The sequence below is a fragment of the Roseibium sp. MMSF_3247 genome, from assembly GCF_030733765.1.
Lineage (GTDB): Bacteria > Pseudomonadota > Alphaproteobacteria > Rhizobiales > Stappiaceae > Roseibium.
The window spans coordinates 1-57,002 of the sequence record NZ_JASHII010000003.1 but is presented as its reverse complement, the minus strand read 5'-3'; the positions used below and the strand labels follow the sequence as shown (position 1 = coordinate 57,002).

The window sequence follows — 57,002 nt, the reverse complement described above, 5'->3', positions numbered from 1 at the left end:
TTGTAGTTAGGACGACTTGCTAGTCCCTTTTCTCAAACTAAACGTTTTCCGCTTGCCCGAACATCTTGACGCCACATCGGGCTTGCTCCTTAAACCAACCGGGAGCCTGACCCGCAAAACTCTCATCTGAAATGGCTCTGTTTTTGAGGAGCAGAGCAACTCAGCATTTTCTGACAATTGTCATATTAACTGGTTGATATCAGTACACCGCATTCCTGCGTTCTTGGCAGCGAGAATACCCTGCGGACTATCTTCAAAAACAAGACAGTTTTCGGGATCTACACCCAAAAGGTACGCTGCTTTTAGAAAAAGGTCCGGTGCCGGTTTCGCCTGCGCGACGTCTTCTATCGTGACGACCGCATCAAAACAGGATAGCAGGTTCACCGTTCTCAGGGACGGAACAACGATTGCCCGCGGTCCACTGGAGGCCACGGCCATTGGTTTTGCGCCGGCATTCTGCCGTGCGATGGCGGCCACCTGACCGATTTCCCGCAACATATGAAGCCGATCAAGCACGCCCTGCCGCATGTCGTCGATCACCTGACGATGATCAAAGGCCGCCCCGAATTGCTGTGAGAATTCATCCAGCAGCACCTGCTCTGACAACCCGGACCGCCGATGATACCAGCCCGGCTCCAAGGAATATCCGGCTTTTGAAAAGGCCTGCCGCCATCCTGTGGCATAAAGGTCCGGGCTCGCGACCAAAGTGCCGTCACAATCGAAGATCAGTGCTTCGGCACCCTCAATCAGGTCCCTCAGAAACGGCGTCTTGTCAGAAAGTCCCTTTGGGTCTGCAAGTGTCATCAAGCGTTTAAGCCCAGGCTCGACTGACGCGTTATCAATTCAACACCAAAACGCTGCGTATCCGGTGGTCGCTGGCCATCGACAACCCATGCCAGCATTGACTCCGCGGCTTTTTTGCCAAATGCCTCGGTATCGCAGCGTACAGAACTCAAGCGGGGATAAGACAAGGAACTTTCCTCAATATCATCAAAGCCGATCAAGCGAACATCCTCGCCAACACGAACACCAGCTTCCGCAAACCCCGACAACATTCCGAGCGCCACCAGGTCGCTGAAGCAGATAACAGCATCAATTCGCGAGTGATCTGAAGCAATGCGCAATGCTATCTCACGGCCATAGGTCCTGGATGGTCTTTCGTAAAAAGCCGTGACAGGTAATCCGCGGGAGACCATGACCTGATAATATCCGCTCATCCGCTCCATCGTAATCGGCCGGTCCTTGATCCCGCCGACAAATGCTATCCTTTCAGATCCCAAGTTCAGGAGATGCTCTGTGGCCAATACGCCGCCGGCTGTGTAGTCGTGCGATGCAAAGGGAAACAGATCGGTTCGCAGATCAATTTGGCGCAAGACCTGCATTGTCGGGATGCCGGCACGTTCGACCCGATCGAACGCACAAGAGTCTTCTTCATAGGTGGGTGAAATGACAAACGCCGAGACCCCGTGCTCAATCATCGAGTCTATCACCTGCGCCTGAATTTCCGGATCCTCGTCGGTGTTCGCAATCACGGTCGAGTATCCTTTCCGGGCGAATTCCATCTGGGCGCTCGCCGCAAACTCGGTGAAGAACGGGTTTCGCAAGTCGTTGATGATCAGACCGATCAAGCCAGATGATGCACCCCGAAGCCCGGCCGCTGACCGGTTATAGACGTACCCCAGTTCCTGAATGGCCTTGTTGACTTCATCGCGCGTAGCTGCCTTGACCGATTGGGAGTTTTGAAGAACCAGCGACACGGTTGATTTGGACACCCGCGCCTGCTTGGCGACATCCAGTATGGTTGGTCTTTTCTTCATTCTCTCCCGGCCCTGATCAACCTATGCCATGCAATTTCAAGAGAAGTTTCATCCGCTCGACCGCAACATCCGGCTTTGACAACACCCGCGCCTGGTCCGCAAGCCGAAAAACTTCGGCGTAATGAACGATTTCCCGAGAGGACTGAAACCCACCCGGCATGATGAAGTGGCTCTGCGCCCCATTCAGCCAGGCGAGGAAGGCCACGCCCGCCTTGTAGAACCGTGTCGGTGCTTTGAAAATTTCCCGGCTGAGCGGAACGGTTGGTGCAAAAAGATTGTGATAGGTTTCAAGATCATCTTTCGCAAGCGCCTCGAGCGCCTGGCTGGCAACCGGTGCAATCGCCGCAAAGGCCCCCAACAGCGCATGAGAATACCGCGTGCCGTCGCCTTCGATCAGCTCTGCATAGTTGAAATCATCTCCAGTATAGAGCCGGACGCCATCCGGAAGGCGGGCGCGGAACCGCTCCTCATGCGCCTTGTCCAAAAGCGAGATCTTGATGCCGTCGACCTTGTCCTGATGGGTGTTGATGATCCGAAGCACAGCATCGGACGCCACCTCGACATCCGTTGACCCCCAATAACCCTTAAGGGCCGGATCGAACATGTCGCCCAGCCAGTGCAGGACGACCGCGTCCGTCGCCTGCTCCAGCAAGGTCCCGTAGACCGCTTCATAATCTGCCGCTTGGCCCCCAATGGCCGGAAACGCCTTTGAAGCCATCAGGATCACCTGGCCGCCGACAGCCTCGATGGCCTCCATCTGCTCAGAATAGGCAGCAATGATGTCGGACGCGGTTTTCAGCTCGGCCAGATCTTTCTGATCCGTTCCGGCCCCACACGCCACGCGCGGTTTCAACGGGTGCGCCTTGGCTTCCACCATGGTCCGCTCGATCAACTCTTTGGCGGTTGGCCAGTCGACGCCCATACCCCGCTGCGCGGTGTCCATGGCTTCGGCGAGACCGAGACCCTGGTCCCAAAGCCAGTGACGGAACTGAAGCGTATTTTCCCAATCAACCGCTGGCGCACCGTCCCAGGGATCACGCTCAGCCAATGGATCGGAAACAACATGAGCTGCGGCAAATGCTGTTCGTGTCAGGGGAACATCCGGGGCGCGTGGCACCAAAGGCTCGCCCGTGAGCACGTAGGGTTCAAGAGTGTTGTTGTAAGTTGGCAGGGTCAGCATGACGGTCTCCAGTCAGTAGCACCGAACACTCAGGCGGACACAGGAATGTCGAGCACCAGGATGCCGTCGAGACCGCCAACGGCGTTCGCGACGAGCTTTGCCCCGAGCGCCTTGTGGTCCGGGTGGTCCTGATAACTCTGAAGGGCATCCCAGTCCTGAAAGTCGACGACAAATCCGTGCATGTAGCCGCGTTCGATTTTTTCAGGGCTTTCGCTGCGCCCGGACTTGATGTCGAGAATGCCGGGCACCTGAGCTTCGATCTCCCGCAACTCCTGGAACAAGGCCGTGATTGTCTCCTCGGAGACCTCCGGTTGGAATTTGATCAGGACGATATGACGGATCATGAGGAAGCCCCGTGGTCTTCGCGGATCATGTCGGAGGCTTTTTCACCGATCATGATGGCCGCGGCATTGGTGTTGGACGAAATGACGTTCGGCATGATGGACGCATCGACGACACGCAGGCCGTCGATCCCGTTGAAGCGGAGCCGTGGATCTACGACAGCACCATCATCGACACCCATGCGGCAGGTTCCCGCCGGATGATGCGACGTCTTGGAATGTTCGCAAATGAACTGGAAATACTCGTCATCTGTTTTCAGATCCGGCCCCGGCAGCCGCTGCGCCTTGATGAATGGCTTTAGCGGCGCCTGAGCCATGATTTCCTGGGTCAGCTTCAGACCACGGATCGACATCTCACGATCACGCGGATCCTCCAGATAGTTCGGATCGATCAGGGGCTCGGCCGCTGGATCGGCGCTGTTCAACCGAACCGATCCGCGCGACCGCGGCCGGAGATAGCAGGAGTTCAGCGTCACCCCGCCGTCAGGCATGGCCGCGACACCAGATTCAATCCCCGTGCCAAGCCCCAGATGAAACTGCAGATCGGGCGACCTCGCCTCGGGATCGGCATACCAGAAGCCCCCGGTTTCAAAGAGGCTGGACGAGACCGGCCCGCGCTTCGTCAAAAGGTATTGCAGACCGGCCAGAACCGATAGATGCGGCTTTGCGAACCGATCATAGGTATGCGGCCCGCTGACTTCACTGATGCAATAGAGGTCGAGATGGTCCTGCAGGTTGGCCCCGACATTTGGCTGATCCAGCACCACATCTATATCAAGTCTTTGAAGATCGTCCCCGGGGCCGATCCCGGACAGTTGTAAAAGCCGCGGCGATCCGATGGCACCGGAGGAAAGAATGACTTCGGAAGTCGCCGTCAGCCGTTCGCCATCAACCAGTTCCACACCAACGGCCCTGCCGTTCTCGACGATGATCCGGCGAACATTGGCACCGGTTCTGACATGCAGGTTCGGCCGGCTCCGGTTCGGTGCCAAATAGGCCATCGCGGCGGACGACCGGCGGGCATTGCGCTGGGTCAGTTGGTAATAGGCAACGCCGTCCTGTTTTTCGCCTGTGACATCTTCATTCTTTGGGATTCCAAGCACCGCAGCCGCTTCAAAATAGGCCTCGCAAATCGGCAGCGGGGCGCAGGGTTTGGACACGCCGAGCGGACCACCCTGACCGTGATACCTGTTGTTATAGGTGTCGTTATCTTCGGCTTTCCTAAAGTAGGGAAGAACATCTTCATAACCCCAGCCCTCGCAGCCGAGCTGCCGCCATTCATCATAGTCGAGCGCATTACCACGTGTGTAAATCTGCGCGTTAATGGCCGATCCGCCACCGATGACCTTGGCCTGGGTATAGCGGAAAACGCGGTTCTGCATGTGTCTTTGCGGCACCGTGTGCCAGCCCCAGGAGCCGATCCCCTTGGTCATTTTCGCAAAGCCGGCCGGCAGATGGTAGAACGGGTGCCAGTCACGCCCGCCCGCCTCCAGAAGCAGAACCTGTGTATCCGGATTTTCGGTCAAGCGGGCTGCAACGACGGAACCCGCACTGCCGCCCCCAATGATGATGAAATCAAAGCCCTGGTTCATATCAGTCTCTCAAAGACGGGAAATTGACAGGCCGCCATCGACGGCAAGTGTTGAGCCGGTCGCAAAAGCCATCTGCCCCTCGACCAGCGGCAATACGGTTTCGGCAATGTCGGAGGGCTGGCCCCAGCGGACAGCGGGGACCAGTCCGCCCTCGATGCGGGCGGTGTATTTGTCTTTCACGCCGGAGGTCATTGGCGTTTCTATGATGCCCGGCCGTATATCGAAAACACCGATGCCGTGCGGAGCCAGCCGGACCGAAAAGAGTTGCGCCATCATGGCCGCCCCCGCCTTTGACAGGCAGTACTCGGCGCGTTCGACCGACACCATTGTTGCGCTCACCGAGGTCACAAAGATCATGGATCGGTAGATGCTCTCATCAGGTCGCGATATCATGCGCCGCGCCACGTCCTGCGCCAGGAAAAACGCACCGCGCAGATTGACCCCCATGACGAAATCGTAGCTGTCGGAGCTCAACTCCAGCATGTCGCCGCGGATCTTGGCAGGCACCCCGGCATTGGAGACCAAAGTGGTGATCGGGCCGAGATCCTGTTCGATCCGATCAAGGACCGATGCGTGACCCTGAATATCCTGAAGGTCGTGGGAATAGTAGCTGGCGCTGTCTCCAAGAGCCGACAGGGCGACTTGGACTTCAACATCATCCAACCCGACCTGAGCAACAATGGCGACCTTGTAACCAGCTTGCGCAAGGGCCTTGGAGATGCCAAGCCCAATCCCGCGCTGCCCACCTGTAACCAGTGCAAACTTGGTCATGCCGCCAGCTCCTTGCGGATCGTGTCAGCCGTTCGAAGGGCAAGTGCGGCGACGGTCAGAGCTGGATTTACAGCCGCAGATGTTGGCAGCGCGGCGGCATCGGTCACAAACAAGTTCGGATGGTCCCAGGACCGGCACTCCGGATTGAGAACGGACGTCTTGGGATCACTTCCCATGCGCACGGTTCCACATTGATGCGACGGAACCCGCCCATCAAACAGTCTGGACAACACCACCGGAAAGCCTGCCTTGCGCAATGTTTCTTTGGTCTTGCTGACCAGCTTCGTGTGAGCTGTCATGTTTGAACGCCGCCAGCGCAGCTGGATCTGTCCATCTTTGAGGACCACGCGGCTTTCCGGATCGGGAAGATCTTCTGAAATCAGGTAAAGATCGAGCGCGTGCCGCGAAATCCAGCCGGCGGCAAATTTCGGCAATTGCGGCACCTGGATTTTCAGAATATCCGGCGTGACCCGGCCCAGGAGCTGCACATTGCCGAGCGGCTTGCCGCCGTTTCCGTCCGACAGATACCAGTCGTTGATCCCGAACGTTTTCTGGTAGACGGAATCGTTCCGGAAGGTTGGATCGATCGCGATGACCGCTGTTGCATTGTGGTTCATGAAGCAGCGGCCAACGTAGTCAGAGCCATTGGCTACGTTGGAACGCAGCAGCAACGCCGCCGTTTGGACAGCGCCAGCGCATACCGCCACCACTTTGGGCGTTAACGTGGTCTCCTCGCCGTCCTTGCGATAGGTGAGCGACTTTATCCTTTTGGATTTTGCATCGGTCTTGAGATGCGTAACCTCGGCACCGGAAACCAGATCGACATTGTCATACGCCAAGGCCTCTGAAAGTCCGCAGGTTTCGGCGTCCATCTTGCCGCAGCGCTGATCCGGATAACCATCCCATCCGGTCTGTCCCGCCTCTAACCAGCTGTCAATGTCGACGCCCAACGGCAGGGAAAACGGATGGACACCGGCATTCTCAAGGCGCTGCCGGGCGACCTTTATGGCCGGCTCATCTGGAACAGGCGGGAACGGATATGCGCCCTCATGCGCCGGTTCGCTTGCATCAGACGACACATCCCCGCGAACCTTGTAGAGCCTCTCCGCCTTCTCGTACCAGGGTGCCAGATCGGCGTACCGGATCGGCCAGGCTGGCGAAACACCGTCCTCATGCTCCATGGCTTCAAAATCCTCGGCGCGATAGCGGATCAGCACCGCACCGTAGAGCTTTGAATTGCCACCGATATTGTAATAGTTGCCCGGTTCGAATTCCGTTCCGTTACCGTCGAGCCAGGTTTCATCCGACCGGAAAGCGCTGTTGGTGTAGATGCGCCAAGGGTCCCTTGCGGGCGCCGTGTCCGGAATCTGATGCCCGCGTTCCAGGATCGTGATCCGCGCACCGGACGGCGCAAGGCCGGCGGCAAGGGTCGCGCCGCCCATGCCGCTGCCCACAATCACAATGTCCGGTGAAAGGCTCATTGCTCAGGCAATCCGATCTTCTGTCTGCGGATCGAATGCGACCGCCTTTTCCATGTTGAAGGCAAACGGAAACACGTCACCCGCATTCACGGAGACATCCGCGCGGAAACGTCCGGTCACGTCCTTGCCGCCAATCTGGGTCACGACAAACGTGTCCGAACCAGCTGGTTCCGTGACTTCGACCGGAGCTTCGACAGTATGAACAGCCTTTGAATTCCGGTCCGCGCCATCTTTATCGGTAATGGCTTCTGGCCGGATGCCGAGGACGATGTCCTGTCCGACACTCCCCGCCAGCTTGTCGTTTGCGAAAGGAACAGCCGCGGTTTGTCCGTTGGCCAGGGCAATCTCCGCCGCCGGCTGGCCTTCGACAGTGACAACCTTGGCCGGAAAAAGGTTCATGGATGGAGACCCCATGAAACCGGCAACAAACATGTTTGCCGGGTTGTCATAGATTTCCTTTGGTGTCCCGAGTTGCTGGACATAACCACCGAACATCACGGCAATTCGGGTCGACAATGTCAGCGCCTCGATCTGGTCGTGGGTCACATAGACGATTGTTGTTCCAAGCTTCTGGTGCAGCTTCTTGATTTCCGTGCGCATATCAACGCGCAACTTGGCATCAAGGTTGGACAGCGGCTCGTCAAACAGGAAAACATCTGGCTCGCGCACAAGTGCCCGGCCCATGGCAACACGCTGGCGCTGACCGCCGGAGAGCTGACCGGGCTTCCGGTCGAGCAGGTGACTGATCTGCAAAAGCTCTGCCACCTGCGCGATCCGCTTCTCCCGTTCAGATTTTTCGATGCCATGCATCTCCATGCCGAAGGAAATGTTCCCTTTGACCGTCATGTTCGGATAGAGCGCGTAAGACTGGAACACCATTGCGATGTTGCGGTCGGCCGGTTTCACCCCGTTCATGCTGCGGTTCCGAATGGCAATCTCGCCAGACGTGATGTCTTCCAAGCCTGCGATCATGTTCAGCAAGGTGGATTTTCCGCAGCCGGACGGACCGACCAGAACAAGAAACTCGCCTTCCTCGATGGAAATGTTGGTTTCGTGCAGAACCTGAAGGGCGCCATAGGATTTGGTCGCCTGATTGATGTCTAGAAAGCCCATGGTCTTATCCTTTTACTGAGCCAGCCATCAGGCCGCGGACGAAATAGCGGCCAGCGACGATGTAAACGAGCAACGTTGGCAGTGCGGCCATGATCGCGCCTGCAAAGTGGACGTTGTATTCCTTCACCCCGGTGGACGATTGCACCAGGTTGTTGAGCGCCACCGTCATGGGCTGACTGTTGAAGTCCGAGAAGGAGGCGCCGAACAGGAAGTCGTTCCAGATGTTGGTGAACTGCCAGATGATGCAGACAACCGCGATCGGCCCGGAAGACGGTAGCAAAATGCGCCAGAAAATCCGGAAGAAGCCCGCGCCATCAATCTGGGCAGCTCGGACCAACTCGGTCGGGAAAGCGGCGTAGTAGTTGCGGAAATAAAGGGTCGAAAACCCGATGCCGTAGACGAAGTGCACGAAGATCAGCCCCGGCAAAGAGCCTGCCAGTCCCATCAGGCCCAGCATCCGGGCCATCGGAATGAGCACCATCTGGAAGGGAATAAAACACCCGAACAACAACAAGCCGAAGAGAATGGTTGCTCCGGGGAACGTCCATTTCGTCAGCACGTACCCGTTCAGCGCTCCGACCAGGGTCGATAGGGCAACAGCCGGCACAACCATGATGATCGAGTTGATGAAGTAGGGGCGCAGACCGGTTGCTTCGACGCCAACCTGGGCGCTTGACCAGGCACTTGCCCAGGGAGCGATTGTCCAGTCACTTGGCAACGCCATCATGCCGCCTGCCGTAATTTCAGACAGGGGTTTCAACGAGTTCACTACCATTACATAGAGTGGCAACAGGTAGTATATGCAGAACACGACCAGTAGGGCATACAGGATGATGCGGCCAGCGGTGAGGGATGATGATTTTGTCGTCGCTGACATTATTTCTTCTCCCTCAATTCCGACCAGAGATACGGCACGATGATTGCAGCAATGGTCATAAGCATGATCACGGCCGAAGCAGCGCCGATGCCCATCTGGTTTCGGGAAAACGTGTAGGAATACATGAAGGTCGCGGGCAATTCGGTGGCTGTGCCCGGTCCCCCGCCAGTCAGGGCGATCACAAGGTCGTAGGACTTGATTGCCATATGGGCGAGCACCACGAAGGCGGACATGAACGCCGGGCGCAATTGCGGGATGACAATCCGCCGGTAAAGCGCGAAGGTCGACGCGCCATCGATCTGGGCCGCTTTCATCATTTCGCTGTCAATACCGCGCAGCCCGGCCAGGAACATGGCCATGACAAAACCGGACGTCTGCCAGACCGCAGCAATAACAATCGTATAGATCGCCATTTCCCGGTCTTTGATCCAGTTGAATGTAAAAGTTTCCCAGCCCCATCCACGCACAACAGCTTCGACGCCAATTCCCGGATCAAGGAACCACTTCCAGGCAACCCCGGTCACGATGAAGCTCAGTGCCATCGGATAGAGATAAATGGTCCGGATGAAGCCTTCCGCGCGGATCCGCTGATCCAGCAAGATCGCCAAAAGCAGCCCAAGCGCGCAGCAAATGGCGATGTATAAGACGCCGAACACCACCAGATTGGAAACGGCAATGTCCCAGGCCCGGATCTTGAACAGGTTTTCGTAGTTTTGCCAGCCGACCCATCCGAAGGACGGCAAAATGCGGCTATCTGTAAATGACAGGTAGAGCGTGAAAAAAATGAAGCCGTAAACGAAGATCGCAACAATGGCGACCGTCGGACTGAGCACGAGTTTAGGTAAGGCGTCACGCAGTCTGTCAACAACAGAACCGCGCGGGCTCGCCGTTTCCGAGATGGACATGGTTTATCCCCGGTGGGTTGGGAGAACGGCGGAAGCCGCCGTTCTCTTTTGGGGTTTACTTGTTGATCTGAACAGCCGTCACCAGCTCATCGACCGCAGTGGCGCTGTCATACTCGCCGTTGAAATGCGCAGTGATGACGTCGTACATCGCGTTCTTGATCGAAGCCGGGTTTGCATGGCCATGCGCCATGGAGCCATAAAGATTGCCACTTCCAGCAGCCTTCTTCAGATCCGCCATACCCTTCTTGCCGCATGCATCAAACGCTTCGTCAGACACGTCTGTGCGAGCCGGCACAGACCCTTTGACCACGTTGAAGGCGGACTGGAACGCTGGAGACAGGATCGCCGTTGCAAGCGCCGCCTGTTCCTTGCCCACTTCTGGACCTTGCGCGAACATCGCGAACTGATCCGCGTTGAAGGTCACTTGATCCTGGGTGCCGGGGAAACGGAAGCAGAGGAAGTCCTGGTCTGGCGTCTTGCCAGCGTTCAGGAATTCACCCTTCGCCCAGTCGCCCATCATCTGGAAGGCTGCGTCGCCATTGATGACCATCGCTGTTGCCAGGTTCCAGTCACGGCCGGAGAAGTTGTCGTCCACATGCGCGCGGATCACCGCCATGCGGTCAAAGGCTTCCTTCATCGTGTCTGAGCCGAGCGCGTCTTCATCAAGATCGATGAAAGCGGCTTTGTAGAAGTCAGGACCGCCCGTCGACATGGCAACCGCATCAAAGACAGTGGCGTCCTGCCAGGCCTGACCACCATGGGCGATCGGCGTTTTGCCGGCGGCTTTGACTTTTTCAAGCGCAGCTACGAACTCGTCCCATGTGGTCGGCACAGCAATGCCAAGCTCATCGAGAACAGCCTTGTTTGCCCAGACCCAGTTCGTTGAGTGGACATTGACCGGGGCAGAAACCCACTTGCCATCATGCTTGGCGAAGGCCTGAAGGGCTTCCGGCACAACATCATCCCAGCCTTCCAGGCCGGCTTGAATGTTGAGATCGGCGAGTGCCCCCTCGTTTGCCCAGTCAAGAATGTCGAAGCCGAGCATTTGTACAGCAGTCGGCGGGTTTCCGGAGGTAACCCGCGCGCGCAACACAGTCATCGCCTGCGTTCCGCCGCCGCCAGCAACCGGCATGTCCTGCCAGCCGATGCCCTGACCTTCGAGGTCTTCCTTCAGGACATTCAGCGCTGCTGCCTCGCCGCCGGATGTCCACCAGTGCAGGACTTCAACATCTTCAGCTTTGACCGCTGTGCCGGCAGCAAGCAGGGCCGCCGCAGCTGTCATCATAGTTGTGAACTTACGCATAGATTTCCTCCCTAAGTGCGTAAAACCCTTCCAGATCCGAACCTATTTGGTTCGTGTTTCAACCCAAGGCGCCCGCGTGCGGCCGATCCGCATCGTCACGGTTTTTGCCTCCAGGAATTCCTCCACTCCATACTTCCCCAATTCGCGGCCTTGTCCGCTTTCCTTGACACCGCCGAAGGGCAGTTCGGCAAACCCGTCCATCCACGTGTTTGTCCAAACAGTACCGGCCTGCGCCTTGCGCGCGAACTCAAGACAGGTGTGGACATTTTCGCTCCAAACACCCGCAGACAGGCCATAGTCTGCATCATTGACCAATGCGATGGCTTCATCCAGCGTGCTAAAAGTAAGTACCGAAAGAACCGGGCCGAAAACTTCTTCCCTTGCGATCGGCATTTCGGCCTTTACGTTGGTAATGACCGTTGGTTTGTAGAACTGGCCACTCAATCCGGGCACCTGAAGTGGGCCGCCGCCCAGACGGATATCCGCTCCGTCCTGATTGGCTTGCTGCACATACGCGTCGATTTTTTGTTGGTGATCGGGGGTGATGATCGCCCCGACCTTGGTTGACGGGTCCAACGGATCACCGAATGGCACATCTTTCGACAGGGCAACTGTTCGCGCGATGAACTCTTCGGCGATGTCTTCGTGCACAATAATTCTGGAGCCGGAATTGCAGCATTCTCCGGCATTGAAATAGACCCCGAATGCAACCGCATCGACCGCGCTATCAAGGTCTGCGTCCGGGAAGATGACTTGCGGATTTTTCCCGCCAAGCTCAAGGGATACCTTCTTCAAGGTTGCCGAAGCTGCTTTCACGATCCCTTTTCCAACTGCTGTGGATCCCGTAAAGGTGACCATGTCGACCCGTTTGTCAGTCGTCATTGCGATCCCGACAGGATCCCCATAACCGAGTACAATGTTGACAACTCCGGCCGGACAACCAGCCTCGATCAGCAGTTCGCCAAGAACAACAGTTGTCGCGGGCGTCATTTCCGAGGGCTTGATGACAGCAGTGCATCCAGCTGCCAGGGCAAACGGGAGTTTTTGAGAGACTATGAGAAAGGGGAAATTCCATGGTGTAATGATCGACACCACCCCGATCGGCTCTTTAAGGACCAAACCAAGAAAGTCATCGCCCAGTGAATTGTGACTTTCGCCATGAATGTTTCGTGCGAGAGACGCTGCATAGCGCCAGATGTCTGCAGCGCCTTCAATCTCTGCCCGGGCCTGGCTGATAGGCTTCCCCGATTCCAGGGTCTCAAGCAATGCAATCCTCTCGCGGTCACGATCGATCAGATCCGCCACCTTGAGCAAAAGAGTTGCGCGGTCCTTGCCAGTTGTGCTCCGCCAAGCGCTGTCATCGAATGTGGCACGCGCAGCTCCCAGTGCGGCATTCACGTCTCGGGCATTGCCCTTGGCCGCCCGCGTTACCAGCGTTCCATGGGATGGAGAGGTCCGCTCAAATGTTTCACCGCTGCAACTATCCCGCCATGAACCAGCGATGAGATGCCGCGCAACAAAGGGATCTAGCGGCAGCTTCGCTTCTGAGATGGCGACAACGTTCAATTCACTCATGGTCAAATTCCAGGAAAATTTGGTTTGCGTTTTTCGCGAAAGGCCGTCACGCCCTCTGTGCGGTCAGCTGTCGGGCCCATCATGCCAGCACCCAGAGCTTCAATCATGGCGTCGCGGTCTTCACCGACCGCCGCATGGATCATGTATTTGGCAACCTCGATGGAGCACGGTGATTTGGCCGACAAGGCCTCGGCAATTTCGAAGGCTTTCTGTTTTGGATCTTCAGAAATCTCGGCTGCGAATCCGGCAGCAAAGGCACGTTCAGCCGAAATTCGGCGGCCGAAGAGAGCCATTTCCTTTACAAGAGGCTCTCCAAGGAGCCGGATCATCCGCTGTGTCCCTGACCATCCGGGAACAATTCCAACGGCAGCTTCCGGCAGCGCCAGCGTTGCGCTTGGTGCCATGACCCGGATGTCAGCCGTCGCGGCGAACTCAAGGCCACCACCAAATGCGTGACCATTCAGGGCCGCAATCGTCGGCTTGGAAAGGCCGGCAACCCGGTCAAAAATCCGGTGGCCATAGCGCACCCAGTTGCGGGCAAATTCCCAGGGCTCCAGTTGCGACCAGGCCATGATGTCCGCGCCGGCACAAAAGGCCTTGCTATCTTCCGCAGTGATCACAAGTGCGCGGAGCGCGTGGTCCCGCTCCACTTCCGCGCAAGCAGGCTCAACAGCTTCGAGCATTTCAACCGTAAAGGCATTGAGCTTTGCCGGATTGTCCAGGCGCAACTCGGCGATCGTGCCGTGCCTTATGAGATGCAACCCGCTCACAGATGCAGCTCCATGGCTTCCTGGCGAAGAAGCGTCTTCGGCATTTCCGTCAGCGTGTTCGCGAGACGAACCCGCCCCTTGGACGCATCGACGATATCTCGCTGGGCATCGATGCCGGGCATGACTTCTGTTGCCATCAGCCCGCTGTCCGTTAGCTGGATCACACAACGTTCTGTCACATAGAGGACGTCCTGACCGAGCTCGCGGGCGCGGCGGCCGGAAAAGGTAACATGCTCAACTTCATCCACCATCTTGGTGAACTTGCCGGGCGCCCTGACGGTCAGCGCATCATCGGTCAGCTCGAGGTCCGCCCCGGCCTCAAACAAACCGGAAAACACGATCTTTCTTGCATTGGCCGTGATATCCACAAAGCCACCGCATCCAGCTGTCAGGTAAGGCTTTTTGCCGAGCTTGGAGACGTTGACATTGCCATCGAGATCGATCTCCAGAAAAGACAGGAACGAGACATCAAATCCACCGCCCTGGAAATAGGTGAACTGCTGCGGCGACGGCATATAAGCATCCGCGTTTGAAGCGCAGCCAAACGCAAACCCGGTGAGCGGCATTCCGCCTGTGGCGCCTTGTTCAATCGCCCATGTGACGGCCTGTTCCTGCCCAGCTTCCAACAAGACACGGGGCACCATCGCGGAAACGCCAAACCCGAGATTGGCGGTCTGGCCTTTGTTCAGCTCCATGGCCGCGCGCCGGGCCACGACTTTTTCGATCCCTTGTTCAGCCAGGGAGAAACTCGACCACGGGCGCATGATTTCTCCGGAGATCGCCGGATCGTAGTCGGTTTCCGTGGTTTGACGCTGATCTGGATCGACAACGATCAGATCAACCAAATGACCGGGTACTCGAACGTCATGCGGGCGCAGCGATCCGGACGCGGTGATCCGCTTGACCTGTGCGATCACCAAACCGCCATGGTTGCGCACCGCAATTGCCTGCTCCAGGCCTCCAAGATACGCACCTTCATGTTCATATGTCAGGTTGCCGCGTTCATCGGCCGTCGTTGCCCGAATAATCGCAACGTCTGGAATGATGTTTGGGAAGTGCAGCCACGTTTCACCGCCGAGTTCGATCCGGGAGACGATCGGCTTGCCGGCTGCAACATCGTTCATGGCACAACCTTGCCGGATCGGATCGACAAAGGTGTCCAGGCCTACTTTTGTCATGACACCCGGACGGCGTGCTGCCACGTCGCGGTGCATGTCAAACAGGATCCCGGACGGGACATTGTAGGCAGCGACCCGGTTGTCGACGAGCATCTGCCATATGTCCGGCATGGGCAGGGAAGATGGACCGGAGGGATAGGATCCGGCGATGATGGTGGAGAGCAGACCATCCTTTGCGATGTGATCAATTCCCTTGATACCGTACATATCGCCTGCCGCAATCGGGTGGATCGTGGTCAGGTTCCGCGGGTGACCTTCCTTTTCGAAGCGCTCCCCAATGGCTTCCAGGATCTTGTCAGGACAACCAAGACCCGAAGACGAGGAAACCGTTATGATTGCGCCGTCCTGAATGCGGCCAGCAGCTTCGTCCATGGAAACGAGTTTGGAGGTCATCGCTTAGAACCCTCCGTAATCGACACGGGTCGTTTCACCCGTTTGCGCCGCTGTGCGAACCGCAAGCGCAACAGCTAGGGATTTCACCCCATCAACACCATCTGCAGACGGCTTTCCATTGCCCGCCACAGCAGCAACAAAAAGACCGAGGGCGCGGTGGTAGAGGTTATGTGTCTCGAACGGGACTTCGGCCTCACCATCCGCTGTCACCAACTTGATCGCGCCGATCGGCTGTTGGGTCATGACGTTTCGGGCGAAGATCGACCCTTCTGTCCCGTGAAATTCAATTCCTGTCCCGGCGAATCCGTGCGTAAAACTCTCGTGGGTCTGAACCATCGCGCCTGAAGGCATGGACCAGACCGACATCACGCTGTCCTCAACACCTTCGCCCATGCCAGACGTTCCGGATTTTGCAACGACATCCACCGGATCTTCCGAGAGATGAAAGCGGACCGTGTCTGCATCGTGGACTGTAATGTCAGGTATGACACCGCCACCGGCGGAAGCGTCGTTGATCCGCCACCCACGCAGATGCTCCGGCAAGTTCACAGCGTGGAACACCCTTGAACTTAAGACTTTGCCGATCCGTCCAGAAACAATGAGATCTCGGATCGCAAGGTGAGACCCCGCATTGCGCAAATGGTGATTGGTCGCAAACGTCACGCCTTTTTCTGCGGCTGCCTTTACCATCTCGACGGCCTCGGCAAGTGTCATTGCAAGCGGCTTTTCACAGAGCACGTGTTTGCCAGCTGCTATCGCGGCCAGTGCTTGAGCGTGGTGTTTTTCGTTGGTCGTTGAAATGTAGACCGCATCCACACTCTCGTCGGCCAGCAGAGCGTCAAGGTCTGTGTAGCTGTCCGGGATCTGATGTTCACTGGCAAACACCTTGCCCCGCTCAACATCTGAACTAAGGACAGACTGAATGTCCGCCCCGTCCTGAACGCGGATGGCATCGATGACAAAACTGGACGCAATACGGCTCGCGCCTATCAGTCCCCACCGCATGAATTCCTCCTAAGAGACGATTATTTGGAACGTTCCAATTTTATGGCATCAAAACTGGAACGTTCCAATTTGTCAAGCCATTTTTCGCAAAAGCAAATCCGGGCGTGATGAGACAGCAGCCCCGTCCAATGTTATGAGACAGTTTCCGGTCGTCAGGTCGCATTTTGATCGTTAACTTTGGCAATGAGCGCTTTGCTCGGTTTTTTGCTTTAACTTGTGGTTCGTCTTGGGATTTGAAGGCCTCAAAGTCTGACCTCCTGCGATTTGGCAAGCTGTCTAAGAAAGCCGTTTGAAGGTCGGGCTATAAATCTGAGTTTTGGGTGCGCCCGCCTTGGCAATTAGCGGACCATCACTCAAAAGCTGGATTTTATTGAACTGCGATAACTGACACGCGTCAAAAGCGAAGTCCTAGAGAAGCCGCGATGACGCTTTGGGGATGCCTTTTGGGCTCACCAGCAGATCCGCCCCAATTCCCGGAACATTTGGTTCAAAGGTGGTTCACAAAAGTTCACAACGCCCGTTTCAGCGTGAACTTGTTTCAAATTTCCGACCGGCAAACCCGTGCGATCCTTTGATCCGCTGCTCACCGATTGGCCAGCTTGGTTGTATTTTTCCGTCAGTTAAGTCAACAGGATCTGAGCTTTTTCGCTCAACTGCAAAAGTGAACCCGCGCTTTTCTGCTGATCACCAAGTTCGATCAAGCGCCAATTTTAAGCCGCGCCGTTGAAACTGCTTCGTGGCGAGGTCCGGTCGGATAGTTTCAGCTATCAAAACGATAGCAACTTGACCCTCTGATCGGCTGTCATTCATTTGCTTAATCAGTCTGATCATAATCTCATGTTCGATCGCGAAACACCTTGCTGGCCCTTGCCCCGAAATAGATCTGCGTCCGGACCGATAGTTTTCGAAACGGCAGATCGACAGGGAAGTTCCATGGCGCGCGTTCTGTTTGGCGTGTGTGATTTATCGATGAGAGTGCGCGGCGCTTGCCAGTGACTCTTAAAATCGATTCTCGGACATGTCTGGTGTGTTTGGAAGAGGTGATTGTTAGCCGGGGAGGGGAGGGAGTGCGGAAACACCCGCCATCTTGGTTTTGTGTCAAGACTTGGTGCCAAGACCCGGAAGGAAGAAGCTGCCGACGTTTCACGATGTCAAAGAGCGCTCGTCGGGCCGGAACGGCCCATCGAGCTGGAACAGTCTTCTGTTCTTCTTTCCGGAGGAGAAAACCTTACGCTTCGCTAAGCCGGAAGGAAGGGAGCGGAGAGCGCCGCAGGCGCGAGCCGGTGCCTTTCATTCTGATTTTCTTGTTTAAGCCAGACCAAGTCCGATGCCGGGATGTTTTTGATATGTTTTTTTTCAATCTCTTCCGGCTCGAAGATTTTATACACCGGGTGCGAGCACAATGCCGGAGCCGAAGGCGACGGCTGTGCGCAGCACCGCGCCCGAAGGGCGCTCCCTAATATGTTTTTATTGTTCTTCCATTCTATTGTCTAAGGCAGGAAGTCGGGGCAAAAACCAAGGAAATCCAAACTGTTCCGGTATTCTTGCCCTGTTTCTGTTCTGCCGGTTCTCTGTTTCTGACCTGCGCTAGTTCGGCTTGCAATGGGCAATCATTCAACGTCCAGACCAAGCTTTTTGCGTGCGCTCACATACTTCTCCTTGTGCCGGAATGGTCGGTCGCTGATATGCCGTCCGATGAGGCGGGCCATCTGCTTGAGCGTGTTCCCGTCGATCTGAATGTCCAAATGCTTGAGCATGGTGCCGATCGCCAAAAGGTCCGCCCATTCTCGCTTGTCTACCCCGGCTTTAAGGGAACGGTTCTGGAGGTCGATTTTGTAACGCGCCCTGGCACGATGAAATACCCTTTGGGATGATCGATCAGCGTCGTGGAGCAAGGTAACGTTCCCAAGACGGCAATGTTCAGGTCCGAATGTGTCGTGAAGTTCGATCAGCTCGAGCTTCTTCAAGGTTTTGCCTTTTGAGCGCGCAAACCTGTCCGCGGCGTCAAAGTCAAACTCCGCGCCAAAGATCGCCGCAGAGATTACGCTTTGCTGCGGGCAGGTTGTGGACGAAATGCCGGTGCCGGCACTCCCTTCTCAGCAGCTGCAAAGCGCTCGTTCAGCACCAGGTGACAAGCAGTGAACTCGTTCTTCAAGCGCCCCGAAAAAGAAGCCGCGTCTGGCTCAGCTTCGATGGTCTCTTTCAGCTCTTGGAGCAGCTCAAGGATGTCAAGAGACTGGCAGTTCCTGAAATGCTTCAGGTCCTTGGTCATGCAGCGTCTTTCTTTTTCTGCGGGTTTTCGTTGGCGGGTTGAGGATCTTCGTCTGAACACCGCGATGTGGTGCGGCATTGCTTCTTGGTGGCTGTGCGGAGGCGCTGCAGCGCGCTTGCAGCGATGCTTAAGGTCCAAGAGGTGTGATCGAGAGCGGGCGCATAGAGGAGCCGAAGCAGTTCCTGAGGGTACATCTGGATTTCCTTTCAAGATTAGGCTGCGAGCAAAACGCCGAAGCGGGCTTGGGTCTCACAAAGCCGTTTAGGGGGGGCGGCGGATGAGGTCGTTGCGGATCTCTGCCAGCAGGGCATCAGAGAAATTGGAGCGCCTGAGCCAGTTCGAGAATTGCGCGACCTCATCAGCAGTTTCGTTGGTCAAACACTCAGTGAGGTCGCTGGACGGCATGGAGAGCATGCGTGCGGTGTTTTCGACGATCTCGTGGATCTCTGTCGAGAATTTGGACGCACGTGTCCGTTGGCTGTTCATGCGAACCTCCTGAGGGATTGATGAGTTTTTTTGGTGGGGTAAGTTTACGTCAGACTATGAACGTTATGCGGGGGAGATTTCGCGATTTTGATAATTACTCTGAGTATTAAAGTAATCGTAAGCCATCGAACGATGATGATCGCAGGCTGATTTTTGATACAATTCACCTTGAATTTTTGAAGTTATTTTGGGTTTGCATTCAGCGTTTATTACGATCTCAATCAATTTCTCTTCCCATAATTCGGCGTATTCATCAAGTAAATTAAGGGTTATATGATATGCATTCTCGACATGTATGAGGAGTCTAAGGAAATTTTTACTCCAAGAAGTCTGTGCGATAATGAATTTTTCTAATTCAGTCCATATGCATTGGTCCGTGTGCAATTCATCAAAAAAGTTTGCAGATGCGGCAATAACACACTCCATTGCAACTATTTTTTCATACTCAAACACTTCTCCTGTTTTTTTGCGTATTCGCTCAAGTAATCCTTAATTTCTCGATTTATATAAATGTCAATTTCCATTTTCATGCTTTTGTATATTGCTAAATAGTGTGCTTGTTGTAGGTAATCGCTCTGTAGTTTTTCGCTGATCAGAGTGATTTGTTTCATGGTTTTACTCCTGTCTAAAGAATAGACCATTTCGTTCTCCGGGGAGACAGAGCTACCAAACTCTTACTATTGTTATGCCCCTTCAGGCGGTCGGATATTCCAATCTCAGGTCATTCGATAACCTGAGAACGTGGGTTTTACAGATCAGCTTATGTAGAGTAAAAATAAAAATAAGCAACTTTATATATAGTCAGCAGCAACTGACTCAACTTGCTTATTTTCGAGTCGCGAATTTCCGTTTTGTTGAAAAAATTCTTAGTATAAATCGAGATATTGAGAGTATTTTCTTGTGTGTTTTGAGGTCGTTTTTCGTTTGTTTCCGCTATTGGATATTTTTCATGAACTTAGGTGAGCTGTCATTGCGATGAAAATCAGAACCCTGACAATGGCTCTCACAGCTGCTGCGATACTGGCTATATCGAGCCCACATGCGGCCGAAGTAGATCCCGCACTTGAGCAGGCTGCGCGCACGAAAGCGGCTGAGACGCTCGTAGATCCGTATTCAGCCGTGTTCACATTCGACGTGGTCAACGAATTCGAGGGCGGTATGGCTGGAAAGATCTGCGGCTGGGTGATCACGAAGAACCGATGCGGCGCTTACACGGGCCTGAGGTTCTTTTATGCGGGCTATGTGCAGACGGGAGGGAAGTATCTGGTGATCGCCTTCGCGGCGGTCGAAATGCGCTTTGACCCATCCATGGCGAATGGGAGCATTTGCTCGTAAAGCCGTAAGGTTTGGCGGAGGAACTGCCTCATGTGGTGTGTTTGAGGCGGCTTTCCTGCGGTGCAGGGAATGTATTTCTTTTGCCTAAATCGGGGACAGATGTTCCGATTGGTGATGCTTTTGCGTATCTAGGAACTGAGTTGTCGTCGTTCTCTGTTATGAAAGGTAAGCCTTGGCTTTTGCTTCAGACGGGGGCTAGTCATCCTTTCACAACGCCACTTATCAGATTCATCTGCATTAGACGTGTAGAGATCACCCCGGGATCGGCAGCAAGAACACCAATACTCTCTATGGCTCGCTTCACAACAGCGTATAGCGGAAAACCATTTTGTCGATGTGAATATGCTTGTTCAATCTTTGTGGGCCTATAGCCGCCTCCACAGTACCAATCAGCCACGGAACATCGGTACCAATCATTTAAGCGGCTGAATCAGCATGTGGCACCAGGACATCATCAATCTTTATGATCGTGTTGAACTCGGCATCAGGTTCATTGTCATTGGGTAAACGGTTATTCCAAGGAAAATCGCCGATTTCATTGGAGGGCTGCGCCAATTTTGAACAATGGCGCAGAACTTCGCGAAAATACAGAAACATTTATAAGAGAATTTACCGCAGCAGTTCTTCTTCGAAGGGAAAGCGGGACAGCAGCTCAATGCCCTTTTCTGTCACCAGAACCTGTTGCTCAAGTTTGACACCTTCGCAGCCTCCAGCGGCGCCGATATAGCTTTCAACACAGATCGTCATCCCGGCGACGATCTCTCCGTCATATCCAGCATCGGGAAAATCCCCCTTGTGATACAGATAAGGGTATTCGCCCGTCATGCCGCAGCCATGGGCCGAGAGGTAATAGCGGTTGTCGTAGAATTTTTCCGGGATATCCCACGCACGCTCCGCATAGTCCCGAAAACTCATGCCCGCATGGAGAATGTCCATGTTGCTTTGGACCTGCTCGTACGCAACCTTGTAGAGCTCGCGTTGCGCCTCCGTCGGTTTTCCCGGTCCAGAATGGAATGTGCGCGAGAAATCGGAATAGTAACCGTGACAACCGACCACATCAGTATCGAGTGCAATCAACTCGTTTTTACCAATGACATTGCTGGAAGTTTCCTGAAACCACGGGTTCGTCCGGGCGCCTGCGTTAAGAAGCCGTGTTTCGCAATAATCCGCATTCTGCGCGATCACCGATTGATGCAAGACGGACCACAATTCATTTTCTGTCATTCCGGGGCGGATTGCATCCCGCAACCTGGCCACGCCGGTCTCGGTCGCCCGTAATGAGGCATTCACGCATTTCATTTCTTCGCTGGACTTGACCGAACGCGCCATTTCTACCGGCTGTTGGGCATCAACGATGCGCAGACCGCAGTCCTTAAGTGCAATCGCGGTTCCGGCATTCAGCCGCTCCAGCCCGACGGTTGCTCCTTTCCCGGCAAGCTCCTTGATCAGGTCCGCCATTTCAACTGCCCAGGCCTTTTCCCGGGCCTGAATGCCGGGACCGGCCGCGACAAAGCTGGCGGTCTTGGCGGGGCGCACTTCGTCAATTGTTTCCAAGCCCTGCCCAAGATGCAGGCATCCGGTAAACTCGAAAAGGAGAGATCTCGCGGCGGTTAGCAGCAGGTAGCGCGACGGTGCATTGCGTTGACAAAACACCTGCATGTTCCGTGCACCCGTGGCGTAGCGGATGTTGATGGGGTCCGACAGGATGACGGCGTCGACGCCAAATTGAGCCATTTGCTCGCGCACCCGGCCAAGGCGGTAAAGTCTGACGGATTCCAGATCGATCCCTGCACCCTTCGGTGCGCGATCAAGCAATGCGATTCCATCCAGATCGCTTCGCTCTGCATGCCAGTCGAAATTCGCCATGTCGTTTCGCCCAATGAGTTTGAGCCAAAACTAATTCGACATCGGCACGCAGTGTATATTGAAAATTCTCAGGCATAGCTATAACCAATGGGAATGGATAGCCGACGAAAATCGCTTCCGCCGCTCGACACGCTTGTGTTCTTTGAAACGGCGCTGCGCGCCGGCAGCTTCAGCGCTGCAGCGTCTGAGCTTTATGTGTCGCAAGCCGCGGTCAGCAAGCGTGTGAAGCAACTCGAAAACTGGCTGGGTGCGGATTTATTTGAGCGCGGCGCGCGGAGCCTCAAACCAACGCAGGCCGGGGCACAACTGGCCGATCCCGTGGCCATGGCGCTGGACTATCTTCAAGGCGCGCTTGATCAGGTCAGGTCGCCAGCGGCGTCTTCCGTCCGCATCGCAGCCAATTCAGCCGTGTCAGTCTTTTGGCTGTTCGAGCGCCTTCGGTCTTTTGCGCTCAGCTCTTCATCCTGTCCTGTCGAAACGGTCGTTAAGGATGATCCCCGCGACGTGCTTTCAGCCAGCAATGACCTTGCCATTATCTACGCCGACAAGGTTCCCGAGGGGTGGGAAGGGCATTTGCTGATGGACGAGGAACTGGCCCCTGTTGCCTCTCCCGCTGAGGCCGAACGCTTTGCCAACGCCCACCAAAATTCGAGGCTGCTGGACTATAAGAGACATGCACCGGACTGGATCAACTGGGACGTATGGCAACAGCGGGAACATCAAAGCGTTTTTCACGGTCTGACCAAAACATTGTGCCAGAGTTACAGTCATTCCATCGGTTTGGCCTTAGAGGGCGAGGGCATCGCTTTGGCAAGCTGTTCGCTCTTGCAAGCAGACTTGGCATCCGGGCGGCTTGTGAGGCTGGTCGATAAGCCGCTGAAAACCGGCAAGGGGTACTTTCTGGTTTGGCAGGCAGCGAAAGCGGTGCGGCCGGAAGTTTATAACCTCGCCAAACATCTCGGTCTAAGCTGATCTTTGTGCAATTGAGTTTGTCGGCACTTTGTTTGCCGAGCAGAAATTCGATTTTATCGCAGGGAATGTTCGTTGTTAGCCCCGTCTAACCTAAACTCGACAAAAGTTGCCAATCCCGCATCCACCGCGGTGGGTGGGTGAAGTTGCCAGGCCGGACCTGCTGGACTGGTCAGGCGATTTGATACACAGTTTGGGGTGTCGTAGCGAAGACCCGCTGGTTGTGCGGGGTGACGCCGAAGCGATTCTGATAGGTGCGGATGAAGTGCGAAGGAGACTCGTAGCCGCACGCCAGTGCGATTTCGGAGATCGACTGCTCCGTCTGCAGCAGCAGGTTCCGCGCTCTAGTCAGCTTCTGGTTTATGGCAAACTGTTTTGGCGACATCTTCAGGTGCTTCTGAAACAGGCGCTCCAGTTGCCGCGTAGATATGCCTATGGTACGGGCGATCTCTGACGTTGGAAGGTAGTAGGGCGCGCTCTCATTGAGCAGCCGGATGGCTTCGGCGATATGCGGATTGCGAATGCCGTGGCGGGCCTGAAGGGATATCTGCTGGGCCGCATCAGCGGGGCGAACGCCGGAATATACCATCATGTCGGCAATCGCTGCAGCAAGGTCCTCACCGTGTGTCTCGCCAATCAGATGTAGCATCAGATCGGTCGCTGCCGTACCACCCGAGGCCGTCACGAACGTTTCGTCGGCGACGAAGACGTTGCGGCACAGTTCAACCTCCGGAAAATTCTCCTGAAAGCTGTCGTGGAAAGACCAGTGGATGGCCGCCCGGCGGTTGTTCAGAAATCCGGCGCTTGCCAGCACATGAGCCCCGGAACAGATGGCGCCGATCTGGGTGCCGCGTGCCCGTTCGCGGCGCAGGAAGGCGAGCACGTCCGAGGTCGCTTTGTCGCCGACATTCTGGCCAGAAATCAGAAACAGGCTGCTGCGCGGCGGCAAATCCGTTAGGCCCTGATCGACAAGGGTGACCGTCTTGTTTGAACAAACGGCGCGCTCACCATCAACTGATGCAAGCCGCCAGCGGTAAATCTCCTGACCCTGAAGCAGGTTGGCGATGCGCAGCGGTTCGACGGCGCAGGCAAAAGCGATATGCGAAAAATCGTCGATAAGCAGGAAGGTGACGTCGCGCGTTCTGGGCATGTCGCTTTTCTCCGGAGCCTGTCGCCTTGGCCCGTTTCGAGTACCGGGCATCATTGTATGATTTATGTGTTGTCATTGTATTCACATTGTATACAAATCGGTCAACCAAAATCGAAACGGAGCGGTGTGATGCCTCCTCAGCGTGGAACGGCCAAGACCGTTGCCTATGAAGATCTGAAGCGAGCGATCCTGACATTGGAACGCAAGCCCGGCAGTGCGCTGGAGGAAACGGAATTGTGCGAACTATACGGCCTGTCCCGAACCCCCTTGAGGGAAGTGCTGCAGCAACTGTCCGGCGACGGCTATGTCACGTTGCAGCTCAACCGCGGCGCCCGGGTCTCCGACATGACCCATTTCACGCTGCGCGACTTTTTCCTTGCTGCGCCATTGATTTACAGCGCCATCCTGCGTCTGGCCGCACAGAACGCTACACCGGTGCAAATTGACGAACTGAAGGCTGCACAGGATGCATTCCGTCAGGCAATGGACACAGGCGATGTCACTGCGCGTGCTTTGACCAACGATCGTTTTCACCGCATCACAGGGAAGATGGCCGGCAACAGCTACCTTATGGCGAGCCTAGACCGGCTGCTGATCGATCACACCCGTATCGGCATGACGTTCTTTCGTCAGACCCGCGGTGCGAAGGACGAGCGGCTCAAACTGGCCAGCGCGCAACATGACGAAATGATCGCTGCCATAGAGGACGGCGATGAACACCGCGCCGCCGAACTGGCGCTTGAGCACTGGGCATTGTCGCGCGACCAGATCGAACTCTTTGTCATGCCGCCCGGGCTGGAAGCCCCACTCGGCCAGCCTCCCAAACTCAAATCCGCCTGAAGCCGGAGACCATCTGGATGACACCAAGACTAACCTTTGAGGGTATCTATACGCCTGCCGTTACGCCCTATGATACGGACGGCAATGTCGTCTGGGATGCGCTGGAGAAGGTGATCGATCACCTGGTTGCCAGCGGCGTTCACGGCGTGATTTCGGGTGGTTCAACTGGCGAGAACTATACTCAGACGGTGGAAGAGCGTCTGGAACTTGCGCAGTTCACAAAGGACAAACTGGCCGGACGTCTGCCGCTGATCGTCGGAACGGGCACGATGCGCACGCCGGACTCAATCGCTTTGGCTGAAGGTGCGGCAAAGATGGATGCCGAGGCAATTCTGGTTGCCACGCCGCCTTATGCGGTGCCGACGGAGCGGGAAAATGCGCTTAATGTCCTGACTATCGACCGGGCGGCGGATCTACCGATCATGCTTTATAATTATCCGGGCCGGATGGGCGTCAACATGGGCGAGGAATTCCTTGACCGGGTTGGCCGGTCCCGCAATGTCTGCGCCATCAAGGAAAGTTCTGGTGACATCAACAGGGTGCATTTGCTCGCCCGGGACTATCCGCATATCCAGATGTCCTGCGGCATGGACGACCAGGCGCTGGAGTTTTTTGCTTGGGGCGCGCGCAGCTGGGTCTGTGCCGGTTCAAACTTCCTGCCTGACGAACACGTCGCGCTTTACAAGGCCTGTGCGGTGGAAGGGGATTTCACCAAGGGGCGTAAGATCATGTCGGCGATGATGCCTTTGATGCGCGTCTTGGAGCAGGGCGGCAAATTCATCCAGTGCGTCAAGCACGGAGTTGAGATGAGTGGTCTTTATGCCGGACCGCCGCGCGCCCCGCTGAAGGCGCTGAACAAGGACGACAAACGCCAACTCGAGCAGGTTGTTCGCGTGTTGAAATCCACCATTGATGACATCACGGCAGGAGCGTGACCATGACCGATCTTCTGACGCGTGACGAGTACAAAGCTCTGGCCGCTCAACTCACTTTGCCGACCAACGCCTTTATCGATGGCAGCTATCGGCCGGCACAATCGGGAGAGACATTCTCAAGTGTAAACCCGGCCACGGGTGAGACGCTGGCCGATATAGCGGCGTGCAGCTCGGAAGATGTCGACTTCGCTGTTTCAAAAGCGCGCGATGCATTTGAAGACGGGCGCTGGTCGAAACTGTCTCCCGGTGAACGGAAGGACATTCTGATCCGCTTTGCCAAATTGCTCACCCGGAACCGGCGGGAACTGGCGGTGATGGAAAGCCTCGACAGCGGCAAAACCATCTTCGACTGCGAGACAGTCGATGTTCTGGAGACAATCCATTGTCTGAAATGGCACGCGGAGGCGATCGACAAGATCTATGATCAGGTGTCCCCTGCATCCGATGACCACATCGCGATGATCGTGCGTGAACCGATTGGTGTGGTGGGTCTTGTGCTGCCATGGAACTTCCCGCTCATGATGCTGGCCTGGAAAATTGGGCCTGCACTGGCAGCTGGTTGTTCGGTGATCGTCAAGCCGGCGGAGGAAACCTCTCTAACGGCGCTGCGCGTTGCAGAAATTGCCATGGAAGCTGGGATACCGCGTGGTGTTTTCAACGTGGTACCGGGCACCGGTCCGGAGGTCGGCGAGCCGCTCGGGCGACATATGGATGTTGATATGGTGTCCTTCACCGGATCGACCGAAACGGGACGCAGGTTCCTGCACTACGCGGCAGACAGCAATCTGAAGGAAGTCGTTCTAGAGATGGGCGGCAAGAATCCCAGCGTTGTCCTGAAAGATGCAGACAATCTCGATCGTGTTGCAGCTCAGGTGGTCAACGGCGCTTTCTGGAACATGGGCGAAAACTGCTCGGCGAGCTCGCGCCTGATCGTCGAAGAGGAGATCAAGGACGCGCTGATGGAGCGGATCCTGGCTCATGCCCGTGAATGGACCCTTGGCGATCCGCTTGATCCGGAGCACCGGGTCGGTGCGCTTGTATCAAGCGCGCATTTCCAGAAGGTCTGTTCCTATTTGGATAGAGATGCCGATGTCCTGATGGGCGGTAAAAGCTATGACGGAGCCTATGTGGAGCCGACGGTGCTGGAAGTGGATGCGTCTTCGGCGCTTGCCAGGGAGGAGATCTTCGGTCCGGTCCTGAGTGTCCTGACGGTGCGCGGGTTTGATGAAGCGATCGCTATGGCCAACGCCACGGATTATGGCCTTGCCGCATCGATCTTCACGTCCAACACCAAGAAGGCCCTGCGCGGCGCACGCGCCATCCGGGCAGGGACTGTCACGGTAAACTGTTTCGGAGAAGGCGATATCACGACGCCCTTCGGAGGTTACAAGCAGTCCGGGTTTGGTGGCCGTGACAACAGCCTTGCAGCCCATGACCAGTACACCCAGCTGAAGACAATCTGGGTGGATCTCGCTGACGACGAGGACGAGGCGGTCGGCTGATGCAGCGGGCCGCCAAATGCCTGCCAAGTTTGCAAGGGCCGGCGGCCTGGAACCGGATCCTGCCGGCACCGCTGCGGCCGCAGGTTCTTGCCGAGGATCTCACTGCGGACGTCACCATCATCGGTGCAGGCTTCGCCGGGCTCAGCGCGGCGCGGCGGCTAACGCAGATCGATGCCGGCTTGAAGGTTGTCGTGTTGGATGCCTTGCCTATTGCGGAGAGCTCTGCCGGACGCAATTCCGGGTTCATGATCGATCTGCCGCATGAACTGACATCAGAGGACTATGCCGGGGCTGGCGACGACAAGTCCCTGATAGCCATCAACCGTCAGGCTATCCATTTCGCACGCGAAGCGGTAGACGAATACCAGATTGACGCGAATTATTTCGATCCGGCGGGCAAGGTGAACGGTGCTGCCAGCGTGAAGGCTGCCGCTCATAACAAGAGCTATGCGCACCACCTTGCAAGCCTCGGCGAAGACTATGAACTTCTTGACCAGCGCCAAATGACAGAGCTGACGGGAAGCCGTCACTATCTTGGCGGGCTCTATACCCCCGGCACCGTGATGTTACAGCCAGCAGGTTATGTGCGCGGTCTGGCATCCGGGTTGAGACGGGCCGGTGTTTCGGTTTTTGAAAAAAGCCCGGTGACCTCGTTCTCCAAACAGGACACGGGCTGGCTCGTCGCGACGCCCGGCGGCAAGGTTTCAACCGGCAAGATCATTCTGACAATTAATGGTCATCTGGAAAGTTTCGGTTATGAACGGAACAGGCTCATGCAGCTCTTTCTATTTGCTGTCATGACACCGGAGCTCGATGACGATGCAATGAAGAAACTCGGTGGCCAACCGCGATGGGGAATCACTCCCTCCGACCCGATGGGGACGACCCTGAGGCGGATCGATACCGGTCAAGGCGGCAATCGGATTGTTACTCGCACCTGTGCAGTTCTGAAGCCGGATATGCGGCTGACGCAAGCGCATGTCGACAGGGCAGCCGCAGTTATGCAGGACAAGTTCGACCGACGCTTCCCGAAATTGGCCGGACTGAAGATGGAGTATCGCTGGGCTGGACATCTGTGCCTGTCTATGAACGGTGTGGCCGTGATGCGGGAACTGGAGGGCGGTGTCTATTCCGGCTGTGTTCAAAACGGTCTTGGCACAGCACGCGGAACCCTGACCGGGATGGGCGCCGCGGAACTTGCCCTCGGTATCGAGAGCGACATCACGCGGCATTTCGGTGCGGAAGCTCTACCCAAAAAACTGCCGCCGCAGCCGTTTCGTGAACTTGGTGCTAATTTAGTGTTGCGCTGGAAGGAATGGCGGGCTGCTGAAGAATAGACGCGCCACGCCGAAAGCATTCTGAAAACCATCAGCCGTTGACTGTTCAAGCCTCAATAGACCCAACTGAAGGCATAACCGGCTAGCAGGGAGCCGGTGATGGCCAGCGCCAGGTAGAGCAAGAAGGGACGCAGTCTGAGCACGGGAAAGATCGCGAGCGCTCCCCAGATGCTGACGACGCCTCCAGAGACGAGGAAAGCCATCGCCGCGCCTGGGGACATGCCGTTGTCGATGAGACCGCGCGTGAGTGGCAAGGCGGCGTAGCCGTCAATATAGGCTGGCGCCCCAACAAAAACGGCAGCGGGGATCGCCCACCATTTGTCGGCGCCGACATATATGGCGAGAGAGCCCGGTGTCAGCGCCTGGTTCAAGGCAAATTCGGCAAAGAAAGCCGGGATCAAGCAGATCAGGATCAGCCGGGTTGTGGCGAATCCCTGTCGGAAGAAGGATTCGCGCCGGTCTGCGTTCATCCAAACCCTAGGCGAGAAGCTGGCCGCTCCACAGCAGGTTCTTGTCTTGAGGGACGAGGCCAGACCATTTTTTCTGAGCGCCGACTGACCGGATTTTCCGGCTGTCAGAAATGCCGTCACGGTGCCGCCGAAGAGGCCGAGCCCGAAGGCTGCAACAGTTTTTCCAATCGCAAATGCAAGGCCCAGAGTGGCCGCAGTTGTCGCAAGCATTGCCGGATCTGTGACAGGCGAAGACAGCCAGAAAGCCATGACGGGTGCGAGCGGCACACCTGCTGCGAGAAGGCCGACCATCAAGGGCAGAACTGTCACGCCACATACGGGAGTGATCGCACCGATCGCCGCGGCGGCCAAGATGGCACGTGCCATATGCCCCTCAAAGGCCCGGCTGATGATCTTGTCGGCACCGCTGGCCATGATCCAGGCTGTGAGGAGGATGCCCGGCACGACCAGTGGGGCAACTGCAATGAGCCCCTCAACGGTGAAGACCGCGCCATTCCAGACGAAATCTGGCCAATGCCATGTGATGATCGCAAAGACCAAAAGACCAATCCCGGCAAGATGCAGGCGCGTTGGACGCGAGAATGATGCGGCTGTCTGATCTGCCATGTCGGGTCCCCTGAGCTTGACGGGATCAGGATAGATATGCTGAATTCATCAGTAAAACGAATATCGTTAATATCGGATATTGGAAAATTCGATGAATAATCTGGACAGTGAGTTGCTCAGAACATTCCTGGCGGTGGCAGGAACGGGCAGCATCACTGAAGGCGCTCGTGTGATCGGCCGGTCGCAATCCGCCACCAGTCTGCAGATCATGCGTCTGGAACAGGTGGTGGGACGTCCTGTCTTTGATCGGACGGGGCGCGGGGTGTCCTTGTCGCAAACCGGTGAACAGCTTTTGCCGGTCGCACGGGAGGTTACCGGTCGATTGGATGTGGCGCTCCGAGAAATCACCGCGGACGGGTTGCGCGGCAGGCTGCGGCTGGCCATCCCGGATGATCACGGCCAAACCAGGCTTGCGGCGATCCTCGGAGCGTTTGTGCAATCTCATCCTCAGGTGGAGTTGGACGTAACGTGTTCGATCAGCACGGAGTTTCCGGAGATGATTGCCAGGGGACAACTCGATCTCGCCGTCTATGAAGTTGAGACGCCGCAAGCTTTTGAAGAGGTGATTTACGTGGATCCGACCTGCTGGGTCTGCGCGAAACACTTGTCATTGCAGAATCAGGCGGTGGTGCCGATTGCGCTGTTCGACCGCGCTTGCTGGTGGAGGGATGCTGCGATTGCGGCACTTGAGAAAAGTGGGCGGCCGTACAGGATCGTCTTTTCCAGTCAGAGTGTTGCCGGTGTGACGGCGGCCGTAGAGGCTGGCATTGCCATCGGCTTGCTCGGGAAGTCCTCGATCGGACCACAATTGCGGACGCTTGGAACACAGGACGGCTTTGGCGAGACCCCCGCGTCCCAATTGGTGATCGGCACCTCTGCAGAGGCAGACAGGGATCTTGTTGTCACCATGTCATCCGCCATCCGCACGGCGTTTCAGAACTGAGGACGAAGTTTTTTTGGCGTTAAGGTAGGCTGAGCCGGGTCATGCGACCGCCGTCAACGGTATAGATCTGGCCGGTGATGAAGCCGCTTTCTTCCGCGGCCAGGAAAGCAACAAGCGCGGCCACCTCTTCCGGTGCGCCCGTTCGGCCGACGGGATGGATCTTGCCGATATCCCGCCTGAAGGCCTCGGGGTTGGTCTGGGCCGCGATGAAATCCAGATTCAGGTCAGTATCGATCCAGCCTGGGGCAACGGCGTTGCAGCGAATACCGTCCTGGCCATGGTCAACCGCAATGGCGCGCGTCAAGCCGTGCAGTCCTGCTTTGGAGGCCGCATAAGCGGCATGATGAGGATTGCATCCAACTCCTTCGATTGATCCCACATTGACGATCGTGCCTTTGGTGATGCGCAAATGGGGCAGGGCGTATTTGACAAGCAGGAACGGGGCCGTGAGATTGACCGTTAGGCTGCGTTGCCAATCTTCAAGTGTCATGCCCTCGACACTGGCTTCCTGCATCAGCCCGGCATTGTTGACCAGAACATCAAGCCGCCCTGACGCGTTTATCACCGCTGGGATCACTTTTGCGAGTGCCGCGCTATCTGAAAAATCGGCACAAACGTGCTCGAATTCTGTGTCTTCACCGCGCTGGGCTGTGAAGACACGGGCGCCTTCGTCGCGCAGTCGAGTTGCAATCGCCCTACCGATCCCGCTGCGCCCGCCGGTGACCAGCGCCGTCTTGCCTTCAAAGCGTGTCATGCAACCGATTTCCCGCCATTGACCTCGACCAGCGCGCCGCACATGTACCGGGCCGCATCGGAGGCCAGAAACAGCACCACATCTGCAATGTCGTCCGGCTTGGCGATCCGGCCGAGCGGCACGGTCATGCCGATGTCCTTGATTGCCGTTACCGGATCGAAGCCCCGTTTTTCGAAACCGGTGCGCAACATCGGCGTGTCTACTTCATTGGGGCAGACCGCGTTGATCCTTATGCCCTGATGGGCGTGATCGCGGCCCATGCATTGGGTCAGCGATGCAATGGCCGCCTTTGTCATGCAATAGACTGCGTGATTGGGACCCGGGTGCACGCCCCAGCAGGAGGCGAGATTGACGATGGCGCCGCCGCCGACCTCGGCGAGGATCGGAATGCCGGCCCGGCAGATTCGGAAAGGAGCTTCTACATTGACGCCGACCGAGAGCGACCAGTCCCGGTCACTGGTCTCGGTAACCGGACCGCGTGTGATTACCCCGGCGTTGTTGATGATGATGTCAAGACCGCCGAGCGCCTTGGCCGCAGCGCCAGGAAGACTGTCTGCATAGACCTGATCCAAGAGGTCGCCGGGAAGTTCCGCCTCAGCTGGGATGCCGTGGCAATTGAAATCGGCAACTGCGACCAAAGCGCCTTCATTACGCAACATTTTGGTGATCACTTGCCCCATACCGCCGGCAGCACCGGTCACGAGCGCTTTCTTTCCGGTAAATCGCATTAGTTTCTTCTCCCTTTACCAGGCGGCCATCGGGGCGCCGAAGCGGATTTCGTCAATCTCAACACCGAGGCCAGGGCTATCGGGAACGCGGATGTGACCATCCCTTATTCGAACACCCTCGTTGGAGCCGTAGCTCCCCTCGATCATTGGGGCGGCCAGCCAGACACCTTCCAGCAGGGACGGTTTGACAGTGGCTGCGATCAGCGTGCACGCCGCCGATATGATGTCGCCACCCCAGGCGTCATCGCAGGTATGGGGCAAATTGGCCGCCTCGCAGATATCCCGGAACGCAGCCATCTGCTGCAGTCCGCCTATGCGTGTGACCTTCATGCCGAACCCGTCGACAAGTCCGGTTCCAACGGCACGAATGACGGTGGCGAGATCGACGCTGCTTTCATCCATGTAAAGCGCGTGCTGGATCTGAGGGCGAATTTTTTCCAGGTCCTCGATCCGGTTACAGGGTTGTTCCAGAACAAAAGGTATATCGGGGCACTCCCGGCACACACGAAGGGCATCCCGTGTCGTCCATCCTCGATTTCCGTCAACCGCAAGGCGCATACCGGTGCCTGCGATTTTCTGCCAGACCTTGCGGATACTCTCGATGTCCACGTCAACTGGCCGTCCGCCGAGCTTGATCTGCAGGCGTTGGTAGCCCTCCTTCTGCTTTTCCAGCGCAAGACGGGCAATTTCATCCGGGTCACCGACACCGAGCGCGTAATAGGAGGGCACCATATCCGTGACCGCACCGCCGAGCAGTGTCGCGGCGCTCACGCCGAGGTCTTTGCCGAGCAGGTCATGGATCGCGATGTCGATCGCTGCCTTGGCATAATTGTGGCCGTTGAGAGCGCCGTTCATGGCTCTGACAACAGTCAACGGCTGCACCTCCACTCCGATCAGTGCCGGTGCCATCTGCTGAAGCGCCGCTTGCGCACCACGCGCGTGTGCTTCGGCATAGGTCGGCCCGACCGGACAGGTCTCGCCCCATCCGCTGAGACCCGTGTTAGATGTCAGTTTGACGAGGGTTGTCTGAAGCGACCAAACCTCGGCATTGGCCATTTTGTAGGGGCCGTTTTTCACTGGCAGGTCGTGCCGGTAAATCTCGATCGAGGAAATCTTCATGGAACGTCCTGAGACGGAAATCGCAAGATCAGCTGAAAGCTGGTCGTTTTTGGGCTGGTCCAACATCCTGTCTGCGCGCTTCGACGCAGAATACTCTCGGCATACTCTCGGCATACTCTCGGCTGGTGAGGAATTAGAATTCTTGGTTTAAGGCATCTTCGGCCGGTATTTCCCGTTCGCGACGGGCAATATAGTCCAAGAGAGCCTCGTTCTTCGCTGCGTCGAGCCTCGGTTCCTGGTACTCCAAAAGGAGCCTACGGGCCTGGGCCAGGGCACGCTCTGTGATTTCGACTTCGCCTTCCGCCTTCCATTGTTCGATCGAGTTGTTGTCGAACATGTCTGGCATGAAGAAGGCCCGCTGGAAGTTTTCCTGGGTGTGGGGGTGACCAAGATAGTGACCGCCCGGACCAACATCACGGACCGCTGCCAGCGCTTCGTCAAAGTCGTCCCAGCGCGGACCTTCGGCCATGCGATAGGCCATGGCGCATTGCTCTGCATCGACAATAAACTTTGCAACGGAACAGTGCATGCCGGCTTCGTTCCAACCGGCTGCGTGCCAGATGTAGTTGGCGCCGGCATGGATCACGGCGCTCAAAGTTGCTGCGCTCTCATAACCCGCTTGGGCATCGAAAGTCTTGGCGCCGCCGAGCGAGCCGGAGGTGCGCCAGGGCACATTGTAATGGCGCGCCAGCTGACCGATCAGGAAGTTCATCAGGCTGATCTCCGGCGTGCCGGCCATTGGTGCGCCGGATTTCATGGACACTGTCGAGAGATAATGGCCGTAGATCGCGGGCGCGCCTTTGCGGATCACCTGGGTGTAGGCGAGCGCACTCAGGGCTTCCGCGTTCAGCTGGGCAACGGCCGGCACCACCGAGGCCGGTGTGTTGGCGCCGCCGAGCACGAAGGGGGAGCACAGTACCGGCTGGTTCCGTTTTGAAAAGGCGCGCATGGCGCCGAGCATGGTCTCGTCCCAGACCAGGGGAGAATTGCCGTTGCAGTTGCCAGTTGTGACCGGGTGGTCTTCCAAATAATCCTCTCCGAAGAGGAGGGCGCACATCTCCATGACGTCTTCGGCATTCTTGGGGCTTGTTGTCATGCCCATGAAAGTCTTGTCTGAATGCTTCATTGACGAATAGGTGATGCGCAAGTGGCGGTGGCTGATGGGATGGTCATAGGGTTCGACTATGTGGTGCGCGCTGGAATGCATCGCAGGAAGCATGTGGCTGAGCTTGTGGAACATCGCCAGATCTTCCAGCGTCGGGTTGCGGCGCTCGTCGTTGAGATCCCGAATGAACGGGGCTCCGGTCATCGGTACAAACATTGACCGGTTGCCACCAAGCGGAACGTTCTTTGCCGGATGGCGGGCGTGATACGTGAAGCTGGAGGGGATTGTGCGGATAAGCTCGCGTACCAGGCCACGGTCGAGATAAACCCGTTCTCCATCCACCTTTGCACCGGCGTTGCGCCAGTCATCAAGCGCAATGGGGTCCCGGAAGATGATCCCGACCTCTTCCAGTATTCTCATGGACGCGTTGTCGAGGCGTTCAATCTGATCTTGATCCAAGGGTTCGCACAAAGGCAGCTTTCGGGTGAGACCCGGCAACATTTCGTGATCAGGTGCGGTGCGAAGTGCTCGGCGGCCGGCACGGCCACCGCTTCGGCTGCGCGTTGCGACACTCATTGGGATCTCCGAAGGTGGTTCACTTTCCGTCAGGATGCGCGTGATGAGGTGCGACAACGCGCGGTAAACCGAACTTGAACAGCATTTTCCGACATTGCAGGAATATTATCGTTCCTCGGAGCCAAAAGAATCGGCAGTAGTTTCAAAGCAGATAATAATAGTAGCGCTTTATTGTTTTCCGTACGGTCAAAATTTCATGTTTTGCTTAAGTAATGTTGCTCTGCACAATTTTGTGGCATGCTGTTAGCATTAAAAATTTTAAACCTTGAATTTCGCCAAAAGTGTAGTCGAGGTGGTGGAGTTCGTGTTTTGTTATCTGCATGTCGCAAATGAGCATCGCAGATACTCGAAAATTTGCGGATGCTACGTATGGGAATTTAACTGTCGACAGCTTTGAATATTCCAGATGGGGAGACAGATGACCAAAACCAAAGACCAAGACATGATCAATCGCCTTGAAAGCGCGGCGCGCACCGGAGGCATCACAAAGCGTGAGTTTATACGTTATTCGGTGCTGGCGGGTCTGACGGCCTCCACTGCAACGGGCCTATGGTCCACCAAGGCGAAGGCGCAACCGAAAAGCGGTGGCACCTTCCGCTGGGGTCTTCATGACGGAAACACGTCGGATAGCCATGATCCGGGCACCTACTTGACCCGCCAGATGATCTTCATGGCGCACACGTATCGCAGCTTCCTGACGATGATCATGGGAGATGGCTCTCTCGGGCCAGACCTGGCCGACAGTTGGGAAGCCAGTGCGGACGCCTCTGAGTGGACCTTTAAGCTTACCGAAAATGCCAGCTTCCACAGTGGCAAGAAGTTGACGGCAGACGACGTGATCGCGTCGCTCAATCACCACCGCGGTGACGCATCGACATCTGCAGCGAAAGCTCTGCTTGCTGGTGTGACAGACATCAAGAAGGATGGTGACTACACCGTTGTGGTGTCGCTTTCCGGCGGCAATGCGGACTTCCCGTGGCTGATGACTGATTACCACCTTTGCATTTGCCCTGCCAATGAAGACGGTACGATCGATTGGGAGTCCGGCGATGGCACGGGTCCGTACAAGATCGATAGTGGTGAGTTTGGCGTTCAGTTCAACCTGAGCCGGCACGACGGTTGGCACCGTGAAGGCGCTTATTTCGATAAGGTCGAGATCATCGTTCTGAACGATCCGAATGCCCGCCAAACCGCCCTTATGACCGGTGACGTGGACGCAGTCTCGCTGATCGAGCTGAAGACGATGGGGCTGTTGCAGCGTAATCCGAACATCAAAATTCACAATATCCCGTCCGCGGGCGCGATCACAATGCCAATGCATTGTAATGTCGCTCCATTCGACAATGTCGACGTGCGCAACGCGTTGAAACTGTCGATGAACCGCGACGAGATCATCGAGAAAATCGCCTTCGGCGCGGCTACCAAGGGCAATGATTTCCATCACTCCCCAGCGCAGCCGTATTGGCCGGACGACCTTCCGCAACGCGAGTATGACCCGGACCAGGCCAAGTCTTTGCTAAAGAAAGCTGGTGCAGAAGGACTGACTATCAACCTGTCTACGGCGGATAGTGTTTATGCCGGCGCCGTCGACATGGCCGTCCTTTACGCCGAACAAGCCAAAGCGGCGGGCATCAACATCAACGTCGTGCGCGAACCGAACGACGGTTATTACTCCGACGTGTGGTTGAAAAAGCCGTTCTGTCTGGTCTCCTGGGGTGCTCGTCCGACACCGGATGTGATGTACACGCTGGCTTATAAGGATGATGCCGCTTGGAACGAATCCTTCTGGCAGAATGAGCAATTCAACAAGTTGCTGCTGCAAGCAAAAGCGGAATTGGACGACGCCAAGCGCGCGGACATGTACCGCGAGATGGCAATCCTGGCGAAAGACGACGGCGGGACGATCATCCCGTTCTTCAACAATTTCGTTTACGCCAACAGCACTAAGGTGGGTACGCCGGATCAGCTGGCTGCCAGCTGGGAAAATGATGGCGCACGGGCGGCAAGCCGCTGGTGGTTCGAGTCCTGATCCTAATACGAAGCGGCGGAGAAAATCCGCCGCTTCGTTTATGACATAGACCCGAACTCAGTTCGGTTCATGTTGCTGTCGCGTCGGGGCCTTCTGCCAAAGCAGAGAAAATAAAGCGGACAAGGGGCGCCTGACTGCCGTTCGGACATTTGATGTGAGGTCCGGGCTTCGTGTTCTGGAGGGACAAATGGGGGACATCCTACAGCTGGTCCTAAAGAGACTTGGCTTAGGTTTGGTCACGCTTCTCGTGGTTTCAATCCTGATATTCTTCGCGGTCGAGCTGCTACCCGGCGATATCGCACAGGCCGTTTTGGGTCAGGGGGCAACGCCTGAAACTGTTGCAGCTCTTCGAGAAAAGCTTGGCCTCGATCAACCGGCCATCTTTCGCTATTTCCAATGGCTCGGCGGCGCCTTGACGGGCGACTTTGGTGTCTCGCTGGTATCCGGCGTCAGCGTTGGGGAGGCAATCGGCGAAAGGTTTGTGAACACGCTCTTCTTGGCGACCTATGCAGCCGTTATCGCTGTGCCGATTTCCATAATTCTCGGAGTGATTGTTGCCTTGCTGCGCAATACCCTGTTCGACCGGGTTGCGAACGTTGCGACGCTGACCTCAATTTCTTCTCCCGAATTCTTTCTCGGTTATATCCTGATTCTGTATCTGGCGGTAAAGACACAGTATTTTCCTGCAATCGCGAGCATAAGCCCCGACATGACCTTCGGAGAATTGTTGCATCGGACTTTCTTGCCCGCATTGACATTGGTGCTGGTAGTCACTGCGCACATGATGCGGATGACGCGGGCTGCAATTATCAACCTGCTGGCTTCGCCCTACATCGAGATGGCACGGCTAAAGGGTGTCCCGCCCTGGAAAATCATCGTGAAACACGCCTTGCCGAATGCCTGGGCGCCGATCATCAACGTCGTTGCACTCAACCTTGCCTACCTAATTACCGGTGTGGTTCTGGTCGAGGTCGTTTTTGTCTATCCCGGCATTGGCCAGCTTCTGGTGGATGCGGTAGCCAAACGCGACTTCCCCATTGTTCAGGCATGCTGTCTGATTTTCGCTGCAACCTTCATCCTGCTCAACCTGGCAGCCGATGTGGGAGCAATCCTGACCAATCCGCGTTTGCGGCATCCGAAGTGAGGGCAGCGAAATGAGTACATTTGTTATTGCTTACTATGCGCTGCTGATCGGCGGGTCCTGCCTGGCGGCGTATTTCAAAAAACGCGAGCTGTTTCTGCTGATTTTCTCCCTGACCCTCGTGTCTTTCGTGATGGGGATCATCGGCGGGGTGGGGGCTCTCAGGTTTGTCACAATAGCTGCCGGGATTTTGGCATTGGCGGCAGGGACGTCCTATGCCTTCCGGGAATTTCTCATCATTATTGCACCCGAAGGAGTTGCCAAGGAGCTGAGAACAGCTCCGCTGACCGCTGCTTTTGGCATGTTCGTGATCTTCACCTACGCGATTGCCGGTATTTTCGCCCCGGTCATCGCGCCGTTTGGCGAAGCCGAAGTCATCTCGTCGGCGTTCGCACCAGCAGATGAAAACATGTTGCTGGGCGCTGACCAGCTCGGGCGGGACATGTTCAGCCGGATCATCTACGGCGCACGAAACTCGGTCGGCCTGGCGCTGATTGCAACAACGCTTGCCTTTGTCATGGGTGCGTTTGCCGGTTTGCTTGCGGCAACGAAAGGCGGGTGGTTCGACCAGTTCATGGGCCGTTTTGCCGATGTGATCATGTCCGTTCCGTCACTTATCTTCGCGCTTTTGATGCTGAGTATCTTCGGCACAAACCTGGCGGTGATCGTCGTCGTTGTTGCGGTGATCTATTCGCCACGGGTGTTCCGACTGACCCGTGCGGTTGCAGGTAATGTAGTCGTGATGGATTACATCGAGGCGGCAAAGCTCAGGGGGGAGGGGACCTGGTATCTCATCCGCAAGGAGATCCTGCCCAACTCGACGGCGCCGCTGATTGCCGAATTCGGCCTGGAGTTCTGCTTCGTGTTCCTTCTGATCGCGGGTCTATCCTTCCTCGGGCTGGGCATTCAGCCACCAACCGCTGACTGGGGTTCTATGGTACGTGAGAACGCGACCTTGATTTCCTTTGGTGAACTGACACCGCTAATCCCTGCGGCGGCGATTGCGCTGCTGACGGTTGCGGTCAACTTTGTCGTCGACTGGATGTTGTTCCGGTCCTCCGGTCTGAAGGAGGTTTGATCATGGTTCCCAAGAAAGACGTACTTCTGGAAATCAGGGACCTTCGTATAGAAGGCTATTCCGATGAGAAATGGGTTGAGATCGTCCATGGGGTGGATCTAACCCTTCACAAGGGTGAGGTTCTTGGCCTCATCGGCGAATCTGGGGCTGGCAAGTCCACTATCGGCCTCGCTTCGATGGGCTTTGCCCGGGACGGCTGCCGGATCTCTGGCGGGTCGATTGAATTCGACGGCATGGAGCTGACCACCACACCAGAATCTGCGCTGCGTGCCCTGCGCGGATCACGGATTGCCTATGTGGCTCAGTCTGCGGCAGCATCCTTCAACCCGTCTCATAAAATCATTGACCAGCACACGGAAGCACCGATCCAGTACCGGATCCAGAAGCGGGTCGAGGCGCAGGAAGACGCGATGCAGCTCTACGAGCGGCTGCGTTTGCCAAATCCTGACGAAATCGGGTTCCGGTATCCGCATCAGGTATCCGGTGGCCAATTACAACGTGCCATGACTGCCATGGCCATGGCGTGCCGCCCAGACTTGATCATTTTTGACGAACCGACCACTGCACTGGACGTGACCACGCAGATCGAGGTTCTGGCGGCGATCCGCGACATTGTTGATCAGTTCAACACCGCTGCGATCTACATCACCCACGATCTTGCTGTTGTTGCGCAGATGGCGGACACCATCAAAGTGCTCCTAAAGGGTGAGGAAGTCGAGGAAGCGCCCACCGCGCAAATGCTGGATTCGCCCAAGGAGGATTACACAAAGAGCCTTTGGGCCGTGCGCAGTTTCAAGCGCCCCCAAAAACAGCGTCCAACGGGTGCAGACGCCATCCCAATCATATCGGTTCAGGGCATTGATGCAGCTTATGGCAAGACCAAGGTTCTGGACGACGTGTCGTTCGACATCTATCCCGGAATGACCGTCGCCGTTGTGGGCGAGTCCGGCTCGGGCAAATCGACGACGGCCCGTTGTATCACCGGCCTTTTGCCCCCGACCAAGGGACAAATCCTGTTCAATGGTGAAGCTCTGCCGCCGCGCTATCAGGACCGCTCCAAAGAACAACTTCGCCAAGCCCAAATGATTTATCAGATGGCGGATACGGCTTTAAATCCGAAAATCCGTATTTGCGACATCATTGGGCGTCCGGCCCAGTTCTACAGCGGTCTTCACGGCACAGCACTCAAAAGCCGCGTTGATGAACTTCTCGATCTGATCGAACTCGACCCGGCCAAGTTCTACAACCGCTATCCGCCCGAATTGTCAGGCGGCCAGAAGCAGCGGGTTGGTATCGCCCGGGCTCTTGCGGCCGATCCCAAATTCATTATCTGCGATGAGGTGACCAGCGCGCTTGACCAGCTTGTTGCCGAAGGGATACTGAAACTGCTTGACCGGCTGCAGCAAGAATTCAACCTCGCCTACATGTTCATCACGCATGACTTGGCGACAGTCCGGTCAATTGCCGACGAGGTGGTGGTCATGCAGAGGGGCAAGGTAGTCGAACAGGGTCCGAAAGACGAAATGTTCACGCCACCGCACCATCCCTACACGGATCTGCTCTTGTCGTCGGTTCCGGAGATGGACCCGAATTGGCTCACCACTCTGCTGGACGAGCGCGGAACGGATGCGATAGGCGAAGCGGCCAATGTCTGATCGATTTGAAAACCGGCAGGCTCAAACAGACATACCCCGGCGCGGCTTTGCTCCGGGGTATCTATAAGTCAGTCGCAGGCTCGAAGTTGCCCGGTCAGCCGACCATCATGTAGCCGGACAGCACCATCGCGCCCACGAGCAGCGCATAAACACCGACCACGGCCTGCCAAGAGCCGCTGTGTTGTCTGTATTCGCGAATGAGATCATCCCGGGTCATGCTCGTCTCCGATTCCACCCGTGTGCCTTAACCTGAACTTTCGGCACACATAGTCGACAGAAGTTAAGAATTCAATGCGCCAATCCGTGAATCTCACCCATATTTCTGCATAGCAGATATCCGTGACAATTCATGAAGCGCGGCTTTAATCCCGTTCTAGGTCTGATCCCGCACTTGAGCAGGCTGTGCGCACGAAAGCGGCTGAGACGCTTGTTGATCCGTATTCAGCCGTGTTCACATTCGACGTGGTCAACGAATTCGAGGGCGGTATAGCTGGAAAGATCTGCGGCTCGGTCAACGCGAAGAACCGATACCGCGCTTACACGGGCCAGAGGTTCTTTTATGCGGGCTATGTGAAGACGGGAGGGAAGTATCTGGTGATTGCCTTCACGACGATCGCAATGCACTTTGACCCATCTATGGCGAATGGGAGCATTTGCTCTTTGATCTGGCCTGGGGCAATGCCCCACCACACATAAAACCCTTTTCGGTAAATGTACCGAATTCAACACGGTTTTTATGGCGCGCAATTATGAGATACGAGTTCCACCAAAAACTGGCTTCTGCAGAAGTGAGGCCGAGGCAAACTCACATACTCTAGCCTGGCGCCGCTCGCATGGTTTCGGGCAGCCACAGTGCCAGATCCGGAATCCAGATTAGAACGAAGCACATCAGAACCATGATAAGGAACATGGGCAAGGCTGCACGCGTGATGTAGCCCATCTCGTGATGCGTCATCCCTTGTAGAACGAACAGATTAAAACCGATGGGTGGGGTTATCTGCGCCATCTCAACCACAACCACGACAAAGATACCGAACCAGATCAGGTCAATGCCCGCATCGCGGACCATCGGTTCGACGACGGCCATTGTCAGAACCACGCTGGAGATACCGTCGAGAAACATCCCAAGGACGATATAAAATACAAGTAAAGCCATCAGTAGCTGAAAGCGGGTCAGCTCGATGGCCGCGATCCCATCGGCCAGTGCGCGAGGCAAACCCGTAAAGCCCATAGCGAGCTTTAGAAAAGCTGCTCCGGCGAGGATCAACGCGATCATGGCCGATGTTCGGGTTGCGCCCATCAGGCTGTCTGTGAAGGTGCCCCAGTTGAGTGATCCCTGACTTGCGGCCAGCACGAGAGCGCCAATTACACCGATCGCCGCAGCTTCGGTCGCTGTTGCATAACCGGTATACATGGACCCGATCACGACCAGGATGAGCAGCAACACAGGGATCAGATATCGCGAGTTCTTGAGCTTTTCAGCGAACGACATGCCTGTTTCCTGCTTGGGATGCCATCCTTTTGAAAACTTTGAGTAAAGTGCGACATAGCCCATGAACATCAGTGCTAGGCACAAGCCGGGTAGAACGCCAGCAAAAAACAATTGCGTAATGCTTTCGTTGACCGTCACGCCATAAACAATCAATGCAAGAGAGGGTGGGATCATCAAACCCAGTGTTGCCGCGCCCGCGAGCGTTCCAATGACCACACGCTCAGGATAGTCCCGCGCCCGCAACTCCGGTATCGACATCTTGCCAACGGTGGTGAGCGTCGCCGCTGAGGAACCCGAAACAGCTGCGAAAACTGTACAGCCCACGATATTTGTGTGCACCAACCCACCAGGCAAGCGAGCCAGCCAGGGAGAAAGCCCCCGGAACATGTCTTCGGACAGCCGAGTGCGAAACAAGATCTCTCCCATCCAGATGAATAGCGGCAATGCAGTCAGCGTCCAGCTAGAACTGGAGGCCCAAATTGTGGTCACCATGGTGTCGCCAACTGGTCGGCTGGTAAAAAGTTCCATACCGACCCAGGCGACACCCATGAGCGCAAGGCCCACCCAAACACCCGTACCTAGCAGCAAAAACAGAACAAATAGAAAAATGGAGATGGCGTAGACTTCGGTCATTTCTATTTACTCCCCGTGGCCGCCGATAGTGTCGCGGACAATTCGGTGCTCACCGCGTAAGAGTAGTTGGACCAAGTTGTCCAACAGTGCGATGGTTAACAAGCTACCGCCCAAAACCATAACCGACTGAGGAATCCAGAGGGCCGTTGCATCCTGCCCTTGGCTGATTTCTTTGAACTTCCATGACCAATAAACAAAGTTGTAGGCGTAGTAGCTAAAGTATCCGGCGATTGCCGCACCAATTCCAAAGCACCAGATTTCCAAAAACCATTTCATACGCGTTGGAACAGCGTTCAAAAGTATCGACACCCTGATATGAGCGCCACGCCCAAGAGCGTTTGCAAAGGCAAAAAACGAGGCTGCGGCCATCGCATAGCCAGCGTAATTGGGCGCGCCCGGGAAAACCTCACCGGTCCAGCGTGCCAGCATTTGGATTACGATTAAAGATAGAATTGCTATCAGGCACAATGCGGCAACTACGCCCGCGGCCACGTAAAGAAAATCCAGCAACTTCCGCAGTGCGGTCATCTCGATGTCCTAACTGAGAAAAAGAGTAGGGCGGCACTGGTGCGCACCGCCCATGGAGTGGTTACTGACAGCTATTGGGCCCTGAAGGCTTCCACAATGCCCACGCCGGCTTCGCCGGCGGCCTCAAGCCATTCAGTTGTCATTGTGGCTCCAACTTCTTTGAGCCCAGCCATCAGCGCATCATTGGCAGGCTCAACGGTCATCCCTCCCGCAGCGAGGCCGGCAAGAGTAAAGCCGGTGTACTCTTTGGCGCGCCAGGTACCAGCATATTCTGCCATCTGAGCGCAGGCCTGGATGACGTTCTTGTTGGCTTCAGACACACCCGACCAAACTTCCGAGTTCACCATGACGTAATTGCGCGGCAACCAAGCATCAACAGAGTAGAAATAGTTCAGGCTTTCCCATACTTTACGATCATAACCGGTCGCTCCAGAGGACACCATGCTATCCGCCACACCGGTGGCAAAAGCCTGACTGATTTCTGCGGCCTCGATTGTTACCGGCAGCATGCCAGTTAGTTCGGCAAGACGCGAAGTGGCGTTGTTGTAGGACCGAAACTTGACGCCCTTCATGTCGTCCATGGTTTTCACTTCATTCCGGAAATACAACCCCTGCGGAGGCCATGGCACGGAATAGAGAAGCGTCAGATTTTGTTCTGCCAGAACTTCTTCTACTGCCGGTTTGGCAACCTCATAAAGCTTGGCATGCTCGTCAAAGGACGACACTAGAAATGGGATCGAATCCCATCCGAAAATCGCACTTTCATTTTGGTGGCCTGAAAGCAGTCGCTCGCCGATCGGTACTTGCCCGGTCTGGATCGCACGTTTGATATCAGCGCCCGCAAAGAGTGATCCGCCCGGATGCGTGCTGATGGTGATGTCGCCACCTGTGCCGGTGGTTACGCACTTTGCGAACTCGGCGCCCGTCACTGAATGGAAGTTCGAACCGGAGTATGCCATCGGCATATCCCATTTTTCAGCAGCAAGTGCCGGAAACGTAGTTGCAGCAACAATCGCCGTTGTTGTCATTACCTTCGTCAAGAGTTTCATTCCACTGCTCCCTTCTGGTTAAGTTGCCGACCTGTTTCCGGTGGAAGGTTATAGTTGTTGGAAACGGGTCGCGGTGTATGGCGACAGGTCAAGGTTGGTTCTTTTTCCTGAGATCATCTGTGCCAATAATCGGCCGGTTTTTGGTCCTCCCGTCAAGCCAATGTGGTGATGCCCGAATCCAAGCCAGGCCCCTTTGATTCCTGGAACTGCACCTATCGCTGGAATGGAATCGGCCGGGGCAGGGCGATGCCCCATCCATTCCACCTCGCGTTCCCATGTAAGGTCTGGCATGGCTGCACGAATGTTTTGCTTCAGAAGCTCAATTGGTGCCGCGGAAGCCCCTGCTTCCAGTCCACCGAACTCAACGACACCTGCAAGCCTGATGCGGCCATCCATAGGCGTAATTACAAACTTGCCGCTAGCCACCATAACCGGTGATTTCGGGAGGTAATTCGGTTCCCAAAGCTCAAGATAGTATCCACGTTCGCTTTCAAGAGGCACATCAAGCCCCAACTGAGCTGCTAGTGGTTTCGACCAAGCGCCGGTTGCCACCAGAATGTCATCTGCTTCAATTGTTCCAAAGTCCGTTTTCAGCGATAGGCCTTCATCCGAATCCACTTCAATGCGCTGCACCTCCGCCTGGACGATTTGAGCGCCGTTTTCTTTGGCATGAGCCGCCAAGGCTTTCACGTATTGGCCCGGGTCCGTAATGCGGCCGTGATCTCCCAGCTTCACGGCAAAACCGATATCCGATGAATAACCATGGTCATAAGCCCTGACCGCTTCGCCTTCGAGTTCTTCCCACTGAAAACCACATGCCGCACGAATGGACCAACCGAACGCGTCTTCTTCGAAGTGTGCCCTGTCGCGATACAAAAACAGGTAGTCAGATGGCACAATAAAGTGTTCGGCTCCTGTACCCTCCGCCAATGCTTGATGCTCTGCCAAACTATCGCCGACGATACCATGGACGGCTTCGGCAATCCGGTTTACATCCTTCTCATTTGCATGCCCCAGATACTTCGCCAGCCAAGGCAACAGTTTAGGCAGATAACTCCACTTGAGAAACAATGGCTGATTGGGTGAAAACAGCATTCTGGGCGCTTTTCGGATCAGGCCCGGTACCGTCACAGGTATCATTGAGCAAGACGCCAGGACGCCGCCATTTCCGTGACTGGCCCCTTCCCCCGGCCCAGCCTTGTCTATCAAGATGACTTTGTGCCCCTCACGCTGCATCCAAATTGCAGTCGACACTCCGATGATTCCGGCGCCGATGATGGCAAGGGTTTTTGTCATGCAGCGGCCTTCGCTACTGCAGAATGATTGAGACGATCTATGTTGGGGCAAATTCCGAGGCCGGGCGTATTTGGAACTGTGACTTGACCATCTTTGACCGGGAACGGTGTCTCAAGAATATCTTGTATAAGGAAATAGCTTGCCTGATAGAACTCGCATCCCAGTGTAATCTCTGATGTTGCAGCAATCATGTGAGTTCCTGCAAGGTGGGCAATGCCCGCTTCGAACATGTCGCCACCGTAGGCGGATAACCCATTGGCGGCAGCAATCCTGGCCACGTCTTGTGCCCTGCCTAAACTTCCCGCCTTCATGATCTTGATCGACACCCCATCACAGATACCTTCTCGAACGGCTCGAGCCATATCCTCGGGACCAAAGACAGATTCATCAGCTAGCAACGGAACATCGATTGTGTCGCGTAAACGTGCCATCATCGCATATTGGTCTTTGTGCACCGGTTGTTCGATGAAGTCCGGTCCGAAGCTTGCAACGTCCAAAACGCGGGCTGGTGCCTCGTCGATGGTGAGCCCTTGATTGAAATCGACCCGAATCCTCAGGGCGGGGTAATTACGTTGCAAAAACTCAAGTCGCATCATGTCGAAAGCATGATCCTTAAAACCCGCCTTGAGCTTAACAATCCCGACGCCATCTTCCACCAACCGATCCAGCAAAACTCTGTCTTTGGCAAAATCTGGATCTGCAATCGATACGGAAAGTGGAATTGTATCGCGGCTTTTTCCTCCCAAGAGCGCCCACATGGGGGTCCCGAGAATTTGTCCCGTGAGGTCGAGGAGCGCAGTGTCCAATGCAGTTTTCGCTTCGGTCGCATGAGCCACCGCCAGAGCCGCGTCTTTGATGATTGCTGCCCGGTCACCTATGGCCCGCCCTATGACGATCGGACGGATGTAGCGATCAAGGGCTGCGAAACTTGCCTCTGGTGATCCAGTAAAAACGGACCAGGGCGACGCTTCCCCCCAACCAACGTGACCGCCTTCGCTCTTCAAGCGCACAACGACGATCTCGCAAGCACCCTCGACCGTTCCGATCCCGTGGTCGCGCCGCGACCGGACAGGAAGCGACAGATGCCACAGTCCCATCTCTATGATCTTTTGATCAAGATCCATAAACTTCCCCTTCGGGAAAAATACTGAAGCCTGACAAACATCATTTCAAATACAGAGTTTTTGATGCACCATCATTTTTTGTGATGTTTGATCGTTCAGGATACGCACATGCCGTTGAGATTTCGCCAACTTCAGGCGTTTCACGCAATCGTCGAAACCGGAACCGTTACAGGTGCAGCGGCTCAATTGGGCATTTCGCAACCAGGTATTTCAAATTTGTTGGCCCAGCTGGAACGTCAGACGAAACTCAAACTATTTGAGCGCAGTAAGGGCCGGCTGCAACCGACCCCGGTTGCAGATGTTCTTTTTCGAGAAGTAGATACGGTCGTTCGGGGACTGGATCACGTTGGCCAAGCCATCCACGATTTGCAGAACAAACAAGCCGGGCAGCTTCAAGTCGCTGCTCCTCATCTGCTATCCTTCGGTTTTATGCCCAGCGAAATTGCCAGCTTCTCTAAGGACCGACCGGACCTCCTCATTTCGTTCCAATCGCAATACTCATCTAAAATCCAGGAATGGGTTATGGCGGGTCTCTTCGAGATTGGCGTATGCGAGATGCCTGTTCACCACGATGCTCTGGACCGGGAGATTTTTCATTTTGAAACCATGGTGGCGATGCCGAGTGGTCACAAGCTGGCACATCATGATGTGCTAACGCCCGAATTGCTTGATGGCCAGCCGTTTATTGTTATGGGGCCGGAACATATGACCCATCGGCGGACACGAGAAGCTTTTGAAAGCCGGAACGCGAATTGGCGGCCAAAAATCCACACGCATTTATCCGAGAACCTTTTGAGTTTCGTGAAACAGGGCATGGGTATCGCGCTGATCGACCCGTTTACGATTCATTTTGACAAAGAATCTGGATACATTACACGGCCGTTCGAACCCTCAGTGACGCTCGATTTAGCCGTGATTACCTCGCGAAACCGTCCAATGACGCAGGTAGGGGAGGCCTTTTGGGCTCAATTACGCAAGAGCCTGGCCGGTTTTTCAAGGAGCTCCAGTTCCAACGGTGCCTAAGCAACCCATTCAGAGACTGGCGCGGCTGCCTCATGCAGAGGTTGTGAAATAATATCTACGAGGGTCGGCCCGTCGTGGTTGACCGCCTCCTTGAGAACATGCTTCAAATCCGCCGGATCCTCAACTCGCCAACTTTTGATGCCAAAAGCACTGGCAACTGCAGCGTGGTCTGTTCGGCTGAAGTCCACGTTATAAAAACGACGTTCAAAACCTGCATCTTGCCCGGCCTTAATCCAGCCGTATGTCGCGTTTGAAAAGACGATTGAGGTGATGGGCATCCGATGCCGGACCATTGTCTCAAATTCGCCGCAAGCAAAACCGAAGCTTCCGTCACCCATTGCGGCAATCGTCTTAACATTCGACCTTCCTACATGTGCTCCCATGGAGGCAGCCAGAGCATACCCCAGTGCTCCGTGGGCGCGATTTGTGATGAAGCTGCGGCCCGGCTTTCGCCAACGGTAGTGAGCACTGAAGTAGGGGCATGGTGTGCCCGGATCTGCGACGATTGTGGCATCATCTTCCAGAATGTCCATCAACGCGGCGATCACAGCTTCTGGTCGGATAGGGCGATCCATAGATGAGGCCAACACGTTGAAGGAAGATAGTTTGGCATTCCATGCCTTAGCCGCGCGAGCTGCTCCACCTTGTGGGGCAAGGTCCGGGATGGCCTCAAGTGCTAATGCCAAGGAGTTGAGCGCTAAACGGGCATCTGCGTTTATCGCCACATCTGTCTTGTAGTTGGCTCCAATCACCATTGGGTCACTGTCTATGTGGAGAATGGTCTTGTCCTGGGCCGGTGAACGCCATCGCTCTGTGGTCACAGAACCCGCCCGGCAACCAACGAACAGGATCACGTCGGCGGCGTCGACTGTCGCCCGCGTTGCCGGATTTCCGCCATTGGAGCCGACGACTCCGAGTGCAAGTGGATCCGTTTCAGCAATGCTGCCCTGACCGGAGACCGTCGTGGCGACCGGGATCTGCAGCAGTCTCGCCACTTTTGCCAGGATGTCCGTGGCACCAGACAGAACTGGGCCACCGCCGCTGATAATAATCGCGTTTTTCGCCTTAGCGAGAATTTGCGCCGCTTCTTCAATTGCAGCTTGTTCGGGTGCGCTACGTTCAGCCGGATACGCGCCGTGGCATTGGTCGGCCCAGATCTCGGCCTCATCTACCGGCGCCTTTTGTGTGTCAAAGGGTAGGGCAAGGTGGGTGGCACCCGGGGTGCCGGTCGTCATGGCGCGGAAGGCAGCGCGAACACTTGCGGGCAGGCGAGAGGCGTCGTCCAAGGAGGTGTTCCATTTGGTAACAGTCCGGAAAAGCGCTTGTTGGTCCAGTTCGGTAAGTGGATACTTGCCTCTGCTGGTGGTTGCGACATCTGAAGTGATAGCAAGAATGGGAACCGAGCTTTCATTCGCCTCGACAACGCCTGGAAGGATGTAGGTTGCTCCGCCCCCGGACGGCCCCTCGCATACACCCGGTCTGCCGGTTACCCGCGCATATCCGTCGGCCATATAGGCGGCGTGCCTCTCGTCCCTGGTAAGGAGGTGGGCAATGCCGTGGTCAAGCCGGGCGAGCGCGTCATAGAATGGTAAGGTGGTATCTCCACATAGGCCGAAAATGTGCGTCACCCCATGAGCTTCAAGCATGCGCACCATCGCTTCAGCGCCGGTCAACTGATTGGTCATCAAGTCCTCGTTCAACCTGAATACGTATCTGTATACAGATATGAATATTGTAATAAAATCCTGAATATGGCAACACGCGGTATTGCGACTGGCTGGGGTCGCAAAAACCAAAAGAAAGCAGGCACCGGTAGTCATGTCTAAGATATATGATCATATCAAATCGATGGTCGTCGGCTTTGCCTTGCGCCCGGGTGACAGGCTGAACGAAAGCTCTCTGTCAAAGGATCTCGGAGTTTCCCGCACGCCTTTGCGCGAAGCACTAAACAGGCTCGTGTCCGAGGGGCTCATTGATGTTCGCCCAGGTGAAGGTTTTTTCTGCCGCAAGCTCGACCCGGAGGGAGTTTATCACCTTTACGACCTTCGCGAGGCTTTGGAGGTCGCCGCAGTTGAACGCGCTTGTGCCCGCGCAAGCAATGACGAACTCACCTCTCTTTCTGACTGGCTGGATGCGGAGGGAATGGACGTCGCGGGTCTGACAGTTGCGGAGGCCTGCGCGAGAGACGAAGCCTTCCATATAGGGATCGCGAAACTTTCGGGAAATCCATTGCTTGTCGCACAGCTCGAAGCACTGAATGAAAAAATCAGGTACTTGCGTTGGGTTCAGATGGATGAAAACAGACTAAAGTCCACAAAAAACGGTCACAGGCAGGTTATGGAGGCTTTGATCAACCGAGATGGCTCGGCAGCGACCTGCTCAATCCGCGAGCATATCTTCAAGCGGATGGATCAGATCAACGATGCCGTTAGCAAAGGTATTTCGAACATCTTTATGGATCAGACAGATGCTCTTACTGGACGCATTTTGAAATCGGAAGATGCGGCATGATCGCGACCGGCGGGAAAACCGTATATGGGGCATCGGTGGGCATCTTGATGCTGGAGGCACGGTTCCCTCGCATTCCTGGCGATATGGGCAATGCTCAGACATGGCCCTTTCCGGTGATGTACAAGGTCGTGCGTGGTGCTTCGCCAAGTCGGGTTGTGCGGAGCAATGCAGACGGGCTGCTTGATGCTTTCATTGATGCAGCACGGGAACTGGTCGCGGACGGTGTCGACGGAATCACTACAAACTGCGGTTTCCTGTCGCTCGTTCAAGATGAACTGGCACGTGCTGTGTCAGTTCCGGTTGTGACATCTTCCTTGCAGCAGGTGGCCATGGTCAACCGATTGATGCCAGCGGGAAAACGTGCAGGCATACTGACGATTTCAGGATCAACACTCACTCAGGCACACCTGGAGGCTGCGGGTGTTCCGGACGGTACACCTATCGGCACAACCGAAGGCATGAGTGAATTTACACGGGCTATCTTGAACAATGAAACGTCTTTGAATGTTGAGCTTTCAAGGGAAGACAACATCCGTGCTGCGATGGCCCTGAAAGAGGCACATCCGGATCTCGGGGGACTGGTTCTGGAATGCACCAATATGTGTCCTTATGCTCAAGATATTTCACACGCTACGGGGCTGCCGGTTTGGTCCATGGTCAGTTTTGTCGAGTGGTTTCAGTCAGGTCTGGTTCCCAAACGTTTCCCCGAGTGATCTGCCTTGATGTCAAAGAGGAGTAGGCCGGAAAAGTGTCTACATAAAGCGTGCCGTCCGCTTTTGTCTTGATTCAGTGAAACATCTGCTTCTTGACGACTTCAAGAGCGGTATGACTGCAAAGAACTGCGGCTCGGTGAACGCAAAGAACTGTGTGGGGCATATACCGGACAGCGGTTCTTCTATGCGGGCTATATGAAGACTGTAGTGAAGTATCTGGTGATCGCCTTCACGACGATCGTAATGCGCTTTGACACACCCATGGCGAATGGGAGCATTTGCTCGTAACGCTTTGAGCTATGGCGCGTGAGCTGTCCCGAGATGTATGCTTGGGGCGGCTCTGCGATCAAGTTAGAAAATGCTCCGCTGCAGCTTGAACAGCGGATAGATGATCCAATGCGTTAAGTGTCCCCTTTTAACCTTGTCAGCTCGTCGTGAGCCGCCCAGGTTTAAGGCCCTTACGCTAGTGCGCCGAAAAGACTCATTAACGCGGCTATAAGACTTACAACAGTTTATGCCGAAAGCTGACGTTCATTTGGAACGCAGCGAAATGATCGGTTGGGCGGGTTCTGGACCTTCTCTGCGTTGTGGTCCAAGGTCCTTAGTACGGACAGAGCTACCTATCGATGCGCTCGCAGGCGTGTGTGCTGTTGGAGTGATGAGTTGATCATCGCTTTGAAACGCGCACAGGCAACTTGCTAGAGGCCTTCATTTCCTTCAGCGACAGGTTTGAACGAATGCTGGTCACACCAGGCAGGCGCCGTAAGGTGCTGTCAACAAAGGCGCTGTAGTCGTCCAGATCACGCGCGACCACGATCAGCAGAAAATCATCCTCGCCCGTGGTGTTGTGGCAGGCGAGAATATTGGGCGTGACCTCGATAATGCGCTGGAATTCGGCTGTGGCAGTCTGATCGTGCTCTGAGCAACTCAATTGAACGAAAGCCATGACACCGAGCCCAAGCTTTCGGCGGCTAAGTTGGGCTTGATAACCCTCGATGATGCCCGTCTCTTCCAGTTTCTTGAGCCGCCGCCAACAAGGTGTTTCACTCATATTGAGGTGTTCAGCCAGTTTGGCGTTGGTCATCCGCCCGTCGGCTTGAAGAAGTTCGAGAAGCTGTGCGTTGACTGTGTCGATGCCGGACAAGGGAAGAATTTCCTCAAATAGCTTGGATGACGAGGGCTTTCTGCTCAAAATAATCATAACACGGGGCAGACCAGCAAGGCAATTTCACTGTCGCTTGATAGTTTTCCCTCAAGCATTTGATAAAATCGAAAGATCCTGCCATGAAAGCCGTCCTGTTCGAGAAATTCCAAGAAGCCCCCAAGATCGTGAGCGTAGCAGATCCGTCACCGGAAGCGCATGGTGTCGTCCTCAAGGTGGAAGCCACCGGTGTGTGTCGCAGCGACTGGCACGGTTGGATGGGCCACGACAGCGATATCGAGCTTCCACATATTCCGGGCCATGAACTTGCGGGTGTGATCGCGGCGGTTGGCAAGGACGTGAAGAACTGGAAAGTGGGCGACCGGGTCACCGTACCTTTCATCTGCGGCTGTGGATCGTGCAGCGAGTGTCATGCGGGTCACCAGCAGGTGTGCCTGCATCAGGAGCAACCCGGCTTCACCCATTGGGGCAGTTTTGCCGAGTACGTGCCGATCCATCAGGCTGATCTGAATGTTGTGGCCTTGCCCGATGCGATGGATTTCGCCACCGCTGCCAGCTTGGGATGCCGGTTCGCCACATCGTTTCGCGCCGTGATCGACCAGGGCAAAGTCAGCGCCGGCCAGTGGGTCGCCGTCCACGGTTGCGGCGGCGTCGGTCTGTCTGCGGTGATGATCGCCAGTGCGGCAGGTGCGAATGTGATCGGGGTCGATCTCGATCCGGCCAAACTTGCCTTGGCCAAGGACCTTGGTGCGGTCGCGGCCATTGATGGTAAGGACGATGTGGTTGATGCCATCAAGGAGATCACCAGGGGCGGCGCGCATGTTTCGCTGGATGCGCTGGGACACCCGGCGACAATGACCAATTCGATCCTCTGCCTGCGGCCGCGAGGCAAGCATATTCAGGTGGGCCTCATGCTTGGCGATCACGCGGCTCCTGCAGTGCCGATGCCAAAGATCGTCGGGCAAGAGATCGAACTTCTAGGCTCCCACGGGATGCAGGCACATCGCTACGGCGCGATGCTCGATATGGTCGAGAGCGGGAAGCTGGATCCTGCACAGCTCGTTGGAGAGCGGATCAACATCGAGGCCGCCCCGGAAGCCCTGATGAACATGGACAAGTTCCAATCCATCGGAGCAACCGTCATCACGAGTTTCTGAGGCATGGACAAGATTGCATTCATCGGCGGTGGCAATATGGCGGCGGCCATCATTGGCGGAGTGATTGCCAGCGGGCGGGAGCCGTCATGGATCACGGTTGTCGATCCGAACGCCGACCAGAGGGAGCGTTTGGCAAGTGAGCACAACGTTCGAACGACGGACGATGTGGCGGACGCTACTGACGCTGACATCTTTGTGCTGGCGGTCAAACCTCAGGTCATTCCTGCCGTTGCCAAGCAAATGGACGCAGACCTGTCTGGCAAACTGATCCTCAGCATCGCCGCAGGCGTCACCCTTGCCACCTTGGAAAACCTCTTCGGACCGGTTGCTGTTGCGCGCGCGATGCCCAACACGCCGGCTTTGTTGGGTCTGGGAGCGACCGGGCTTTATGTAAACGGCTACGCGAGCGAAACCCAGCACAGAGCTGCCAAGGACATCATCGAGGCGTTCGGCATATGCGTCACCTTGGAACGTGAAGACCTGCTTGATGCGGTGACAGCCGTGTCAGGCAGTGGCCCGGCCTATTACTTTTTGATGATCGAAGAGATGATCCGGGCCGAAACCGCTCTGGGTCTGGCCCCAGAAGATGCCAAAGCACTGACCCTGCAAACAGCCCTTGGCGCCGCAACAATGACTGCGCAAGGCGACACACCGGAAAACCTCCGGGCCCGTGTTACTTCACCAAATGGAACAACCCACGCGGCCATTGTCTCGATGCAGGACAACGGCTTTGGAGAGGTGGTCGCCAAAGCCATGACAGCCTGACGAGATCGGGCTGTGGAGCTGGGAAAGGACTAGAAGATGATCATTCGATGGTGGCGGGCCGTGGCGGGGTCTCAAGAAGTGCTCCAACAATACGCGGACCATCTTCAAAGGACGACATTCCAAGAGATGGCGAACTTGCCAGGTCACCTTGGCGCGTCTCTGGCCGTTAAAGTGAACGGAACAGATTGCGAGCTGGTCGTTACAAGCCTGTGGTCAGACCTTGCCTCTGCGGGACATTTCGAAAAAGGCGCATTCGATGATGCCGTGGTCAAACCGAGCACCCAGAAGCTGCTCAAGTCCTTTGACTTGAAGGTTGAATATTTCGAGACGTTGGTGACAACAGGGATCTTGAGCGAGGGCTGATGCAGGATGTTTGAACAGGTTATGGAGTATCCCGTCGATCCCATCATGATCGGGGCTGACTATTTCGCCGCCGATCCCCGCAGGGACAAGCTCAACCTGACCGTGGGCATCTATCAAGACGAACACGGCCAAACGCCAGTTCTGGAAGCCGTCAAGTTGGCCGAACAAAAACTGATCGAGAGCCAGACCAGCAAATCCTACCTCGCTCTGACAGGCGATGCGAACTATTGCAACGTCCTGGGGCATGAGATCATGGGGCAAGCCTATGATGACGGCTGGGTATCCGCTCAGACCTCGGGTGGGGCTGTCGCCTTGAGGGTGATGGCGGACCTTCTGGCGCAAATGCCGAAACCGCCCACCGTCTGGCTGCAAACACCGACTTATGGTAACTACGTCCCGATCCTGACTTCGGCCCATGCGCGTTTCGCGCAGGTGGCGTACTACGACCGGCTCAAGCGCGAGATCACCTTTGACCAGATGCTGGACGGGCTGACAGCCGCCCGCGCGGGCGATGTCTTTCTCATGCAGGGCGTCTGCCACAACCCGACCGGCGCGGACATGAACATAGAGCAGTTCCACGCGGTGCTCGACCTCCTTGAGGCGCGCGGGATCATCCCCTGGATAGACCTCGCCTATCTGGGCTTTTCTCAAAGCTGGGACGCTGATTGCGCCATGGTGCGTAAGATCGCCGAGCGCTTTCCCGAGTGCATTGTCTGCATCACCCTGTCCAAATCCTTCGGGATTTACCGCGACCGGGCTGGGGCGCTGTTCGTGAAAACGCGCGCGGGCGACAGGGACAGAATGCATCGCGCCGTGTCTGCGATCGTCCGCTCTGGCGCGTCCCACGCGCCGGATCACGGGCCATCGGTCGTCCGCACGATCTTGCAAGACGATATTCTCAAAGCGCGCTGGCTTGACGAGCTTGACCAGATGCGCACGCGGGTTGCCCGGGTGCGCCAACAGATTGCAGATACCGAACGCGCCGAATTCGGCACCGATCAGCTTGCCTATATTGCGAAACAATCCGGCATGTTTTCCCTCCTGCCGCTGAATGAAACCCAAGAAACCGCTCTGACGCGTGATCATGGCATCCATGTTGTGAAAGGTGGACGCGTGAACGTTGCTCGATTGGGGGCAGCGGACGCCAAGAAGCTGATCCGAGCAATCTCGGAAACAACATCTGCCACATAACAAGAAGCGCGCTGCAAAAAGATCGGCCCATCAAATATTAGTCATGCAAACAATGCGGTGTGGGCGACTGAACAAGCTTCAACATCAGACAATCTGGGCTCGTCCCGGTCATTCGCGGCAATCGGCTCAAATGTCCGCTTTGGGCCGTGTCTTTCAGAAGCGTTCTTCGACGTAAAGGTCTGCTGCTGAGACCTCCTGCCTAAAAGCTGCCGATGCCTACCCGGCTTTGTTTCGATCGTTAGTGAAAACAAAAACAGACCTTGGATCCTAGCTCAAACCACGTCATGCAAAAAGCGGAACCGCTATGCGGCAAATATGGAAAGGCGCTCAGAAATAATTCTCCGATAGGTGAAAGCGAGCGCTGATCCGCTAGAAATCTGATTTTCTTGGGAATGATGTTGGTAGCGGGAGAGGGACTCGAACCCCCGACACGCGGATTATGATTCCGCTGCTCTAACCACCTGAGCTACCCCGCCATCCGGTCAGCGGCTTCTTGTTCAACCACTGCGATGTGGAGGAGCTTATAGTTAGGCTGCGCGCAGGCGTCAAGCGTTGAATGCTTGCCTGCGCGCATTCTTTCTAAACGCCGATCAGGCGGCAGAAACCGGGGCTTGCGCTTGTGGAAAATCCACCGCCCAAGTGCCGGTGCGCTCGGTCTTGTGGATCCAGCCGCCCCCAAGGACGCGGGCCGTGTCGTCATCACTGTCGAAGAAGACGCACGCCTGACCGGGTGCGACACCCGTTTCGCCGTTGGCAAGATCAACAAAGGCCTTGCCGTTTAATATCCGTAAGGTCGCC

Annotated in this window: 55 protein-coding genes and 1 tRNA gene; 20 read left to right on the top strand and 36 right to left on the bottom strand. The window is 55.9% G+C overall.

Annotated elements, in window-relative coordinates:
* Positions 1–180: 180 nt before the first annotated feature.
* The 19 genes from RBB44_RS10675 to RBB44_RS10585 form a co-directional block, all read right to left on the bottom strand.
* Complete coding sequence (locus tag RBB44_RS10675; protein ID WP_306147369.1) at positions 181–804, bottom strand: HAD family phosphatase; 624 nt, start codon at positions 802–804, stop codon at positions 181–183.
* On the bottom strand, positions 804–1,817 hold the full coding sequence (locus RBB44_RS10670; protein ID WP_306147368.1) for a LacI family DNA-binding transcriptional regulator: 1,014 nt from the start codon (positions 1,815–1,817) through the stop codon (positions 804–806). Before RBB44_RS10670 ends, RBB44_RS10675 begins: the two co-directional genes overlap by 1 nt.
* A 16-nt stretch (positions 1,818–1,833) precedes the next feature.
* Positions 1,834–2,997, bottom strand: coding sequence for a dihydrodipicolinate synthase family protein (locus tag RBB44_RS10665; protein ID WP_306147367.1), 1,164 nt, complete (start codon positions 2,995–2,997; stop codon positions 1,834–1,836).
* A 29-nt stretch (positions 2,998–3,026) separates the two neighbouring features.
* On the bottom strand, positions 3,027–3,341 hold the full coding sequence (locus tag RBB44_RS10660) for a Dabb family protein (RefSeq protein ID WP_306147366.1): 315 nt from the start codon (positions 3,339–3,341) through the stop codon (positions 3,027–3,029).
* On the bottom strand, positions 3,338–4,930 hold the full coding sequence (locus RBB44_RS10655) for a GMC family oxidoreductase (RefSeq protein WP_306147365.1): 1,593 nt from the start codon (positions 4,928–4,930) through the stop codon (positions 3,338–3,340). Before RBB44_RS10655 ends, RBB44_RS10660 begins: the two co-directional genes overlap by 4 nt.
* 9 nt (positions 4,931–4,939) lie before the next feature.
* Positions 4,940–5,701, bottom strand: a complete 762-nt coding sequence (locus tag RBB44_RS10650; protein ID WP_306147364.1) for a 3-ketoacyl-ACP reductase — start codon at positions 5,699–5,701, stop codon at positions 4,940–4,942.
* Positions 5,698–7,182 (bottom strand): GMC oxidoreductase, encoded by a 1,485-nt coding sequence (locus RBB44_RS10645; protein WP_306147363.1) that lies wholly within the window; start codon positions 7,180–7,182, stop codon positions 5,698–5,700. Before RBB44_RS10645 ends, RBB44_RS10650 begins: the two co-directional genes overlap by 4 nt.
* Positions 7,183–7,185: 3 nt before the next feature.
* Positions 7,186–8,295 carry an ABC transporter ATP-binding protein gene (locus tag RBB44_RS10640; protein ID WP_306147362.1) on the bottom strand — a complete coding sequence of 370 codons (1,110 nt, stop codon included), beginning with the start codon at positions 8,293–8,295 and terminating at the stop codon, positions 7,186–7,188.
* A gap of 4 nt (positions 8,296–8,299) precedes the next feature.
* Positions 8,300–9,172, bottom strand: a complete 873-nt coding sequence (locus RBB44_RS10635) for a carbohydrate ABC transporter permease (RefSeq protein ID WP_306147361.1) — start codon at positions 9,170–9,172, stop codon at positions 8,300–8,302.
* On the bottom strand, positions 9,172–10,077 hold the full coding sequence (locus RBB44_RS10630) for a carbohydrate ABC transporter permease (RefSeq protein WP_306147360.1): 906 nt from the start codon (positions 10,075–10,077) through the stop codon (positions 9,172–9,174). The genes RBB44_RS10635 and RBB44_RS10630 overlap by 1 nt, the downstream gene beginning before the upstream one ends.
* 55 nt (positions 10,078–10,132) lie before the next feature.
* Complete coding sequence (locus tag RBB44_RS10625) at positions 10,133–11,380, bottom strand: ABC transporter substrate-binding protein (RefSeq protein WP_306147359.1); 1,248 nt, start codon at positions 11,378–11,380, stop codon at positions 10,133–10,135.
* 42 nt (positions 11,381–11,422) lie between these two features.
* Positions 11,423–12,955 (bottom strand): aldehyde dehydrogenase family protein, encoded by a 1,533-nt coding sequence (locus RBB44_RS10620; protein ID WP_306147358.1) that lies wholly within the window; start codon positions 12,953–12,955, stop codon positions 11,423–11,425.
* A gap of 2 nt (positions 12,956–12,957) precedes the next feature.
* Entirely contained in the window at positions 12,958–13,725 is a 768-nt protein-coding gene (locus RBB44_RS10615) for an enoyl-CoA hydratase/isomerase family protein (RefSeq protein WP_306147357.1), read from the bottom strand.
* Positions 13,722–15,296 carry an acyl CoA:acetate/3-ketoacid CoA transferase gene (locus RBB44_RS10610; protein WP_306147356.1) on the bottom strand — a complete coding sequence of 525 codons (1,575 nt, stop codon included), beginning with the start codon at positions 15,294–15,296 and terminating at the stop codon, positions 13,722–13,724. The genes RBB44_RS10615 and RBB44_RS10610 overlap by 4 nt, the downstream gene beginning before the upstream one ends.
* A 3-nt stretch (positions 15,297–15,299) precedes the next feature.
* Entirely contained in the window at positions 15,300–16,301 is a 1,002-nt protein-coding gene (locus RBB44_RS10605) for a Gfo/Idh/MocA family protein (protein ID WP_306147355.1), read from the bottom strand.
* Between the two features lie 1,610 nt (positions 16,302–17,911).
* On the bottom strand, positions 17,912–18,268 hold the full coding sequence (locus RBB44_RS10600) for a hypothetical protein (RefSeq protein ID WP_306147354.1): 357 nt from the start codon (positions 18,266–18,268) through the stop codon (positions 17,912–17,914).
* Between the two features lie 74 nt (positions 18,269–18,342).
* Entirely contained in the window at positions 18,343–18,573 is a 231-nt protein-coding gene (locus RBB44_RS10595; protein WP_306147353.1) for a hypothetical protein, read from the bottom strand.
* Entirely contained in the window at positions 18,570–18,767 is a 198-nt protein-coding gene (locus RBB44_RS10590) for a hypothetical protein (protein WP_306147352.1), read from the bottom strand. Before RBB44_RS10590 ends, RBB44_RS10595 begins: the two co-directional genes overlap by 4 nt.
* Before the next feature lie 67 nt (positions 18,768–18,834).
* Complete coding sequence (locus tag RBB44_RS10585; RefSeq protein ID WP_306147351.1) at positions 18,835–19,059, bottom strand: hypothetical protein; 225 nt, start codon at positions 19,057–19,059, stop codon at positions 18,835–18,837.
* A 975-nt stretch (positions 19,060–20,034) separates the two neighbouring features.
* On the opposite strand from RBB44_RS10585, the gene RBB44_RS10580 reads away from it, so the two are divergent.
* Complete coding sequence (locus RBB44_RS10580) at positions 20,035–20,394, top strand: hypothetical protein (RefSeq protein ID WP_306147350.1); 360 nt, start codon at positions 20,035–20,037, stop codon at positions 20,392–20,394.
* 609 nt (positions 20,395–21,003) lie between these two features.
* On the opposite strand, the gene RBB44_RS10575 is transcribed toward RBB44_RS10580, so the two are convergent.
* Positions 21,004–22,260 carry a Xaa-Pro peptidase family protein gene (locus RBB44_RS10575; RefSeq protein ID WP_306147349.1) on the bottom strand — a complete coding sequence of 419 codons (1,257 nt, stop codon included), beginning with the start codon at positions 22,258–22,260 and terminating at the stop codon, positions 21,004–21,006.
* A gap of 93 nt (positions 22,261–22,353) precedes the next feature.
* On the opposite strand from RBB44_RS10575, the gene RBB44_RS10570 reads away from it, so the two are divergent.
* The gene (locus RBB44_RS10570; protein ID WP_306147348.1) at positions 22,354–23,232 is read left to right on the top strand and encodes a LysR family transcriptional regulator; all 879 of its coding nucleotides are present in this window, start codon (positions 22,354–22,356) and stop codon (positions 23,230–23,232) included.
* A 169-nt stretch (positions 23,233–23,401) separates the two neighbouring features.
* Here RBB44_RS10570 and RBB44_RS10565 read toward each other — a convergent pair whose 3' ends face one another.
* On the bottom strand, positions 23,402–24,379 hold the full coding sequence (locus RBB44_RS10565; RefSeq protein ID WP_306147347.1) for a GlxA family transcriptional regulator: 978 nt from the start codon (positions 24,377–24,379) through the stop codon (positions 23,402–23,404).
* Positions 24,380–24,508: 129 nt separating this feature from the next.
* Here RBB44_RS10565 and RBB44_RS10560 point away from each other — a divergent pair, with 129 nt between their 5' ends.
* From RBB44_RS10560 to RBB44_RS10545, 4 genes are read left to right on the top strand one after another with little or no spacing between them, the layout of a single operon-like run.
* Positions 24,509–25,219 carry a GntR family transcriptional regulator gene (locus tag RBB44_RS10560; RefSeq protein WP_306147346.1) on the top strand — a complete coding sequence of 237 codons (711 nt, stop codon included), beginning with the start codon at positions 24,509–24,511 and terminating at the stop codon, positions 25,217–25,219.
* A gap of 17 nt (positions 25,220–25,236) precedes the next feature.
* Positions 25,237–26,154: a dihydrodipicolinate synthase family protein gene (locus tag RBB44_RS10555; protein WP_306147345.1), complete on the top strand. Its 918-nt coding sequence runs from the start codon at positions 25,237–25,239 to the stop codon at positions 26,152–26,154.
* A gap of 2 nt (positions 26,155–26,156) precedes the next feature.
* Positions 26,157–27,656, top strand: coding sequence for an aldehyde dehydrogenase (locus tag RBB44_RS10550; RefSeq protein WP_306147344.1), 1,500 nt, complete (start codon positions 26,157–26,159; stop codon positions 27,654–27,656).
* The gene (locus RBB44_RS10545) at positions 27,656–28,993 is read left to right on the top strand and encodes an FAD-binding oxidoreductase (RefSeq protein WP_306147343.1); all 1,338 of its coding nucleotides are present in this window, start codon (positions 27,656–27,658) and stop codon (positions 28,991–28,993) included. The genes RBB44_RS10550 and RBB44_RS10545 overlap by 1 nt, the downstream gene beginning before the upstream one ends.
* A 53-nt stretch (positions 28,994–29,046) precedes the next feature.
* Here RBB44_RS10545 and RBB44_RS10540 read toward each other — a convergent pair whose 3' ends face one another.
* On the bottom strand, positions 29,047–30,069 hold the full coding sequence (locus tag RBB44_RS10540; protein WP_306147342.1) for a permease: 1,023 nt from the start codon (positions 30,067–30,069) through the stop codon (positions 29,047–29,049).
* A gap of 91 nt (positions 30,070–30,160) precedes the next feature.
* Here RBB44_RS10540 and RBB44_RS10535 point away from each other — a divergent pair, with 91 nt between their 5' ends.
* Positions 30,161–31,012: a LysR substrate-binding domain-containing protein gene (locus tag RBB44_RS10535; RefSeq protein ID WP_306147341.1), complete on the top strand. Its 852-nt coding sequence runs from the start codon at positions 30,161–30,163 to the stop codon at positions 31,010–31,012.
* A gap of 19 nt (positions 31,013–31,031) precedes the next feature.
* Here RBB44_RS10535 and RBB44_RS10530 read toward each other — a convergent pair whose 3' ends face one another.
* From RBB44_RS10530 to RBB44_RS10520, 3 genes are read right to left on the bottom strand one after another with little or no spacing between them, the layout of a single operon-like run.
* Positions 31,032–31,766 (bottom strand): SDR family NAD(P)-dependent oxidoreductase, encoded by a 735-nt coding sequence (locus RBB44_RS10530; RefSeq protein WP_306147340.1) that lies wholly within the window; start codon positions 31,764–31,766, stop codon positions 31,032–31,034.
* Complete coding sequence (locus RBB44_RS10525; RefSeq protein ID WP_306147339.1) at positions 31,763–32,494, bottom strand: SDR family NAD(P)-dependent oxidoreductase; 732 nt, start codon at positions 32,492–32,494, stop codon at positions 31,763–31,765. Before RBB44_RS10525 ends, RBB44_RS10530 begins: the two co-directional genes overlap by 4 nt.
* 15 nt (positions 32,495–32,509) lie before the next feature.
* The gene (locus tag RBB44_RS10520) at positions 32,510–33,613 is read right to left on the bottom strand and encodes a mandelate racemase/muconate lactonizing enzyme family protein (RefSeq protein WP_306147338.1); all 1,104 of its coding nucleotides are present in this window, start codon (positions 33,611–33,613) and stop codon (positions 32,510–32,512) included.
* Between RBB44_RS10520 and RBB44_RS10515 the strand changes: the two genes are divergently transcribed.
* Positions 33,612–33,764: a hypothetical protein gene (locus RBB44_RS10515; protein WP_306147337.1), complete on the top strand. Its 153-nt coding sequence runs from the start codon at positions 33,612–33,614 to the stop codon at positions 33,762–33,764. The two genes, RBB44_RS10520 and RBB44_RS10515, sit on opposite strands and share 2 nt — an antisense overlap.
* Here RBB44_RS10515 and RBB44_RS10510 read toward each other — a convergent pair.
* Positions 33,747–35,294, bottom strand: coding sequence for a trimethylamine methyltransferase family protein (locus tag RBB44_RS10510; protein WP_306147336.1), 1,548 nt, complete (start codon positions 35,292–35,294; stop codon positions 33,747–33,749). The genes RBB44_RS10515 and RBB44_RS10510 overlap by 18 nt on opposite strands.
* A 418-nt stretch (positions 35,295–35,712) precedes the next feature.
* Between RBB44_RS10510 and RBB44_RS10505 the strand changes: the two genes are divergently transcribed.
* The 4 genes from RBB44_RS10505 to RBB44_RS10490 all read left to right on the top strand — a co-directional run bounded on the left by RBB44_RS10505 (position 35,713) and on the right by RBB44_RS10490 (position 41,197).
* Positions 35,713–37,323 carry an ABC transporter substrate-binding protein gene (locus tag RBB44_RS10505; RefSeq protein WP_306147335.1) on the top strand — a complete coding sequence of 537 codons (1,611 nt, stop codon included), beginning with the start codon at positions 35,713–35,715 and terminating at the stop codon, positions 37,321–37,323.
* Between the two features lie 187 nt (positions 37,324–37,510).
* Complete coding sequence (locus RBB44_RS10500; protein WP_306147334.1) at positions 37,511–38,467, top strand: ABC transporter permease; 957 nt, start codon at positions 37,511–37,513, stop codon at positions 38,465–38,467.
* A 10-nt stretch (positions 38,468–38,477) separates the two neighbouring features.
* The gene (locus RBB44_RS10495) at positions 38,478–39,542 is read left to right on the top strand and encodes an ABC transporter permease (protein ID WP_286183219.1); all 1,065 of its coding nucleotides are present in this window, start codon (positions 38,478–38,480) and stop codon (positions 39,540–39,542) included.
* A gap of 2 nt (positions 39,543–39,544) precedes the next feature.
* Positions 39,545–41,197 (top strand): ABC transporter ATP-binding protein, encoded by a 1,653-nt coding sequence (locus RBB44_RS10490; protein ID WP_306147333.1) that lies wholly within the window; start codon positions 39,545–39,547, stop codon positions 41,195–41,197.
* Between the two features lie 94 nt (positions 41,198–41,291).
* On the opposite strand, the gene RBB44_RS10485 is transcribed toward RBB44_RS10490, so the two are convergent.
* Complete coding sequence (locus RBB44_RS10485) at positions 41,292–41,414, bottom strand: hypothetical protein (protein WP_268873417.1); 123 nt, start codon at positions 41,412–41,414, stop codon at positions 41,292–41,294.
* Positions 41,415–41,599: 185 nt separating this feature from the next.
* Here RBB44_RS10485 and RBB44_RS10480 point away from each other — a divergent pair, with 185 nt between their 5' ends.
* The gene (locus RBB44_RS10480; protein ID WP_306147332.1) at positions 41,600–41,893 is read left to right on the top strand and encodes a hypothetical protein; all 294 of its coding nucleotides are present in this window, start codon (positions 41,600–41,602) and stop codon (positions 41,891–41,893) included.
* Positions 41,894–42,011: 118 nt separating this feature from the next.
* Here RBB44_RS10480 and RBB44_RS10475 read toward each other — a convergent pair whose 3' ends face one another.
* From RBB44_RS10475 to RBB44_RS10455, 5 genes are all read right to left on the bottom strand, one after another.
* A complete protein-coding gene (locus tag RBB44_RS10475; RefSeq protein WP_209179477.1) occupies positions 42,012–43,322 on the bottom strand; it encodes a TRAP transporter large permease in 1,311 nt (436 codons plus the stop codon).
* Between the two features lie 6 nt (positions 43,323–43,328).
* Entirely contained in the window at positions 43,329–43,850 is a 522-nt protein-coding gene (locus RBB44_RS10470; RefSeq protein WP_306147331.1) for a TRAP transporter small permease, read from the bottom strand.
* 71 nt (positions 43,851–43,921) lie between these two features.
* Complete coding sequence (locus RBB44_RS10465; RefSeq protein ID WP_306147330.1) at positions 43,922–44,899, bottom strand: TRAP transporter substrate-binding protein; 978 nt, start codon at positions 44,897–44,899, stop codon at positions 43,922–43,924.
* 48 nt (positions 44,900–44,947) lie between these two features.
* On the bottom strand, positions 44,948–46,195 hold the full coding sequence (locus tag RBB44_RS10460; RefSeq protein WP_306147329.1) for an FAD-binding oxidoreductase: 1,248 nt from the start codon (positions 46,193–46,195) through the stop codon (positions 44,948–44,950).
* Positions 46,192–47,319 (bottom strand): enolase C-terminal domain-like protein, encoded by a 1,128-nt coding sequence (locus RBB44_RS10455; RefSeq protein ID WP_306147328.1) that lies wholly within the window; start codon positions 47,317–47,319, stop codon positions 46,192–46,194. The genes RBB44_RS10460 and RBB44_RS10455 overlap by 4 nt, the downstream gene beginning before the upstream one ends.
* A gap of 108 nt (positions 47,320–47,427) precedes the next feature.
* On the opposite strand from RBB44_RS10455, the gene RBB44_RS10450 reads away from it, so the two are divergent.
* A complete protein-coding gene (locus RBB44_RS10450) occupies positions 47,428–48,342 on the top strand; it encodes a LysR family transcriptional regulator (RefSeq protein ID WP_306147327.1) in 915 nt (304 codons plus the stop codon).
* Here RBB44_RS10450 and RBB44_RS10445 read toward each other — a convergent pair.
* Positions 48,339–50,027: a thiamine pyrophosphate-binding protein gene (locus RBB44_RS10445; protein WP_306147326.1), complete on the bottom strand. Its 1,689-nt coding sequence runs from the start codon at positions 50,025–50,027 to the stop codon at positions 48,339–48,341. The genes RBB44_RS10450 and RBB44_RS10445 overlap by 4 nt on opposite strands.
* Before the next feature lie 133 nt (positions 50,028–50,160).
* Between RBB44_RS10445 and RBB44_RS10440 the strand changes: the two genes are divergently transcribed.
* Both RBB44_RS10440 and RBB44_RS10435 read left to right on the top strand, forming a co-directional pair.
* Positions 50,161–50,853 carry a GntR family transcriptional regulator gene (locus tag RBB44_RS10440; protein WP_306147325.1) on the top strand — a complete coding sequence of 231 codons (693 nt, stop codon included), beginning with the start codon at positions 50,161–50,163 and terminating at the stop codon, positions 50,851–50,853.
* Positions 50,850–51,566 carry an aspartate/glutamate racemase family protein gene (locus RBB44_RS10435; protein ID WP_306147324.1) on the top strand — a complete coding sequence of 239 codons (717 nt, stop codon included), beginning with the start codon at positions 50,850–50,852 and terminating at the stop codon, positions 51,564–51,566. Before RBB44_RS10440 ends, RBB44_RS10435 begins: the two co-directional genes overlap by 4 nt.
* Before the next feature lie 667 nt (positions 51,567–52,233).
* Here RBB44_RS10435 and RBB44_RS10430 read toward each other — a convergent pair.
* Entirely contained in the window at positions 52,234–52,710 is a 477-nt protein-coding gene (locus RBB44_RS10430) for an Lrp/AsnC family transcriptional regulator (protein WP_306147323.1), read from the bottom strand.
* 140 nt (positions 52,711–52,850) lie between these two features.
* Here RBB44_RS10430 and RBB44_RS10425 point away from each other — a divergent pair, with 140 nt between their 5' ends.
* The 4 genes from RBB44_RS10425 (at position 52,851) to RBB44_RS10410 (ending at position 56,204) form a co-directional block, all read left to right on the top strand.
* Positions 52,851–53,885 (top strand): zinc-dependent alcohol dehydrogenase family protein, encoded by a 1,035-nt coding sequence (locus RBB44_RS10425; protein WP_306147322.1) that lies wholly within the window; start codon positions 52,851–52,853, stop codon positions 53,883–53,885.
* Positions 53,886–53,888: 3 nt separating this feature from the next.
* Positions 53,889–54,650, top strand: coding sequence for a pyrroline-5-carboxylate reductase (gene proC / locus RBB44_RS10420; RefSeq protein WP_306147321.1), 762 nt, complete (start codon positions 53,889–53,891; stop codon positions 54,648–54,650).
* A 126-nt stretch (positions 54,651–54,776) separates the two neighbouring features.
* Entirely contained in the window at positions 54,777–55,013 is a 237-nt protein-coding gene (locus RBB44_RS10415) for a hypothetical protein (RefSeq protein ID WP_306147320.1), read from the top strand.
* Between the two features lie 6 nt (positions 55,014–55,019).
* Entirely contained in the window at positions 55,020–56,204 is a 1,185-nt protein-coding gene (locus RBB44_RS10410) for an aromatic amino acid transaminase (protein WP_306147319.1), read from the top strand.
* 399 nt (positions 56,205–56,603) lie between these two features.
* Here the strand turns inward: RBB44_RS10410 and RBB44_RS10405 are convergent.
* Positions 56,604–56,680 (bottom strand) — tRNA-Met (locus RBB44_RS10405).
* Between the two features lie 114 nt (positions 56,681–56,794).
* The coding region (locus RBB44_RS10400; RefSeq protein WP_371932242.1) for an aminomethyltransferase beta-barrel domain-containing protein at positions 56,795–57,002 on the bottom strand (208 nt) is incomplete at its 5' end.

Bases quoted from the DNA above. Each gene is read 5' to 3' on its own strand.
- RBB44_RS10675 (WP_306147369.1), bottom strand. From the start codon at position 804: ATGACACTTGCAGACCCAAAGGGACTTTCTGACAAGACGCCGTTTCTG.
- RBB44_RS10670 (WP_306147368.1), bottom strand. From the start codon at position 1,817: ATGAAGAAAAGACCAACCATACTGGATGTCGCCAAGCAGGCGCGGGTG.
- RBB44_RS10665 (WP_306147367.1), bottom strand. From the start codon at position 2,997: ATGCTGACCCTGCCAACTTACAACAACACTCTTGAACCCTACGTGCTC.
- RBB44_RS10660 (WP_306147366.1), bottom strand. From the start codon at position 3,341: ATGATCCGTCATATCGTCCTGATCAAATTCCAACCGGAGGTCTCCGAG.
- RBB44_RS10655 (WP_306147365.1), bottom strand. From the start codon at position 4,930: ATGAACCAGGGCTTTGATTTCATCATCATTGGGGGCGGCAGTGCGGGT.
- RBB44_RS10650 (WP_306147364.1), bottom strand. From the start codon at position 5,701: ATGACCAAGTTTGCACTGGTTACAGGTGGGCAGCGCGGGATTGGGCTT.
- RBB44_RS10645 (WP_306147363.1), bottom strand. From the start codon at position 7,182: ATGAGCCTTTCACCGGACATTGTGATTGTGGGCAGCGGCATGGGCGGC.
- RBB44_RS10640 (WP_306147362.1), bottom strand. From the start codon at position 8,295: ATGGGCTTTCTAGACATCAATCAGGCGACCAAATCCTATGGCGCCCTT.
- RBB44_RS10635 (WP_306147361.1), bottom strand. From the start codon at position 9,172: ATGTCAGCGACGACAAAATCATCATCCCTCACCGCTGGCCGCATCATC.
- RBB44_RS10630 (WP_306147360.1), bottom strand. From the start codon at position 10,077: ATGTCCATCTCGGAAACGGCGAGCCCGCGCGGTTCTGTTGTTGACAGA.
- RBB44_RS10625 (WP_306147359.1), bottom strand. From the start codon at position 11,380: ATGCGTAAGTTCACAACTATGATGACAGCTGCGGCGGCCCTGCTTGCT.
- RBB44_RS10620 (WP_306147358.1), bottom strand. From the start codon at position 12,955: ATGAGTGAATTGAACGTTGTCGCCATCTCAGAAGCGAAGCTGCCGCTA.
- RBB44_RS10610 (WP_306147356.1), bottom strand. From the start codon at position 15,296: ATGACCTCCAAACTCGTTTCCATGGACGAAGCTGCTGGCCGCATTCAG.
- RBB44_RS10605 (WP_306147355.1), bottom strand. From the start codon at position 16,301: ATGCGGTGGGGACTGATAGGCGCGAGCCGTATTGCGTCCAGTTTTGTC.
- RBB44_RS10595 (WP_306147353.1), bottom strand. From the start codon at position 18,573: ATGACCAAGGACCTGAAGCATTTCAGGAACTGCCAGTCTCTTGACATC.
- RBB44_RS10590 (WP_306147352.1), bottom strand. From the start codon at position 18,767: ATGTACCCTCAGGAACTGCTTCGGCTCCTCTATGCGCCCGCTCTCGAT.
- RBB44_RS10585 (WP_306147351.1), bottom strand. From the start codon at position 19,059: ATGAACAGCCAACGGACACGTGCGTCCAAATTCTCGACAGAGATCCAC.
- RBB44_RS10580 (WP_306147350.1), top strand. From the start codon at position 20,035: ATGAAAATCAGAACCCTGACAATGGCTCTCACAGCTGCTGCGATACTG.
- RBB44_RS10575 (WP_306147349.1), bottom strand. From the start codon at position 22,260: ATGGCGAATTTCGACTGGCATGCAGAGCGAAGCGATCTGGATGGAATC.
- RBB44_RS10570 (WP_306147348.1), top strand. From the start codon at position 22,354: ATGGATAGCCGACGAAAATCGCTTCCGCCGCTCGACACGCTTGTGTTC.
- RBB44_RS10565 (WP_306147347.1), bottom strand. From the start codon at position 24,379: ATGCCCAGAACGCGCGACGTCACCTTCCTGCTTATCGACGATTTTTCG.
- RBB44_RS10560 (WP_306147346.1), top strand. From the start codon at position 24,509: ATGCCTCCTCAGCGTGGAACGGCCAAGACCGTTGCCTATGAAGATCTG.
- RBB44_RS10555 (WP_306147345.1), top strand. From the start codon at position 25,237: ATGACACCAAGACTAACCTTTGAGGGTATCTATACGCCTGCCGTTACG.
- RBB44_RS10550 (WP_306147344.1), top strand. From the start codon at position 26,157: ATGACCGATCTTCTGACGCGTGACGAGTACAAAGCTCTGGCCGCTCAA.
- RBB44_RS10545 (WP_306147343.1), top strand. From the start codon at position 27,656: ATGCAGCGGGCCGCCAAATGCCTGCCAAGTTTGCAAGGGCCGGCGGCC.
- RBB44_RS10540 (WP_306147342.1), bottom strand. From the start codon at position 30,069: ATGGCAGATCAGACAGCCGCATCATTCTCGCGTCCAACGCGCCTGCAT.
- RBB44_RS10535 (WP_306147341.1), top strand. From the start codon at position 30,161: ATGAATAATCTGGACAGTGAGTTGCTCAGAACATTCCTGGCGGTGGCA.
- RBB44_RS10530 (WP_306147340.1), bottom strand. From the start codon at position 31,766: ATGACACGCTTTGAAGGCAAGACGGCGCTGGTCACCGGCGGGCGCAGC.
- RBB44_RS10525 (WP_306147339.1), bottom strand. From the start codon at position 32,494: ATGCGATTTACCGGAAAGAAAGCGCTCGTGACCGGTGCTGCCGGCGGT.
- RBB44_RS10515 (WP_306147337.1), top strand. From the start codon at position 33,612: ATGGAACGTCCTGAGACGGAAATCGCAAGATCAGCTGAAAGCTGGTCG.
- RBB44_RS10520 (WP_306147338.1), bottom strand. From the start codon at position 33,613: ATGAAGATTTCCTCGATCGAGATTTACCGGCACGACCTGCCAGTGAAA.
- RBB44_RS10510 (WP_306147336.1), bottom strand. From the start codon at position 35,294: ATGAGTGTCGCAACGCGCAGCCGAAGCGGTGGCCGTGCCGGCCGCCGA.
- RBB44_RS10505 (WP_306147335.1), top strand. From the start codon at position 35,713: ATGACCAAAACCAAAGACCAAGACATGATCAATCGCCTTGAAAGCGCG.
- RBB44_RS10500 (WP_306147334.1), top strand. From the start codon at position 37,511: ATGGGGGACATCCTACAGCTGGTCCTAAAGAGACTTGGCTTAGGTTTG.
- RBB44_RS10495 (WP_286183219.1), top strand. From the start codon at position 38,478: ATGAGTACATTTGTTATTGCTTACTATGCGCTGCTGATCGGCGGGTCC.
- RBB44_RS10490 (WP_306147333.1), top strand. From the start codon at position 39,545: ATGGTTCCCAAGAAAGACGTACTTCTGGAAATCAGGGACCTTCGTATA.
- RBB44_RS10485 (WP_268873417.1), bottom strand. From the start codon at position 41,414: ATGACCCGGGATGATCTCATTCGCGAATACAGACAACACAGCGGCTCT.
- RBB44_RS10475 (WP_209179477.1), bottom strand. From the start codon at position 43,322: ATGACCGAAGTCTACGCCATCTCCATTTTTCTATTTGTTCTGTTTTTG.
- RBB44_RS10470 (WP_306147331.1), bottom strand. From the start codon at position 43,850: ATGACCGCACTGCGGAAGTTGCTGGATTTTCTTTACGTGGCCGCGGGC.
- RBB44_RS10465 (WP_306147330.1), bottom strand. From the start codon at position 44,899: ATGAAACTCTTGACGAAGGTAATGACAACAACGGCGATTGTTGCTGCA.
- RBB44_RS10460 (WP_306147329.1), bottom strand. From the start codon at position 46,195: ATGACAAAAACCCTTGCCATCATCGGCGCCGGAATCATCGGAGTGTCG.
- RBB44_RS10455 (WP_306147328.1), bottom strand. From the start codon at position 47,319: ATGGATCTTGATCAAAAGATCATAGAGATGGGACTGTGGCATCTGTCG.
- RBB44_RS10450 (WP_306147327.1), top strand. From the start codon at position 47,428: ATGCCGTTGAGATTTCGCCAACTTCAGGCGTTTCACGCAATCGTCGAA.
- RBB44_RS10445 (WP_306147326.1), bottom strand. From the start codon at position 50,027: ATGACCAATCAGTTGACCGGCGCTGAAGCGATGGTGCGCATGCTTGAA.
- RBB44_RS10440 (WP_306147325.1), top strand. From the start codon at position 50,161: ATGTCTAAGATATATGATCATATCAAATCGATGGTCGTCGGCTTTGCC.
- RBB44_RS10435 (WP_306147324.1), top strand. From the start codon at position 50,850: ATGATCGCGACCGGCGGGAAAACCGTATATGGGGCATCGGTGGGCATC.
- RBB44_RS10425 (WP_306147322.1), top strand. From the start codon at position 52,851: ATGAAAGCCGTCCTGTTCGAGAAATTCCAAGAAGCCCCCAAGATCGTG.
- proC (WP_306147321.1), top strand. From the start codon at position 53,889: ATGGACAAGATTGCATTCATCGGCGGTGGCAATATGGCGGCGGCCATC.
- RBB44_RS10415 (WP_306147320.1), top strand. From the start codon at position 54,777: ATGGCGAACTTGCCAGGTCACCTTGGCGCGTCTCTGGCCGTTAAAGTG.
- RBB44_RS10410 (WP_306147319.1), top strand. From the start codon at position 55,020: ATGTTTGAACAGGTTATGGAGTATCCCGTCGATCCCATCATGATCGGG.